This is a genomic window from Aureitalea sp. L0-47 (assembly GCF_026126405.1).
GTDB lineage: Bacteria > Bacteroidota > Bacteroidia > Flavobacteriales > Flavobacteriaceae > Pukyongia.
Window position 1 is genome coordinate 1 of record NZ_JAFMTQ010000014.1, and the last position, 57,671, is coordinate 57,671.

Consider the following 57,671-nt stretch of genomic DNA (forward strand, 5'->3'; position numbering starts at 1 on the left):
AGGTTACCCGCATTGGTTACCGTAAAGGTATAGGTGATCGTATCACCCTCAGCTAGGTCAACACAGTTGCCCGGCCCACCTGGTACCTGATCCGATGTTTTTACCAGTGCAATGTCTGGATTTTGACAGATTGTAAGGTCAATAGTATTACTCGTATCGTTTACTGCTCCTAATGCTGTATCACCATTCGCAGTTGCAGTATTCGAAATAATACCAGCATCAATATCTGCTTGAGTAACGTTGTAAGAAGCATTATAAGTCCAAACTTCTCCAATATCTAATACGCCGGGATTGCTAACATCACCTGATGCCGGTCCGGCTACTACTCCACCCAGAAGTGGGTCATTAACAACAAGATTAGTGACGTCTACATCACCTAGATTTGAAACTGTAAATGTGTAATTAACCGTACTTCCTTCTATATATGGATTACAATTAGACGTATCTCCATCTGTAGCTTTTGTTATCTCAATTTCGGCATTCTGACAAAGAGTGAATGTTTCACTATCATCATCGTTAACATTAAAAGAAGCACTTGAACCCGTTACGTTTCCGTCTACGGTTGCGACATTTACCACCTGGCCATTCACAATATCAGGTTGTGTTACTGTATAGCTCGCGGTATATGTCCAAACTTCACCTACATCTAAAATTCCGTTATTATTTGTATCTCCTGAATCTGGTCCGGGAATCGGGTTAACCGCATCTATAAGTGGATCATTCACCTCAACATCCGTTATCTCAACATTACCAATATTGGTTACTGTGAAGACGTAGTCGATATCCTGACCTGCAGGTACTGCATTACATCCATTAGGATCGTTATTAAGTGCGTTCTTCTCGATTACTATATTACAATCATAAATTGTTAAGGTAACTGGTGTTCTGTCCAGACTTGAACATCCGCTAACGTCGTCTACTGCTTCAGCATAATACGTTTCAGTACCAACACTACTTAGCGAAGGATCGGGAACCACATTACCTCCAGTAGCGGCATCGTACCATACGATACTAGCACCTGGCGTTTGAACAACCTGAGCGGTAAGGGTTTGAACAGGAGAAGAAGCACACTCTGCCTGATCACCTCCTGAAGTTGGCATCTCCGGTGGTAAGTATACCTGAATTTCGGATTCAACTACTACCGGAGGTAAATTACAATTGTTGTTATATGTTCCATTGTAGGTAAGTTGTGCCTTGAAATCCCCTTGAAAAGGATCAATTCCTGAATAAGTAAAACTACCCGACAGGTCTCCCATGGTGGTACCAGAAACAGTACCTACGGAAACATCATTCAGGAAGAATTCCCACTCAAAACCAAGAGTGAAAGGTGTGCACGTTCCAGGATCAAAAGTCGCTGAATAATCTATAACATTTGTACATTCAACCTGATCAACGACTGGGTCGGTAATCACGGGACATGGAACACAGACTTCTGGATTCGGGAAAGGTGTGGTAACGTTACTACAGTTAGCATCTTCATAACTCATGGAACTCATTCCGGAATTTTGAATTCCGCAACCTTGCATTCCAACAGCTTCAATAGTGTAATCAAGCATTAATGTTTCATTGGAAACATCTCCCAAATCCCATGTAATCGTATTAGTGCCTGAATTATATGAAGCATTTACAGGGTCACTAAGTGATCCCGGTACCAATTGAAATCCTGAGCCAAGAATATCGGTCACAATCCCCATTTTGGCAGCTAGAGCCAATTGTCCAAGGATGTCATTATAAATTGTTGTTAGATCGGCCGCGCTTTCTGTTGTGAATAATCCTTTATTCTCTATCTCATCAAGCACAAACGTGGCGGCTGTTTGCTGATCTCCTTCGATAGCCCCAAAAAGACCTACCGAGAAAATGCTTTGGTCGTATAATCCCGGATCTGCCGGTGCAGGAGGGTTTAAGGTAGTTTGTGCTGCAACACCTTCATTGATGGCATCGGTCATACACTGTGTATTGTTAGCCGGGAATGGTGGTGTTGGAGAACTTGAACAACTTGACCCGCCTAATGTACGGTTGGTAACACCATCGGTAAGTAGAATTATACTTCGGGAGGTAATACAGTCAAACGTTGCATTGTTTATCATGTGATTATCCGCAGTGTCCATAGCCCTGGCGATATTCGTTCCGCCATTAGCAACTAATCCGTCAACTGCATCAATTGCATCCTGTTTGTTTGCAGCAAGTACAAAACTCTCATCCACTGTCGCATCGGTGGAATAAGATACGATCGCGATTCGGTTTAAACCTGTTGGGTTGTTAGCCGGTAAGAAGAGATTATTGATAAAATCGGTTGCGGCGTCTTTGGCATAATCAATGGGTTCGTTCGGATCGTTTGGAATATCGAATCCCATACTACCGGACCTATCTATAACGAGAATAACCTCCTGGGGAATTGGTGGAGGATTACCAGTTACGGTTAAAGAGATATCGAACTGATTACATAAGGCACTTTCAATTGCTGTCTTGTCCAGCGTAATATCTTGCGCCTTGAGCGTTTCAGCATTGGAAAGAAACAAGGCCAGAAAAAGAATGGTTGCCTTGGTAATTATGCTACTTCTCAAGTGTAGTTGCTTCTTCATAAAATGTGATTTAGGTTGAAACCTATTATATTTTACTACCAGCAAAATGTATTTCGGTTAAGAATCGGGGGCGATTTCGGGGGCACGAAACCTATTAGTTCTCCGTGGGGTCGGGAATGTAAACTTTTAGTAATTTACGAGCTTCACTCTTCGAGCATGCTTCGGAAACGGCTTTCAGTTCAACGCACTTCCAAACATTCAGTTTAGAACCAACATTAACTGAAATCTCCGCAAGGAAGGTTTTAGTTCCTCCTGCTGGTACAGTAATGAAATTACTTCTGGATCCTTCCGAAGAAATACTTACATTCAGATCTGAAGTCCTTCTACTGGAAGAATTAGACATGCCAATTTTTTCACATGGTTCTTCGAAAGCTACTGATTGAATTTCATAGGATTGAGATCGGCCGGACTTATTCGTGATCTCCATCTGAAATCTAGTGGGATCATTAACAGTCGCAGACCGGGCATCCCGGTTCTTGTGAACACTCAACTGAGTATCACAACTCTGTGCATGAACGGAAAAACCATTCAAAAAAAGAGCGAGGGCGAGTGTGATCAAAACTTTGATCGTGTACTTCTTTTGCATGACTAAAATGTTTTAATGGAGGTCGAACATCTATAGTTCTCCCACAACATAATCAGTCAAATATAAGTAGGAAAATACGTTCAGATTTAACAAATAGTTAAGTATTAGCCGAAGTGTAACAAATATTCGTTGAACTACATAATTTGATAGGAAAATCGGTGTTTTTTTGTAGGAATTATATGTACGTATATACACGTATATCCCTTATTTTTCAACATATATGAGAGCATCATGTTGTAGGAATTGAAATTCCAATTTCTCGGTTAAAGAGTTTAAAACAAGCAGTATATTTGCGCTAAATATTTAGCACAATTCATGTCATTAAATAAAGAAATTGCCAGAAGGAAAACCTTCGGAATTATTTCCCATCCGGATGCGGGAAAAACTACTTTAACTGAGAAGTTATTACTCTTCGGTGGCGCCATTCAGGAAGCCGGTGCGGTAAAGAGTAATAAGATCAAAAAAGGAGCCACTAGCGACTTCATGGAAATCGAACGCCAAAGAGGTATTTCGGTGGCTACCTCTGTTTTGGCATTCGAATATAAGGACATTAAAATCAACATCCTGGACACCCCCGGGCACAAGGATTTTGCCGAGGATACATTTAGAACCTTAACGGCAGTGGATAGCGTTATTGTGGTTATTGACGTGGCTAAGGGTGTGGAAGAACAAACTGAAAAGTTAGTAGAAGTATGCCGTATGCGGAACATTCCTATGATCGTTTTTATCAATAAGCTCGACAGGGAAGGAAAAGATGCATTTGAACTTCTGGATGAGATCGAGCAAAAACTTCACCTTAAAGTTACACCTCTGAGTTTCCCAATAGGTATGGGATACGACTTCAAAGGGATCTATAATGTTTGGGAGAAGAACGTAAACCTTTTCAGTGGGGACAATAGAAAGAACATTGAAGACACAATTGAAGTAGAAGACATTTCTAGTTCTGAACTCGATGAACTCGTAGGCAAGGACGCGGCCGATACGCTACGCGAGGAACTGGAACTGGTTCATGAGGTATATCCTGATTTTGACCGCGATGCCTATCTGGAAGGTGAGCTTCAGCCTGTTTTCTTTGGTTCGGCCCTAAATAATTTCGGTGTTAGAGAACTCTTAGATTGTTTTATTGAAATTGCTCCGCGCCCCAGACCTAAAGCAAGTGACACCCGGCTGGTGAAACCCGAAGAGGAAAAATTTTCCGGATTTGTATTTAAGATCCATGCGAATATGGACCCGAAACACAGGGATCGACTGGCCTTTGTTAAGATTGTATCGGGTACATTCGAACGAAACACTCCATATCTCCATGTACGAAACGGTAAGAAAATGAAGTTTTCTAGTCCGAATGCCTTTTTTGCTGAAAAGAAACGAATTGTCGATATCTCCTACCCTGGTGATATTGTAGGACTGCACGACACCGGGAACTTTAAAATTGGTGATACTCTTACAGAAGGCGAAATCATGCAATACAAGGGTATTCCAAGCTTCTCACCAGAACACTTTAAGTACATAAACAATGCTGATCCCATGAAAAGCAAACAGCTCGAGAAAGGGATCGATCAGCTTATGGATGAAGGTGTAGCGCAGTTGTTCATTCTTGAACTCAATGGCCGAAAAGTAATTGGTACTGTGGGTGCGTTACAATTTGAAGTGATTCAGTACAGACTGGAGCACGAGTACGGAGCCAAGTGCCGCTACGAAAACCTAAATGTTCACAAAGCCTGCTGGGTAGATCCGGAAGACCCAAATAGTGATGAATTCAAAGAGTTTAAACGAGTTAAGGCAAAGTTTCTTGCCAAGGATAAACGCGGTCAGTTGGTCTTCTTTGCAGATTCGGCATTCACGCTACAAATGACGCAGTCTAAGTTCCCAGGTGTCAAATTGCATTTTGTGAGTGAATTTGAATCTGTAGCAATTCAATCGTAGTAGTGGGCAATAATTTGCATTTCATCTGCACCGGATCCTAAGTACATTTTTACCGCACCGGTCCCGGAAACATTACCCACTGCTAACTGAGCCGCAAAAAGTGCAACATAGGTTCCTGGGGGCAATTTCACGTAGTCCGTACCTGTATTCCAAAAATTCTTGTATTCACCATTTCGGTTACTGTTGTTCGCATAAAATTGTCCGTTTAAGGCTAATAAACCACCTGTTTCAAGACATACGGTACCAGACGCATTCACATCAATACACCAGGGACCACCATTTATTGGAATTCCGTCTAAATCATTTATTACTGCCGGGCCCGCATAAGGATCGGTAGGATCGGTTACTTCCCGAAAGTACAAGCCAGTTTGTACAATTCTCGCATGCTGATCATCTATTCTTCCACTCGCTCCGCTTGTTTTATATAAGGAATATGATACTGAATAATTCACTTCTACAATGGCATTTTTGGTTAAAGTGAATGTACTCCCGGCAAAGTCAGTCGGATATCCGGCAATTTCATACCCGAATGCTGTTCCTGTTTGATTAACCAGACTGGTTGGGTTCTCAACATTATTGAGATAATTTTCGGAATCGACAAGCATTTGCACATTATCACTTTCACTTCCTAATACCAAGTCTCCCTCTCCATCAACATATACCCTAGTCGTACTATTTATACCTAGATTTTCCGTGTTGTTAGACTCATTTAAGCCATCTATCCTAACATTAGACGTCGAACCAGCGACATGAACTGACTGTTGAGGATTCGTAGTATTAATACCTACCTGCGCCAGTAAAGTACACGAAAAACCTAAGGCAAAAAAAACTATGGACGTTCTCATATTCATTTTAATTATAGATTCTAATCTTTAAATAGTCCTGCGCACCTCCAAAGCCCACACTCGTATAACTAGAGGCATCATCTTCTACACGTCCAAAAAAATATATTGTATGAGTACCTGCAGGAACTTTTAACATACCCTGACCATTTTGATATGGATATCCAATTGATCCCTGATTAGAAGTTGCAAAATATTGAGATTTCTGGCCGTAATATTTCGAATCTTCAGTCGGATCAAGGAATCCATCATTACCTACATCCACCTTGAAGTATGTAAACATAGAAACGGCTTGATTCAAGGTAGGATAAAAGCACGGACAACCCGCAGAAAGATCATTACCCACTACAATCATAGTCATCCCATATTTGACTTCCACGAAGGCATCCTGGGGAGTGTCAAAAGTTACTGTTGTAATGAGTCCTTCCGTTACAGTTTCACCAAGGTCATTGTTATTTACAACCACTCCTGTCCTGATTCCTAGGCTATAAGGATCATCCGTTACAAAATTATCAATCACTAAAAGAAAATTCAGAGGTTCCTGGCCGGTCGCGCCAGAGCCGTTTCCTATTGTAATATCTCCGTTTCCATCCACATAAGCTGGCGCTAGTTTTACACCGTCATTATAAGTATTATTTGCAGCATTCAAACTTTCTATTCGGATAGTGGAAGATGCACCGGATATATGAAGATCCTCTTGAGGGGTAGTCGTTCCAATCCCAACTTGAGAAAACAGAGCGTAGGATATCATAAAAAAGATACTTACCAGAATATATTTTTGAATGATCTGCCTAGTCTTCATAATTTTAATGTAATCTCATGAATAAATGATCATCTCCGACTGCAAATTCAACATAGGTGGCTTCAGCATTTGGTCCCCCACCTCCATTCTTAACTCCGGAGGAAACTCCACCTTCCAAGTTTATGGTATAAGTACCTGCTGAAGGCAAATAAATATAAGTGGTCGCACTGTTATAAAGAATACCATCCACGCCTGCAGAAGATAAATTTGAATAACATTTCGAAGTCCTTCCCCATCTTCTCGTCATGCCATCTACGGAAATAAAGTTAAAAATTCGTCTAGCTCGATTATCAGTTATTGTTGAATAACTATTATCAGCGTAAACTCTGGCGCTCATGCCGTATTTCACTTCTAATAAAACTGATCGTGGGACTGTAATTGTATAACTTTGAATGGTTGTTCTTTGACCACCTGTAAGACTAGTTCCAAGTAAGGTAACAGTACTTGTGGACAAGGTTGTATCATCGAATGCATCGATACCAGCATTATCCTCAAAAACAGAGAGTTCAAGCGTGAAATCACCGTTCTCATCTACATATAACGGATATGTATCATTGGTAAGATCCAAATCGCCATTGGCATCACCTCCATTGTAAGAATTATTTGTCGAATTAAGACTTTCTATTCTTAAGGTTCCTGTGGTTCCGGCAATGTGAAGTGATTGTTGAGGATCAGTAGTATTGATTCCAACCTGCCCATTTGCAGATATACCTCCTAAAAGCAAGGAAAGTAGAAACAAATATTTTTTAAATCCCATCATAATATCAGCCTCATAGACATTTAGTATGCCATGTCACTAAGATATTGGGGCGTAAAAAATTAAAATCGAACGCTCTGGAAGGGGAGTAACCGAGAACGAATTAATCAGGATCAAGGAAAGTAGAAAACCTCAACCACTTGTTTCAAGTATAAATTTACCAAAAAAAAGTCACCCGTGGAGGTGAAAAATGCTAAATGACATCATAAATGATTGATATTTTCGACCAAATACGTATTTACGGTATCAAATACGCATAAAAGAGCGCATTACTTGATGAAAATCAGCTACTTATCTTCCTTTCGATACAGACTTTACAGATAGATGGCGTGGATATCCAAACGATCCATATCGCCAAAGGTAACTCTGAATGATGCATCGGAGCTCAAGCCTCCGCCGTTTACTTCACCATTGAGATGAATGCTGTAGGTGCCTGCATCTAAAGGCATGGTAACCGACCTGGAATTATAGATATAACCTGAAGCTGTATCACAATTTTCATTGGTATATACAGTTGATGTGGTTCCAAATTTCTTGGAAGTATCAGGATTTTCCCCATCACCGAGATACCAGTAATTATGAGCTATTTTAGTACGGCCATCAACAAGCTTTGAGGCGCCGTCATAGCTTTCAAACTCCATAGACATATAATAGGTCACAACTACATAAGCTCGCTGCGTTAGAGTAAAAGTTCTTGTATAAAGCTCGCTTGAATTAGTATCTGAATCGAAAGCAGTTTGCACAACCACGGGTGCTGAAAGTGCATTCTGAGAAAAAATTGCACCGGAGCGATCGGCTAATGAGAGATTACCATCACTATCAACTACCACATTATACAAATCGGTTCCTCCCGAATTCTCACTGTTGTTGGAACTGTTCAAACCATCAATACGAATAGAACTATTCGCTCCGGCAATATGTAGCTTCTCCTGGGGATTCGAAGTCCCGATACCTACTGCCTGTGCCCAACCTGCTGTAACGGTTGTTAAACAAACGAGATAAAGAGTTATTGTTTTTTTCATGTTGCCTTATTTAAGAAAGAATTGCTTTCAAATGACTTCTCTTTACAGATAGATCGCATGTATATCCAAGCGGTCCAAGTCCCCAAAAGTTACCCTGAAAGCAGCATCTGAGGTTAATCCACCACCGTATACAGCACCGTTTAGATGAATACTGTAAGTACCTGCATCCAACGGTATTGTTACTGATCTGGAATTGTATATATAACCCGAAGCTGCATCCGTACTTGAACTAAAGTAAACTGAACTCGTCATTCCATAGGACTTTGATGTATCAGGGGTAACTCCATTTCCGAGGTACCAGTAATTGTGTGCAATTTTAGCCCGACCATCATCTACTTTGGCGGAGCCATCATAATTTTCAAATTCCATAGAGATATAATAAGTAACTACCACCAGGGCTCTTTGAGTGAGAGTAAACGTTTCTGAATACAGCTCGTTCGAATTCATTCCTGAATTAGCAGTGGTTTGTATTACAACCGGAGAAACCAAATTAGCTTCCGAAGATAACTCTCCGGAACGCTCTGCCAATTTCAGATTACCATCAGCATCAACAACTACATTGTACATTTCAGCACCTCCCATGTTCTTACTATTGTTGGTACTATTTAACCCGTCTATTCTAACAGAACTATCATTTCCCGCAATATGTAGTGCCTCCTGGGGATTCGTTGTTCCAATTCCCACCTGTGCCCAGCTACCATAAACGGCGGCTACACAAAGCAGACAAAGAGTAACTATTTTTTTCATAATGCTATATTTAAGTATAGTTTTCAATATTGTTCTTAGTTGTTCTGTAATAGCGGTCCGTCAGCACCTCCCGAATTACACGGACACCCGTTATTAGGATAGGTTACATAGCTTATTGTTACCGAAGATGAATCGCAAATACCTGAATTCGGGGCTGGTAGACAGACTTCATAATCGAAGGTTACATCTCCTAAATATCCTGATGTCGGCGTATAGCTATATGTTCCATCCGAATTAAAGCTAAACGAAACACCTGCTGGACTTGGACCGCTCACAAGTGAGAAAGTTGATCCTAGCGGCGCATTTCCGTCATTTACTGTGCCATTGAAATCTTGATCCATACAACTGGTCTCAGTTTTGGGCTTAGCATATCGCTGAGCTATAAATACTTTACCGTCGCCATGGTCCTGAGTAGCCGCCATTAAGTCTACTCTTGTAATTACAGATCCTACTGGAGCAAGATCATCCAATGTAAATATTGCTATCCCAAGTGTTCCACCATTTTCTATAACCCGGCCGGAGTTCCAGTAATCTACTCCAGCAGGAGGAGCATTGAACAAGGGGCCCCATTGGGTGGTATTCTCACGAACAAATGTATCGCCAAGGAATACTTCCGGGCCACCCCCAGAAGGAATCCCATATACTGTTATATAGTAACAGTTATTGGCATTTCTTTCGGTTATTGCCAGGATACCTCCATCGTTTGAAGGGATTCCAGGTGAATAGGTAAGGGTCTGAATTTGCGCGTCTGTTGTACCAACAGCAACAAAATCATTGCAAATGTCCCGTCCGTTATCATTTGAGTGGAAATAGTGATTCAAGTTCTTATCCTGAAAAGCAGCGATGGCATCAGCTTCCCAGGTTGCGTTGCTACTGTTTGTGTTAACATTTACGCCATTCAGAATAATATTATTTTCATTGTGACCATCAGGTCCCAAACGTGTAAGACGATACTCGGTAGGCGCCGCAAATGTATTATATACTGTTCCGTCGATTGTAATAGAGCTAATTGTAGCAGGATCCGTATTTACTGTTTGAGTATCTGCCCATTGGAATGTAACCCCCGTCTGAACAGAGGGAGCTTGTGTTTGTCCAAATGTATCTTGGAAAATTGTAGAGAATATCGCCAGGATAATAGGTATCCATAACAATGTGAATCTCTTTGATTTGGGGGCTAAAGATTCCATAAGTCTAATTTGGGTCGTCCACAGATCGCGATTAAAAAAAAGCGGGGGCTTCTGTGAACTGATACAAAAGTAGGAAGCCTTCAGTATTTTCTTACACGTTTCGTCAATTATTCGATATCACGACCGATTTACTCGACAACTGACGTTTTTAGGGTAGAAATTGTAGGTTAGTGAGTAGAAAAATAAATGATTTATAGGGAATTTTTCTATAATTACTGCTGAATGAGCATAAAAAATCCCCGCTATTTGCGGGGATTGATATAATTACATTTAAGCCTCTCCTGTCGGCCCGAAATTAATGGGCATCGGAGGTTGCTGGTAGTCTTTGATCTCACCATGAGCATTCTCAAACCTCTGAACGTTATCCGCTAGTGCTTTGAGGAATCGCTTTGCATGTTGTGGAGTGAGTACGATTCTTGATTTAACCTTACTTTTTGGCACTCCTGGCATTATGGAGACAAAGTCAACCACGAATTCCGACTGTGAGTGGTTGATGATCGCCAGGTTGCTATAAATTCCCTGTGCGGTCTCGGCGTCTAATTCTATATTTATTTGTCCCTGTTTGGGTTTCTTTTCTTCAGCCATACTATTGTTTTAAACAACTTGCGCCCCGATGAGGAGCGCAAGTTTTATTGTTAGTTGTAATTCACTTCTTGTTTCTCGCGGGTCATCTCCTCCAGTTCCTCTTTCGAACCTACGATGATCGTATCGTAGTTTCTCATTCCGGTTCCGGCAGGGATCCTATGACCAACGATCACATTCTCCTTGAGTCCTTCAAGCGTATCTACTTTACCGCTTACCGCAGCTTCGTTCAATACTTTTGTTGTTTCCTGGAAGGAAGCGGCGGATATAAACGACTTCGTCTGTAGCGACGCCCTCGTAATTCCCTGGAGAATTGGAGTGGCCGTTGCTGGGACAGCGTCCCTGGCTTCAACCAGCGCCTTGTCAGCTCTTCTAAGAATGGAATTCTCATCGCGTAAATCCCTTGGCGTGATGATCTGTCCTTCTTTAAGAGTCTCACTGTCGCCGGCATTCTCAACAACCTTCATTCCGAAGATCTTATCGTTCTCCTCGATGAAGTCGTACTTATGTGCCAACTGGTTTTCCAGGAAGGTAGTGTCTCCACTATCTACGATACGTACTTTACGCATCATCTGGCGAACTACCACCTCAAAGTGCTTATCGTTGATCTTCACACCTTGTAGTCGGTATACTTCCTGAACCTCGTTCACAAGGTACTGCTGAACGGCAGATGGCCCTTTAATGTGAAGGATGTCTTCAGGAGTAATAGAACCATCAGATAATGGCATTCCGGCACGAACATAATCGTTCTCCTGTACCAGTATCTGGTTTGATAATTTCACAAGGTACTTCTTGATATCTCCAAGTTTGGATTCGATGATGATCTCTCTGTTACCACGCTTGATCTTTCCGAAGGAAACAACACCGTCGATCTCACTAACTACAGCAGGATTCGATGGGTTACGAGCTTCGAACAGCTCCGTTACACGTGGCAGACCACCTGTAATATCACCTGCTTTCGCAGACTTACGTGGGATCTTAACAAGGATCTTACCGATCTTGATCTTATCTCCGTCATCAACCATCAGGTGAGCTCCCACCGGCAGGTTGTATGAACGGATCACTTCATCTTTCTTTCCAAGGATATGAAGCGTAGGAATCTTCTTCTTATCTCTGGATTCAGAAATTACCTTCTCCTGGAATCCGGTCTGCTCATCGATCTCCACCTGGTAGGTCACTCCTTGCTCGATATTCTCGTATCCGATCTTACCGGCAAATTCAGAAATGATCACACCATTATATGGATCCCACTGACATACTACAGTACCTTCTTTCAGCTTTTGGCCATTCTTCACGAAGATGCTGGAACCATAAGGAATATTATTCGTACTTAAGGTAATTCCCGTTTTCTCATCGATCAATTTGATCTCTGAAGTCCTGGAAATCACAATATCCACTTTATTCCCTTCACTATCCTCACCTTTCACCGTTTTCAGGTCTTCAATCTCGGCTTTACCGTCGAATTTGGTAACCAGTTTGTTTTCTTCTGAAATGTTACTGGCAATACCACCCACGTGGAAGGTACGCAGTGTAAGCTGTGTTCCGGGCTCACCAATAGATTGAGCCGCTACAACACCAACGGCTTCTCCTCGCTGTACCATCTTATTGGTTGCAAGGTTCCTTCCGTAGCACTGAGCACAAATTCCCTTCTTAGCCTCACACGTAAGTGCCGAACGTACTTCGATCATCTCGATTGGAGATTCCGAAATCGCCTGGCCAACTTCTTCACTGATATGATCCCCTGCTGCCACCAATAGATCCTTGGTTAGCGGGTGATATACATCCTCAAGTGACGTACGTCCAACGATTCGCTCCCTAAGCGTCTCAACGATCTCCTCATTCTTCTTAAGGGCAGAAACTTCGATTCCTCGTAGTGTTCCACAATCCTCTTCGTTGATGATCACATCCTGAGATACATCTACCAGACGGCGCGTTAAGTAACCCGCATCTGCTGTTTTAAGAGCCGTATCCGCAAGACCTTTACGAGCACCGTGAGTAGAGATAAAGTATTCGAGAATCGATAATCCTTCCTTAAAGTTCGAAAGAATAGGGTTCTCAATGATCTCTCCACCTCCAGCAGTAGATTTCTTCGGCTTGGCCATCAATCCACGCATACCGGTTAGCTGACGGATCTGTTCTTTAGATCCCCTCGCACCGGAGTCAAGCATCATATACACCGAGTTAAATCCTTGCTGATCCTCGCGAATACGCTTCATGGACAATTCGGTAAGTTCGGCATTGGTAGCCGTCCAGATATCAATAACCTGGTTGTATCGTTCGTTATTTGTGATAAGACCCATATTGTAGTTGGCAATAATGCCATCTACCTGGCCGTTCGCCGAGTCGATCATCGATTGCTTTTCAGCAGGAATAATAATATCCCCTAAGCTAAATGACAATCCTCCTTCAAATGCAAACTTATATCCCAGGTCTTTGATCTCATCAAGGAATCCAGCCGTTACAGGCACACTGGTTACCTTAAGGATATTTCCAATGATATCACGAAGCGATTTCTTCGTAAGTACATCATTTATGTAACCTGCTTCTTCTGGTACTTTATCGTTGAAGATCACCCTACCAATTGTAGTGGTGATGATCTGATTCACCAACTCACCATCTTCATTGAAGTCCTTGGTTCTTACCTTGATCTCCGCATTCAGATCTACTTTCTTCTCATTGTAAGCAATAAACGCTTCTTCAGGAGAATAAAAAGTAAGTCCTTCACCCAGCACTTTCGCGTCATCGGTGGACTTTCTCAATTTGGTCATATAATAAAGACCCAATACCATATCCTGAGATGGTACCGCAACCGGTGATCCATTCGCAGGATTCAGGATATTGTGAGATGCAAGCATCAACAGCTGCGATTCAAGGATCGCTTCTGGCCCCAATGGAAGGTGTACAGCCATCTGGTCACCGTCAAAGTCGGCATTAAAAGCCGTACATACTAACGGGTGCAGTTGGATCGCCTTACCTTCAATAAGTTTTGGCTGGAATGCCTGGATTCCTAGTCTGTGAAGCGTAGGAGCACGGTTCAATAGAACCGGGTGTCCTTTTAATACGTTCTCCAGTATGTCCCAAACTACAGGTTCTTTCTTATCGATGATCTTCTTGGCACTCTTCACCGTTTTGACAATACCTCTTTCGATGAGCTTTCTGATCACGAAAGGCTTGTATAGTTCGGCGGCCATGTCCTTCGGAAGACCACATTCGAATAATTTCAATTCAGGACCTACAACAATTACCGAACGAGCCGAGTAATCAACACGTTTACCAAGTAGGTTCTGACGAAAACGTCCTTGCTTTCCTTTCAATGAATCTGAAAGGGATTTAAGCGGACGGTTGCTATCTGTTTTTACTGCTGAAGACTTACGCGTATTGTCGAATAGTGAATCTACAGATTCCTGAAGCATACGCTTCTCGTTTCTAAGGATCACTTCAGGAGCTTTGATCTCCATCAATCGCTTCAAACGATTGTTACGAATGATCACACGACGATACAGATCGTTAAGATCCGAAGTCGCAAACCTACCACCATCAAGCGGCACCAGCGGACGTAATTCCGGTGGGATCACAGGAACCACTTTCATGATCATCCATTCCGGACGATTTTCCCTGTTCTTGTTCGCATCACGCAGTGCTTCCACCACCTGAAGACGCTTTAACGCCTCGGTTTTACGTTGCTTGGATGTTTCGTTATTTGCTTTGTGACGAAGTTCGAAGGACAAAGTATCCAGGTCGATCCTGTTCAACAGGTCGATCAAACACTCCGCACCCATCTTCGCGATGAACTTGTTCTCATCGGAATCTTCCAGGTATTGGTTTTCCTGTGGAATGGATTCGAGTATGTTCAGATACTCTTCTTCCGTTAGGAAATCCATTTTCTGAATAGGCTCCCCTTCTTCATTCTTTGCGATACCGGGCTGAATCACTACGTAACGCTCGTAATAGATGATCATATCCAATTTCTTCGAAGGAAGACCTAGCAGATATCCTATTTTGTTCGGCAGTGAACGGAAATACCAGATATGTGCTACCGGTACTACCAGGTTGATATGCCCAACACGATCACGACGTACTTTCTTCTCAGTTACCTCAACACCACATCGGTCACAAACGATACCCTTGTATCGAATTCTTTTATACTTACCACAGGCACATTCGTAATCCTTAACAGGACCGAAAATGCGCTCACAGAAAAGCCCGTCACGCTCCGGCTTGTGCGTACGGTAGTTAATCGTTTCCGGCTTCAACACCTCTCCCCTTGACTCCGCCAAAATTGATTCAGGAGATGCCAGACCGATCGAGATCTTGTTGAACTTCTGTACTGTGTTTTCTTTATTTCTTGCCATAATGCTCTGTACTATGCTTTGTTGTTATTTGATTTAAGAGTGTTGTTTCACTCCTTCTGAAGTTCGGATGGTTTCCCGCCATTTGGCGGGAAACTCCGTTATTCTTCTAATCTGATATCCAGACCCAGTCCTTTCAATTCGTGCATCAACACGTTGAAAGATTCCGGTAGTCCGGGTTCAGGCATGGCTTCACCTTTTACTATAGACTCGTAAGTCTTGGCACGGCCGATCACGTCATCCGACTTAACCGTCAGGATCTCACGCAGGGTGCTTGAAGCTCCATAAGCTTCCAGTGCCCATACTTCCATTTCCCCGAATCGCTGACCACCAAATTGTGCTTTACCTCCAAGTGGTTGCTGGGTAATGAGTGAGTATGGTCCAATGGAACGTGCGTGCATCTTGTCGTCTACCATATGGCCCAGTTTCAGCATGTAGATCACACCTACGGTTGCAGGTTGATCGAAACGCTGTCCGGTTCCACCATCGTATAGATAAGTGTGACCAAATCTTGGAATCCCTGCCTCATCGGTAAGCTCGTTGATCTGATCCAGTGTAGCTCCGTCGAAAATTGGCGTAGCGTAACGCTGGTTCAGTTTCTGTCCGGCCCAACCAAGTACGGTTTCGTAGATCTGCCCAATGTTCATACGTGATGGTACACCAAGTGGGTTCAATACAATATCCACTGGTGTTCCGTCCTCAAGGAATGGCATATCCTCTTCCCTAACGATACGGGCAACGATACCTTTGTTACCGTGACGACCCGCCATTTTATCACCTACTTTCAGCTTACGCTTTTTAGCGATATAAACTTTGGCAAGTTTCAGGATTCCGGATGGAAGTTCGTCTCCAACGGAGATCGTGAACTTCTCACGACGCAGGTTACCCTGAAGGTCGTTTTCCTTGATCTTATAATTGTGCATAAGATCCTTCACCATACTATTGGTCGCAGCATCCGTTGTCCATGTACCTCCGGTTAGGTGGGTGTAATCGTCAACGGCATTCAGCATTTTAAGAGTGTATTTCTTTCCTTTCGGGAAGACTACTTCACCCAGGTCGTTCATAACTCCCTGTGCTGTTTTACCACCAACTATAGCGAAGAGCTTCTCAACAAGGATATCTTTCAGGTCATCGAATTTCGCATCATAACGTGTTTCCAGTTCTGCAATATCCTCCTTATCCTTGGCTCTCTTTCTCTTGTCTTTAATTGCTCTTGCGAACAACTTCTTATCGATCACTACTCCGCGAAGTGATGGTGACGCTTTTAAAGAAGCATCCTTCACATCACCGGCCTTATCACCGAAGATCGCTCGAAGCAGTTTTTCTTCAGGGGTAGGATCACTTTCTCCTTTCGGGGTGATCTTACCTATAAGGATATCGCCCGGCTTTACTTCCGCACCAATACGGATCATACCGTGCTCGTCGAGATCTTTAGTAGCCTCTTCAGAAACATTAGGAATATCATTGGTCAATTCCTCGTTTCCTAGCTTGGTATCACGAACCTCAAGCGAGTATTCATCGATATGGATGGAGGTGAAGATATCTTCACGTACCACCTTCTCGGAGATCACGATCGCATCCTCGAAGTTATATCCTTTCCATGGCATGAAGGCAACCTTCATGTTTCTACCTAGGGCCAATTCACCGGCTTCGGTAGCATATCCCTGGCAAAGTACTTGTCCCCTGGCAACTCTGTCGCCTTTCTTAACGATAGGTTTCAGGTTGATGGAAGTACTCTGGTTTGTTTTTCTGAATTTGATCAGGTTATAGGTCTTGTTATCACCATCGAAACTCACAAGTCGCTCGTCATCTGAACGATCGTACTTGATCACGATCTCATTGGCATCAACATACTCAACCACTCCATCTCCTTCAGCATTGATCAATACCCGAGAATCTGAAGCTACCTGACGCTCAAGGCCAGTACCTACGATTGGCGCATCTGCTCTTAGCAGAGGCACTGCCTGGCGCATCATATTCGATCCCATAAGTGCACGGTTCGCATCATCGTGCTCAAGGAATGGAATTAGCGATGCTGAGATCGAAGCGATCTGGTTTGGCGCTACGTCGGCATAGTTCACCTGTTTTGGTTCCACAACCGGGAAGTCACCTTCTTCACGGGCAATAACACGGTCGCTGTCTATGGTTCCGTCCTTTTTCAGCGGTATGTTTGCCTGTGCAATTAGTTTTTCTTCCTCTTCCTCTGCGGAAAGGTATATCGGCTCATTCTTGAGGTCGATCTTACCATTTTCCACTTTTCTATAGGGAGTTTCAATGAAACCGAGGTTGTTCACTTTCGCATATACCGAAAGTGAAGAAATAAGACCAATGTTCGGTCCTTCAGGAGTTTCGATCGGACACAGTCTTCCGTAGTGGGTATAGTGAACGTCACGTACCTCGAATCCTGCTCTTTCACGTGACAGACCTCCTGGCCCAAGTGCTGAAAGTCGACGCTTGTGCGTGATCTCGGCCAATGGGTTGGTCTGATCCATAAACTGTGATAGCTGGTTCGTTCCGAAGAAAGAATTGATCACAGACGAAAGTGTTTTCGCGTTGATCAGATCGATCGGTGTAAATACCTCGTTATCCCGAACGTTCATTCGCTCGCGAATGGTTCTGGCCATACGAGCAAGACCCACTCCGAACTGCGCAGATAACTGCTCACCTACGGTACGAACACGACGGTTACTCAAGTGATCGATATCATCGATCTCCGCTTTGGAGTTGATTAGCTCGATCAGGTATTTGATAATGGTAATGATATCTTCTTTGGTAAGCACTTGCTTTTCCATTTCGATATCAAGTCCCAGTTTTTTGTTCATTCGGTAGCGACCTACTTCACCGAGGTTGTATCGCTGATCACTAAAGAACAGCTTATTGATAATGCCTCTTGCCGTCTCTTCATCTGGCGGTTCAGCATTACGCAACTGTCTGTAAATATGTTCAACTGCTTCTTTTTCTGAGTTGGTAGGATCCTTTTGGAGCGTATTATGGATTATCGCATAATCGGCCAACTGGTTGTCTTCCTTGTGAAGGAGGATTGTTTTAGAACCAGACTCCATGATCTCCTCGATATGTTCTTTTTCAAGAACGGTATCCCTGTCCAGAATGATCTCGTTACGTTCGATAGAAACTACCTCACCTGTATCTTCATCCACGAAGTCCTCGTGCCATGTCTTCAGAACACGAGCCGCAAGTTTGCGTCCCATGTATTTCTTCAGGCCAGTTTTGGTAGCTTTTACCTCTTCAGCAAGATCGAAGATCTCAAGAATGTCCTTATCACGTTCAAATCCGATGGCTCGGAAAAGTGTTGTAACAGGTAATTTTTTCTTTCTATCGATATATGCGTACATCACGCTGTTGATATCGGTAGCGAATTCGATCCAGGATCCTTTGAATGGGATCACACGGGCCGAGTACAACTTGGTACCGTTAGCGTGAAACGATTGTCCGAAGAATACTCCGGGAGAACGGTGCAATTGAGAAACTACTACTCGTTCGGCCCCGTTAATGCAGAAAGTACCACTTGGGGTCATGTAAGGAATAGTTCCAAGGTACACATCCTGTACAATGGTTTCGAAGTCTTCGTGTTCTTCGTCGGTGCAATATAGTTTTAAGCGTGCCTTGAGTGGTACGCTATACGTCAACCCTCTTTCGATACATTCCTGAATAGAATATCTTGGTGGATCTACGAAGTAGTCCAGGAATTCTAGAACGAATTGGTTTCGGGTATCCGTGATTGGAAAGTTTTCCATGAAAGTCTTGTAAAGACCTTCGTTGCCTCTTTCTTCTGATTTAGTTTCTAACTGGAAAAAATCCTGGAAGGATTTGATCTGGATGTCCAAAAAGTCGGGATAATCCGGCTTATTCTGTACAGAGGAAAAATTCAATCTTTCAATTTGCGTTACTGACATTTACGGACGGAATTTTAATTAAAAAAACAGTGACGCGTATACTCAAAAAATCTTAACCTTTATATACGCAAAATGGTTTAGGCCCATCCGCATTGGGCGGAAGGCCTAAACCTTAAGGTTTGGAACTCGGCGAGCTTACTTAAGCTCAACCTCAGCTCCTGCTTCTTCTAACTGAGCTTTAAGTGCTTCAGCTTCGTCTTTGGCAACACCTTCCTTGATTGGAGATGGAGCGTTGTCTACTAATTCTTTAGCGTCTTTTAGACCAGCACCTGTTAGTTCTTTTACAAGCTTAACTACAGCAAGTTTAGATCCACCTGGAGCCGTAAGAATTACGTCAAACTCAGTCTTCTCTTCAGCGGCTTCTCCGCCTCCGGCACCTCCACCAGCAGCAACAGCTACAGCTGCAGCAGCAGGCTCGATACCATATTCTTCTTTTAGGATGTCAGCTAACTCGTTAACTTCTTTAACGGTCAAGTTAACCAACTGTTCTGCGAAATCTTTTAAATCTGCCATTTTCTATCGTTTTAATAAAATTGTATTTATAGTTTAATTAGTGCTAAATGATTAACCTTCTCTTTCGGAAAGGGTTTTAACAATTCCTGCAATTGTTCCTCCACCGCTCTTAAGCGCAGAGATAACATTCTTGGCAGGAGATTGAAGTAAGCCGATGATGTCTCCGATAACTTCTTCTTTCGACTTGATATTAACAAGTTTCTCAAGTTGATCGTCACCGATATAAACAGCCTCTTCAATGTACGCGCCTTTAAGTAGCGGGCGTTCAGATTTCTTTCTGAATGCCTTGATCACTTTTGCCGGAGCGTTTCCAGTTTCAGAAAACATAAGAGAAGTATTCCCTTTAAGTACTTCAGATAAATCTCCAAAGTCCTTATCGGCACTCTCCATTGCTTTCGAAAGCAAGGTATTCTTTACAACACTCAGTCTCACTCCTGCTTTAAAACAAGCGCGGCGTAAATTTGAAGTGGTTCCTGCATCCAGGCCAGAGATATCAGCCAAATAAATGGTGCTATTCTCAGCCAGCTGAGCAGTCAAATTTTCTATAACCTGTGATTTTTCTTCTCTAGTCATGTTTCTAAATTTTACTGCTCAACAAAGCGCTTGGAATCAATTTCTACTGAAGGACTCATCGTAGAGGACATGTAAATGCTCTTGATGTAAGTACCTTTAGAGGATTGAGGCTTCATTTTTACGAGTGTAGTTAGTAATTCTTTCGCGTTTCCTGCGATCTTCTCAGCATCGAAAGATGCTTTTCCAATTGCCGCGTGAACGATTCCGGTCTTTTCAACTTTGAAGTCGATCTTACCAGCTTTCACATCGGAAACGGCTTTAGCAACGTCCATAGTTACCGTACCGGTTTTAGGGTTTGGCATTAAGCCGCGAGGACCAAGAATACGCCCCAGAGGTCCTAACTTACCCATAACACTCGGCATAGTAACAATAACGTCGACATCTGTCCAACCTCCTTTAATCTTAGTGAGGTATTCGTCCAATCCAACATAATCTGCTCCAGCTTCTTTTGCTTCGCTCTCCTTATCGGGAGTAACCAAAGCAAGAACTTTTACATCTTTACCCGTTCCGTGAGGAAGGGTAACAACTCCACGAACCATTTGGTTTGCTTTACGTGGGTCTACGTTAAGACGTACCGCCAGGTCTACCGTGGCATCAAAATTTACCTTGGAGATCTCTTTTATCAAAGCGGAAGCCTCACTAAGAGTATAGGTTCTATCCTCTACCTTTGCTTTGGCTTCTTTTTGCTTTTTTGTTAGTCTTGCCATTTCTATAGATTCTTTTTCGGTTTAGAAAGGTGCAGCACCTTTAACTTTAACTCCCATTGAACGAGCCGTTCCAGCTACCATTTTCATGGCAGACTCGACGGTAAATGCGTTCAAATCGGGCATTTTGTCTTCTGCTATAGCTCTTACCTGGTCCCAGGATATAGAGGCTACCTTGTTAATATGCGGTTCACCAGAGCCTTTTTTAACTTTGGCGGCTTCAAGGATCTGTACAGCGGCAGGTGGGGTTTTAATTACAAAGTCGAAAGACTTATCTTTATAAACCGTAATCACCACTGGCAACACTTTTCCTTGCTTATCCTGAGTTCTTCCGTTGAATTGCTTACAGAACTCCATGATATTAACACCGGCAGCACCTAAGGCGGGTCCAACTGGTGGAGACGGGTTAGCGGCTCCTCCACGAACTTGCAGCTTAACTACTTTACCTACTTCTTTTGCCATTTTTCAAATTTTAATTCGGGTTTTTTCGTCTTGGAAGCTTCAGAAAAAAACCTATTATATAGCGTGTAACAATTAAACTTTCTCTACTTGCATATAGCTTAACTCTAATGGTGTTTTTCTACCAAAAATCTTCACCATAACTTCAAGCTTGCGTTTTTCTTCGTTGATCTTTTCTACCGTTCCGTTAAATCCGTTGAACGGCCCGTCGATCACTTTAATGGTTTCACCAATAACATAAGGGATGTTTACGTTCTCATCCTGAACGGTAAGTTCATCTACCTTTCCTAGCATACGGTTCACCTCGGCCTGTCTTAATGGCACGGGATCTCCTCCTTTGGTTTCACCTAAGAATCCGATCACCCCGTTAATCGATTTGATAATGTGCGGGATCTCACCCTCCAGTTTTGCCTGGATCATGATATAGCCCGGGAAGTAAACTCGTTCTTTGTTTACTTTCTTCCCGTTTCGGATTTGAATTACTTTTTCTGTTGGAACTAAAACCTGCTCAATAGAATCCTCCAAATTAAGTCGTTTTATCTCAGATTCGATATACGACTTGATCTTATTCTCCTGTCCGCTTACAGAGCGAACCACATACCACTTCTTTGTACTTTTAGTTTCCGTCATTTCGATTTAGGACTTAATCCAATTGAAATATAACTCAACAACGTTGCTGAATACTTTGTCCACACCAAATACAGCTAGTGCCAGCACTATTGAAAAGGCAGCAACAATTACTGTAAGTTTCTGTGCTTCCGCCCAGGTTGGCCAGGACACGTGGTTCCTCAGCTCGTTATATGATTCTTTAATATAATCTAACATCGTTTTCGGTGTTATTTCGCAATGTTTGAGAGACTCCCCTCGACTCCGCTCGGGATAAACTTCTCGTCTCCAGAGAAGTGCTCCCTTTTTACTTTTTGCACGGGTTGAGAGACTCGAACTCCCGACACCTGGTTTTGGAGACCAGTGCTCTACCAACTGAGCTAAACCCGTTTTTACAGTTCAGGTTACCTACTAAACTTTTGCTTTTTGCTCAGCCCTGCCTGCCGGCGGGCAGGTAAACCCCGTTATAAAAGTCAAGGCATCCGCCGGAGGCGGACACCTTATGACTTCCTATATAAACGTAATTAGTCTAAAATTTCAGTTACCTGACCAGCACCTACTGTCCTACCACCTTCACGGATAGCGAAACGTAGTCCAACATTCATTGCGATTGGCTGGATAAGGTCAACAGTAATGGTAAGGTTATCACCAGGCATTACCATCTCAACACCATCAGGAAGAGCAATATTTCCTGTTACGTCAGTTGTACGTACGTAGAACTGTGGACGATAGTTGTTGTGGAATGGTGTGTGACGACCACCTTCTTCTTTCTTAAGGACATACACCTCAGCTTTGAACTTAGCGTGAGGAGTAACAGATCCTTGCTTACAGATAACCATACCTCTACTGATATCAGTCTTTTCAATACCTCTTAGTAGGATACCTACGTTATCACCAGCTTCTCCTCTGTCAAGGATCTTACGGAACATCTCAACTCCAGTAATAGTAGAAGTTAGTTTTTCAGCTCCCATACCAATGATGTCAACAGGATCACCAGTATTGGCAATACCGGTTTCGATACGACCTGTAGCAACAGTTCCACGACCAGTAATTGAGAATACATCCTCGATAGGCATCAAGAAGTCCTTGTCGATCTCACGAAGTGGCTCTTCGATCCAAGTGTCTACAGCTTCCATAAGCTCAAGTACAGTATCAACCCACTTTTGCTCACCGTTAAGTGCTCCTAAAGCAGATCCAGCGATAACAGGACCGTTATCACCGTCATAGTCGTAGAAGTTAAGAAGATCACGGATCTCCATCTCAACTAATTCAAGTAGCTCCTCATCGTCTACCATATCCACTTTATTCATGAATACAACGATACGAGGGATACCTACCTGGCGACCAAGAAGGATGTGCTCACGAGTTTGTGGCATCGGTCCGTCAGTGGCAGCAACAACAAGAATCGCTCCGTCCATTTGAGCAGCACCAGTAACCATGTTCTTTACATAGTCGGCGTGACCAGGACAGTCAACGTGTGCATAGTGACGATTCGCTGTTTGATATTCTACGTGAGAAGAGTTAATAGTAATACCTCTCTCTTTTTCTTCAGGTGCATTATCAATTTGATCAAAAGATCTTGCTTCTGAAAAACCAGCATCTGCTAAAACTTTTGTAATAGCAGCCGTTAAAGTTGTTTTACCGTGATCTACGTGTCCAATAGTACCAACGTTCAAGTGGGGTTTGGACCGATCAAATGTTTCTTTTGCCATCTTGTATTAATTTAATCTTAGTTTATATATTAGTGTTCAATTCTTCTATGTGAGCCAATGACGGGATTTGAACCCGTGACCTCTTCCTTACCAAGGAAACGCTCTACCCCTGAGCTACACCGGCGTAAAGTGTTGAATCTACATAAAGCAGATTCCTGCCTTCGCAGGAAAATTGAGCGGGAGACCGGGTTCGAACCGGCGACATTCAGCTTGGAAGGCTGACGCTCTACCAACTGAGCTACTCCCGCTTTTTGTTTCATCAAGGCACAATACCCTGAGAAAACCGATTTCAATATGTCAAAAAATGCACTTTATCTTGGACCATAAAAGCGTGCAAAGATAACCAATATTTAGCTCTGGTCCAAATAGTTGGTTAGATTCGTTAGCACAGGTTTACCTCGCTTCGCTCGGTGATCAAAATCTCAACTCCATGTTGAGGATTACCTCGCTTCGCTCGGTGATCAAAATCTCAACTCCATGTTGAGGATTACCTCGCTTCGCTCGGTGATCAAATCTCAACTCCATGTTGAGGATTACCTCGCTTCGCTCGGTGATCCGTGAAGGGGGACCCTTCACTACAATTTTTCAAACGCAGATTTACAAAAGTGAACTTTTGACATCCGCATCTTGAAAAATTGATGTGGGGAGAGCAGGATTCGAACCTGCGAAGGTAAAAACCAACAGATTTACAGTCTGTCCTCGTTGGCCGCTTGAGTATCTCCCCTTTAGAAATTAACCAGTATTATAAAGAACTTTTTGAGAGCCGATGGAGGGACTCGAACCCACGACCTGCTGATTACAAATCAGCTGCTCTAGCCAGCTGAGCTACATCGGCTTTTTTGGCTAATTTCAACCAAAAAAAAGTCCGCTATTTCTAACGGACTGCAAATGTATATAAATTATTTAATCAAAAAAACTTTTTTCAGAAATTTTCATCATGCATGCGCACGCAATTTTTCCTTCCGTTTTTTAAGCTGTCGTTCCAATGATTGTATACACTCATCGGTTCCTGCCTCAAATGTTCTAGCCTCCTTTTTTACAATCATATCACCACCCGGAACACTGAGCAAAATTTCAACTGATTTGTTTTCTTTTTCGCTCGTTTTCTGAACCTTTAAAAACACATCAGCAAAAATGATCCTGTCGTAAAATTGTTCCAACTTATTCAACTTCTTTTCAATGAAATCGATAAGTTTTCCGTCAGCGGCAAAATTAGGGGTTTGGACAGTTACTTTCATAGGGGTCTTGATTTTTTAGAATTCAACATTACAATAGTGCTCTTTCCAATGGATTTGTTGTGTCCTCTAGAAAAAGTAAGAGCTCATAAGCGAAATTTTAGTTTTTACTTATTTCGAGTTGCGGGGATGCGAGTTGCGATAAACTTCCTTCAACTGTGCAATACTGTTATGAGTATATACCTGCGTGGAAGCCAAACTCGAATGCCCGAGCAGTTCCTTGACTGCGTTTAGGTCTGCACCCTCATTCAAGAGATGCGTTGCAAAGGAATGCCGCAATATATGCGGACTCTTTTTTACCTTTTCCGATGCTAAACTAAAATAGGAATTTATTATGCGGTAGACAAGGGTTTCATATATTTTAACGCCCTTTTTAGAAAGTAACAGATAGTTAGGATCCTGTACCTTTTCCAATCCATGACGCTCCTCCAGGTACGCCTTAATCGAATCAATTACGGAAGGCAGCAAAGGAATGATCCTTTCTTTATTTCGCTTTCCCAACACCTTCAGAGTGCGCTGCTCCATAGACACATCACTGCATTTTAAATTCACAAGCTCTGCCCGACGCATGCCCGTACTGTAAAATAATTCAACAATAAGCTTATTCCGCTTTCCTTCAAATCCTTCTGCATCGGTCAACAAATCCAGAACATCTTCTATCTCCTTTTCTGAAAATGGCACCTGTATCTTCTTAGATGTCTTTAACGACTTATGCTTCGCCAAAGGATTGATCTCTATCTGTTTTGTCTTTAGAAGAAATTTGTAATACGATTTCAATGATGCGATCTTTCTATTGATACTCCTGTTCGCCATCCCATTATCCACCATGGATACGATCCAGCTCCTTATGATGGAATATGGCACTTCTCGAATATCCCCCATTTCATATCCCTCAGAGACAAACAAGGCAAAGTCGCCCAAATCCTTCTCATAGGCTTTTACGGTATGAGGCGAATAGTGCTTTTCCAGGGAAAGATAATCGGTGAAATCTGTAAAGAGCATAAAAGGTTCTTGGTTCTTGCTTCTAAAATACGACTTTGTACAATAAAAAAACCGCCGGTAATTATATAACTACCGGCGGCCTTGAATTATTTTGATCTTTTCTAGATCTCTTCCTGATCTCTAAGATTCTGAATGTACTGAGCTTTTTGGATCTGCGCTCTGCGCTTTACTGAAGGCTTAGTAAACTGCTGACGCTTACGTAGCTGACGCATAGTTCCTGTACGATCAAATTTTCTTTTGAATCGCTTTAGAGCTCTATCGATATTTTCTCCGTCTTTTACTGGTATAATTAACATAGTGTCATCACCTCCTCTCTTTAGGACGGCAAATATAATTAGATTTTTTAGATATCTGAAGAAAGATTATAGAGTTATTTTACTATTGTTTGAACAAGGTAGCTCGCCTTGTGAGATCCTGGATCAACTGATCCTCTTCCTCGCTTTCCAGTAATACGTTGTAATTTTCCCAGAAATCCTCGTTGTAAGGCCGGGACGAGAATATGTCCGAAGACCATTTCTTTTTCAAGGCCTTGGCAATCGCATCCGGATCCTGAATGATCTCCGTAAATAATATTTCCTGAGTGGTGTAGTAGTACTGCTCGTCCTTATCAACACCTCTCTCTTCTTCGTTCCGTTCCCGATCTGATGATCTATCACCTATCTTCACCAACTTTGGTGTTTCATAATAGAAATAGTTGGGATACATACGGTCCCCGTATTCTTTATAGGAAATCACAAGTTTGTGATTCACCTGGGTACCAAAAAGACTCTTACTTCTTCTTTTCTGAGCATCCGATGCTGCCACTAGCTCGTATTCCAATCGCTTTATGGCATAATTATCATAATATATATAGATCCAGCCCCTGCCTTCAAATCCTTCATTGTAGATTCCGGGCGTATTCAAACCAACAAATTCTTTTCCTTCGAAGATCCTGATCTTGTAGATCTTCCTTCCGTCGTCTACTAGAATAGTATCTAGCTCGAACTGATGCCTTTCCAATAGATCTTCACCCAACAATGCTTTTTTCATATTCGCATTGCGAATCATATTGAGCTTTCCTTTAAACAGGTTCTCCAAGCCGTTCACCCGGGTATCGTTCCATTTGATGGCGTTGACCAGTGAAGCTGTTCTTATGGTATCTCTTCTTAGCTTCTGAGACCTGGCATTGATATCCATCCCCCGGCTCTTTAAGTAAGAAGCATAAGTAAATAGACTATCTACCTCTCGCAGATCGTAACTCTTTCTAGTTTCATCTACGTTGATCCTGAGGTTCTTTCGCGAACCACTCTCGTAACTGGAGTCGTACACCGTAATTGCACTTTCGATAAGCCATTTGTACTGTTTCTTGTTCCGCTCCTTATGCCGAAGAAATCCCTTCTGAATGTAAGCGCTGTCCGGCAAGTTCTCGGGCAACTCTTCCAAAGCTCTCAACATAATGTCATTCCCTGTCTTGGGCCTGGTTTCAGCAACCACTACCACCTCATCCAGGGATGCGATATCTTCTTCAAGGAAAACCTCTTCCTCTTTAAATTCACTGATCACACTTTTATAACTCTCATATCCAATAGAAGAAATTATAAGGGTGTCATTCACGTGTTCTTGCGGAACGTTGAGGAGAAATTTACCATCCACATTAGTGATAACCCCAATAGTTGTATTCTTGATGTATACACTGGCGTTCTCTATGGGTAGGTAGGTAAGAAAGTCGGTTACTTTGCTTTTTATCTCGGTTTGGGCGATCCCCGTATTCCCGACGATCCAAATCAAACACAATGAAAATAATAGCTTACGATAGCTCATTCGTTTAAAATTAAGTTCACATTATTTGGAACCGGAAATATAAGACTTATTGCTGAAGATCGACTGTCCAATCAGGTGGCGGGCTTATATTCCTTACCGTCTATCACCATCTTGGCAATGATCTCTTTTAGTATTTCTGAAGTCCCTCCTCCAATGGGTCCCAGCCTGCTATCTCTCAGATTTCGTGCCAAAGGATATTCTTCAATATATCCATAGCCCCCTAATAGCTGAAGACAATCGTAAGCAACCTGGTCTGCCACACGGGTTGAGACCAATTTTGCCATACTGGCTTCTTTCACTACATATTCCTTCTTTCCAAGTCGATATGCAGTTGTATAGTTGAAAGCCTTACACATTTCAACCTCACTGGACATTTCCGCTACTTTATGACGAAGTGCCTGGAACTTATCGAGCGATTTACCGAAGGCCGTTCGATCTTTCATATACTGAATGCTATACTCAATGGCCCACTCACTCCGGGCATGTGCATTGATAGCCATCACAAGACGCTCCAGCGCAAGATGTTGCATGAGATAGGCAAATCCCATCTTCTCTTCTCCAAGGAGGTTACTGGCCGGGATCCGAACATTATCGAATGCAATCTCTCCAGTATCACTTGCTCTCCAGCCCAATTTATCCAGCTTGGTAGCCGAGACCCCAGGTGTAGCTCTGTCTATCACAAACATACTGATCCCCTTGCTTCCTAATTCGGGATGCGTTTTAGCCGAAACTATAAGATAATCACTGTACACCCCATTGGTAATAAATGTTTTCGAACCATTGAGAACGTATTCATCACCTTCTTTAACGGCAGTAGTACGCATACCACTTACATCACTTCCGGCGAAAGGTTCGGAAATACAAAGACATCCTATTAGTTCTCCCGTGATACTAGGCACGAGGTACTTCTGTTTAATTTCTTCGGAACCTTCAGCATTGAGATGCGACATGGCCAGGTACGGGTGCACCCACATAGCCGCAGCAAAGCCTCCTGAATTGATTCGCTGCATCTCCTCCAGGTAAATTACCAGGTAGAAGATATCAAGGTCGAGCCCTCCGTATTTTTCGGGGTATGATATTCCGAAGTAACCCATCTCCCCCATCTTCTCCCAGATAAAGCGTTCGATATGACCGGTCTTCTCCCACTTCTCGATATGCGGTACAACTTCTTTCTGAAGAAAATCTCGAAAACTCTTTCTGAAAAACTCGTGTTCCTCGGTAAAATATAATTCGTTCATGTAACTCCTTGAATTATTATCAAATTCGGAATAAAGCCGAAATTAAGACTCTGAAGTTTGAGAATATCTCAATTTATTCAGTAGACAAATATAACTTAATTAGGCGTAATTTGGCAGGTGTGATTTCTTCAATTTTTGTTAATTCATCAAGGTCTTTAATGCCTTCCCGCACTCGCACAAAGCTCCAGATCTCTCTTGCCAGTTCGAATGAAATACCCGGCAGGGTCGCTATATCCGAAGCTGAAGCTGTATTGATATTATAGCGCTCCATTTCTTTCACCCCCTTTACGGAAAATCGCATTCCGATGCGATCGATCACCTCATCGCTCAATCCGTAAACCGCAAATAATTGCTCATTTACCGAAAAGCCACCAAGCTTTTCCCGATAACTGATAATTCGTTCCGAAAGCACTGCGCCAATTCCGGGTACCTGCCTGAGTTCCTCCGCTGTTGCTGTATTCAGATCTTTTTTCAGGTGCGTCGGTAAGGCTGAAAAGCTCTTAGGTTTTGAATTACTGAAAGTTTTGCGATTATTCACCCAATCCGGAAACTTAAAATCCGCACTGATCACTTTCAGCAAAGAATCTGAAACACCCGTAACCTTCTTGAAATCGGTCACCGAATTGATCCATTTACCCTCATCCCGATATGACTTCAGTTTAAGATATTCTTTGGCAGACAGGCCCAGCGTATATGCTTTGTATTCAGAAATAAAATTTGGATTGAACTTGTAGTTAGGCCTCGCACTTTGATCAGCCTTGATCCTTTTGAGCGAATCCATTTCCTCCCGAAGTAAATCAACCTCAGCAGAACTAAGTTTGAATTCCTGGGCTTTAGTCTTGCTGCGGAAGTATATTTTCAACCCAACAACTAGTAGAATGACCCCCAATAAAAAAAGAATCCCATTTCGCTGACCGCGGTCAAAAGTGAAATGGGATTTGTTTATTTTCATAACTCCTCGATGTAAGCGGGGAGTTAGAAATTTTTATGTTTTAGTCCGAATTACCTGGCCATCTTTATGGCATCCAGGTACCTGCGCAGTTGTTTCTTTACAACCGGAAACAGGAAGTAGAGTCCTATCATGTTCGGGAATACCATCGCAAATATCATGGCATCTGAGAAGGCCCAGATAGAGTCCATACTTGCAGCAGCTCCAATAACTACGAAGACACAGAACAGTACTTTGTAGATCAGATCCATTTTCTTTCCTCTTCCGAAGAGATATTTCCACGACTGCAATCCATAGTAGGACCAAGAGATCATAGTGGATACCGCAAAAAGTACCACGGCGACCGTAAGGAATATTTTTGAGTATGGAATGTACTCTGCAAATGCTTTAGACGTAATACCGGCTCCCTCATATTCCATTCCGTCGATGATCACTACACCTGCTCCGGTAGCGTCACCATATTCAAAGAAACCACCGAAATTAAAGATAATGATTACAAGGGCGGTCATGGTACAGATCACTACTGTATCGATAAATGGCTCCAGTAGTGCTACCAGTCCTTCACTGGCAGAATAATTTGTTCTAACCGCGGAGTGTGCAATAGAAGCAGATCCTGCACCCGCTTCGTTGGAGAATGCCGCACGTTGGAATCCTACAAGAAGGACACCTATAACACTTCCAACACCAATTGCTTTTGGATTAAAAGCTTCCGTAAAGATCAATGCAAAAGCATCGTCCACAAATGAGAAGTTACTTCCAATAATATAAAGGCAACAAAGTACATAGAGTACAGCCATAAACGGAACGATCTTCTCCGTTACAGATGCAATTCTCTTTATACCTCCAATTATTATGACACCTACCAGGATGGCCAGTACAACTCCAACAAGTGTTCCGGCACCCGTACTCTCCCAATTAAACAACTCTTTTATTACTATGGTTGCCTGGTTCGATTGGGCCGCATTTCCACCACCAAAAGACCCTCCAATACAGAAGATCGCGAATAATACAGCAGTTATTTTCCCGAGCACTTTGAAACCACGCTCTTTCAAACCTTTCGACAAGTAATACATAGGTCCGCCATAAACGGTACCGTTCTCGTCCACATCCCTATACTGAACCCCAAGCGTACACTCAACGAACTTGGTAGACATACCGAGAAGTCCACAAACTATCATCCAGAATGTCGCACCCGGACCACCGAGAGCAATAGCTAATGCCACACCCGCGATATTCCCGTTACCAACGGTTCCGGAAACTGCTGTGGCCAGTGCCTGGAAGTGACTTACTTCTCCTTCTTTACTTTCATCCCGAATGGTATCTCGGATGTCACCATCAACTGCTGCAGCTGCATCCCCTAACTCATGATGGTCGATCTCGTCGTACTTACCGCGTACTGTATTGATCGCCTTTCCAAAGAATCTGATGTTCGGAAAACCAAATACAAGTGTGAAGAAAGCTGCACTCGCTACTAATAGTATTAACACAAATGGTATACCTCCGATCTCAAAGAATACTACCTGGGTAAAGAAATCGGATACCGGCTGAAATGCCTGGTCGATCTTTTGATCGAATCCTACCTCTTCAGCTGCCGTTTCAGTCTCCTGAGCGAACGAAATAAATGGAATTAATAGGGAAAATAGTGAAGGAAGAAGTTTCTTCATGATTGGTTTTTTAGTTAGAATTGGCTTTTCAGCTAGGCAAGATGCTAAAAAATTTAGCCGTTATCAAATTTTAGCCGTTAAAAAGATAAGGAGTACTTATACGTCGTAAAGTTCTTTCAGGTTGCGGATTTGATCGGGACGTCCAATTAAAATAATCTTGGAATCGCGCTCCACTTTCAGGGTTGGTTCAGGGTTCACTATGTATTCCCCATTGGCATCTTTATAACCGATTACAGAGCATCCTGTCTTCCTGCGAATGTCCAGTTCTCGGATGGATTTCTCTTCTCCTTCCGGACACACTTTTTCGAAAGAAACTTGTTCAACGTTAATACTGTCCTTCTCGCCTGATACCGATAGATTATCTAAGAACTCAACCAGATCCGGTGTTACAACCAGGTTCGCCATGTGGTCCCCACCAATCTTGTCGGGAAGGATCACATTGTCCGCTCCGGCTAACTTCAATTTTTGGAAACTGGTTTCTTCAGTTGCCCGGCTGATGATCTTGAGATCAGGGTTTATCTGCCTTGCCGATAACACGATGAACAAATTATCCGCATCACTTGGCAGGGCACAAATAAGTGTGGAAGCTCTCATTATTCCTGCTTCAATTAGCGTATCATCATCAACGGCATTCCCATGAACAAACAAAACATCTTCATCTCGAGCATTCATAATTGTATCCTCGCCCATCTCTATCACCACAAACTTCTCGTTATAGTCCCGTAACTTTTCCGTGGCTTGTTTTCCATTTCTGCCGTAGCCACAAACAATAACATGTCCCTCCATATGTTCAATAGATTTTCTAACTCGCCTGAGTCTATAGTTACCAATATTATTCTGACTTAAAATATATTCCGAAATTACTTTGATTGCATAACCCACCACGAAAATCGCGAAGATAATCAGCAGGCTCGCGAATATCTTTTCATTCGGGCTTAAAGGATGTACTTCGCCATAACCAACTGTAGTAATAGTAATGATGGTCATGTAGATGGAATCGATCCAGCTATAATCGGAGAAGAATCTGAATCCTAAAACTCCCGCAAGGAACACACACAGTACCAGGAAAAGCGCACCAAATATTTCAGATCTGAAGAGTCGTTTCATAAATCAAATACTGAAGTTCTTTTTGTGTATACCAGGTCCTTTAGTCGCAACCAAAACGCAAGAGTGAGGTATATTGCAAACCCAACTCCCGCAGTGGCAAAAGACACGTAAATAAAAAAAAGACGGACACTTTTGGCCCGCATCCCCAGACGATCGGCCAGTCTAGCACAAACGTAGTAGCCATGTCGTTCGAGGTAGTGTCTGATCTTATAAACCAGTTGCAACATAGGTGCAAAATACTACTTTTTACTCATTTCATCTATGTTTAGGAAGCTACAATTATTTTCCCAACACCTCATTCCCTATCCTGCATCTCAAACATCTTTTTTTAGTACAATATTCATTCTTTAACTGAAGTAACCCTTGGCTTTCCAGCATATTCCCCGTTCTTCTACCCAACCGTTCGAAATTTGAAATAATTCGGTTCTTCTCTGGAGGTAATCGCTCCGCCAGCGAGAGCAGCTCCTCATCATTAGAAGATCCCATCTCTCTCAAGTAGTAAAACTTCAAAGGCATCACCACATTGATCAGCAGGTGATCCTTGAATTTCGCACTTATTGGTTTCGATTTACTCTTGTGTTCTTTTCCGAAGGTAAAGTGCTGCTCCCAATACGTACTCACCGTCGCATCGAATAATTTATAGTATTCTTCTAAGGTTTCTGCGTCGAGAATATCCGAAAACAATCGCGGACGTTTTTCATACAAATCGGCTAACTGCGATAGTCGGATCGTTGGAAAATTATTAGGACGTAGCCGAAAGAATTTCGGAAGGATGACCCCTGAATTATTTAGTCTGAATTTTCGTTTCAGAAACAAATAATCATTCCTGAATTTTAAGTATCCTTCATCCCTGGAGTCATCTTCGAGCAATAAGGCCTGACCCAATAACATAACTTCAAGCTGACCATTTTCTCGAGCCAGTTTGCGAACTAGTGAGAAGTCTACCGAGTCTGCAATACTTATGAAGGAGTCCTTATTTACCCTCGTTCCGAAGGACACACACAACTCGCGAAACAACAAAGCTTCCCAGTCGTTCTTTAACTTATGCAGCACCTTGACATAACGGTCAGTTCGCTGTTCCATACGCTCAATAAAAAGCGCGTCGAGCCAATTCTTGTAGATGAAATCATCCACCCCGGAAAAATCAGCTTCACAGGGAATCCAACGATGCATTCCTGAATAAAGTCGTTGATAATTCGAAATCGCCAGTGCCGGCACCCTGTTCTGCAATTCGATGGTTGGTATTTCTGTATTGTCCCTTCGGAAGACGGGACGGTCATACAGCCATACAACGTGAAGTACCACATTATCGTAAGCAGGATCGTCCTGATGCTCATGGGCATACCAAAGCGAGGATAAAATATGTACCTCAATGTTACCGGCCCATTGCTGATCGCCAATTCGGACCGCGCCATTAAAGAAATCAGGACCCGAATCGAGATTGTGTAGTCCGGGTGTTATAACCTCAACACTATCGCCAAGAGTTGTACGTAGATCGGAGGTGTCGAATTTCCGGAACTTCCACACATATTGCAGGAATTCTTCTTTCAAAATATGCTGAATCTGCGGGAAGTGGAGAACTGAAGTATTCAAAAATAAAAAATCCCGCCGTAAAGCAGGATTCTTCTAAGTTTTTTTCTTCGGAATTAATCAATAAATCCCTGCTTACGCATCCATTCGTCGTTGAACATCTTACCAACATACCGGCTTCCGTGATCGTGGAAAAGTACCACTACCACATCGTCTTCGTTGAAGTGTTCTTTCAGCTGAAGCACCCCTTTCATGGCCGCCCCTGCCGAATTACCAAGAAACATTCCTTCTATTCGGGCAAGCATCTGAGTGTAGATCGCAGCATCTTTGTCGGTAACTTTGGTAAAACCGTCGATAATATTGAAGTTAACGTTCTTCGGAAGTATATCTTCTCCTATTCCTTCAGTGATATAAGGATAGATCTCATTCTCATCGAAAATACCGGTCTCGTGATACTTCTTGAATACACTTCCGTAGGTATCTACTCCCCAAACTTTCACGTTAGGATTCTTCATTTTTAAGTAACTACCCACACCGGAAATAGTTCCTCCGGTGCCCACTCCTACAATGAAATGAGTCACCTTACCGTCCGTTTGCTCCCAAATCTCAGGTCCAGTAGATTGAAAATGAGCCTTACAATTGCTTGGGTTGTCATACTGGTTCACATACCAGCTGTTAGGCGTCTCATCACCCAATCGCCTAGACACCGAATAATACGATCTGGGATCGTCCGGGGCCACATCTGTAGGGCAAACGATAACCTCGGCTCCCATAGCTTTGAGAACATCTACCTTTTCCTTAGACTGCTTATCAGTGGTCACGAAAATGCATTTATAGCCTTTCACAACAGCAGCAAGCGCAAGTCCCATTCCGGTATTTCCTGAGGTACCTTCTATGATGGTGCCTCCGGGTTGTAAACGGCCATCGGCCTCGGCGTCAAGTACCATTTGTAATGCCATTCGGTCCTTTACCGAGTTACCAGGATTGAAGGTCTCATATTTTGCCAAGACCAGGCAAGGCAATTCCTTGGCCAGATGATTAATTTTTACCAGGGGTGTATTCCCAATGGTATCTAAAATGTTCTCTGCGTATTCCATATCTAACTAAAGCGGCGCAAAAGTACGTTTTCACCTTAGTTTGCGCAAGTTATTCCTTATTCAAATCTAATAGCCTTAACCGGAGATATTCGAGTTATGATCCATGAAGGTATGAGCAACATCAATAAACACAGGAGGAAAGTACCCGCATTCAGAAGTAATACATAACCCACATCCAGGTACACCGGGGCTTCTGTTACGTAATAGGTTTCCGGAGGCAACGGGATAACTTTAAAATACTTCTGGATAAGTAATAGTCCTAATCCAATAACATTTCCGAAGAACAATCCAAGAAATATCAGGTACATTGCATTATAAATAAACACCTTGCGAACGCTCCAGTCATTACTACCAAGAGCCTTCAGTATACCGATCATTTGAGTCCGTTCCAGGATCAGCACCAATAGTGCCGTGATCATATTGATACCCGCCACCAAGATCATAATTCCTATGATGAGATATATATTAAAATCGAACAAATCCAACCATTCAAAAATTGATCCGTACTTCTGCCGGATCGTCTGTGTGTCCATAGTACTGGCCGTCTCCATGTAAACCTGATTTCCTATGGCCTCGATATCGTCGAAGTCTGTAACAAACAATTCGAAAGCTCCCACCTGGTCGTCTTCCCAGCGGTTCAAACGCTGGATATGCCTGATGTCTGCAATCAGGTACTGCTCGTCAAATTGTTGAAACCCGCTATTGTAAATTCCAACGATTTCAAACCCCCTGCTTCGAGGTAGTTTGGAGCTGTCGGTATTCATGAATAAGGTGACGATGCGATCGCCCAATTTTAGTCCGAGTCGATTTACCAGATATTCAGAAATGAGTGCTTCAGAATTGAGGTCACCTGAAAAAACCGGCAACCGTCCCTCCACCAGGTATTCCTCAAAACTCGTCCAGCGATAATCATTGCCCACGCCTTTTACCACCACCCCTTCGAAGTCGGTCGCGGTTCGTATCACACCACCTTTCAGGGCGGTGACCTGTATGTGTTCTATACCTTCAACCAGCTTAAATTCAGGATAGAATTCCTGCTTTGTGGAGATCGGATTTTGGGAGTCGTTAGAGAAGTTGGTGTCGAAATTTGAAATGATGATATCCCCGTTGAAGGCGGATACTTTGTCTCTTATCTTTTTCTGAAGTCCCACACCGGTCGCAATAGAGATCAGCATCATGATCACACCTATAGCAATAGCCGTAATAGCTATTTTTATTATTGGAGCCGAAATGCTACTTTTATGATCCTTGGACGCGATTATGCGTCGGGCGATAAAGAATTCGAAATTCACGGGTCTCTAATGCGATTTACCTACTTCAAAAATACACTATTCCTATTTGTTCTTGTCTGTTTTTCCTGCGGAAGTGGTTCCGGGAAGGAGAACGATGAAAAATCCAATGATATTGTCATCCACGACGCGGTCTCCATAAACGGACTTCAGAAGAAAAAAGAAAGCGGTAATAATCAGCATGTCGTGGTTGGGGCTCAACGCTTCGATGCCTATGAGAACCTGCTGCGCAATAAAAAAGTAGGAGTAGTGGCCAACCAAACATCACTCGTCACTTACCGTTCCGAACCAGATAGTTCTCGATTCGAGATCAACGTGGAAATGCACCTGGTGGATTTTTTACTTCGGAAAGGAATAGATGTGAAAAAGGTCTTTTCGCCAGAGCATGGCTTTCGCGGTGAAGCCGATGCAGGAGAATTGGTTGAGGACGGTGTTGATACCAATACGGGTTTGCCGATAGTATCCCTGCACGGCAAAAACAAGAAACCAACCGAGGAACAAGTGAAAGGTTTAGATGTCCTGGTTTTCGATATACAGGACGTGGGAGTGCGCTTCTACACTTACATCTCCACCCTGCATTACATCATGGAGGCTGCAGCCGAAAATAACATCAAGGTGGTTGTGATGGACAGACCAAACCCGAACGGAAATTACATCGACGGCCCGATGATGGAAGTCGAGCACACAAGTTTCCTTGGTATGCACCCGGTTCCGCTTGTACACGGTATGACGATAGGAGAATACGCCAGGATGATCAACGGTGAAAGTTGGCTTGCCAATTCTGTGAAATGCGACCTCGAAGTGGTAATGATGGAGAACTATTCACATCATATGCTCTATTCTCTGCCCGTACGGCCCTCTCCTAACCTACCAAATGATGTAGCCATCAACCTGTATCCCAGCCTTGGATTGCTCGAAGGAACGAACTTGAACGCCGGCCGTGGGACGGAGATGCAATTTCAGATCTTCGGGTCACCGAATCTGCCGGAGGAACTGTATCCTCTTCAGTATACGCCCATGCCGAATTTCGGATCTAAATACCCCAAGCACAAGGGTGTTGAATGCAACGGACTCGACCTGAGAAACACTCCCCGACTGGAAAAAGTGGATCTTTCGTGGATCATGGAAGCCTATCAAAATCACCAGGACAAAGACAACTTCTTCAACACTGCGAATTTCACTGCCCACGCGGGAACTGCAGAGTTGCAGAAAATGATCGAAGCAGGAAAATCTGTTGATGAGATCCGGGATACCTGGGTGGAAGGCCTAACCAATTATCACCTGATGCGAAAGCAGTATATGCTGTATAAGTGATTCCTAAGGAATTCTTCTTTTCATCTCCTCTACTATATTGAATGCCGCCGGGCAGATAGCCACGTTCTTTAACGTCAAAGTAGAGATCTGCTGAAATTTCTTTCGGTCGGTATGCGGAAATTCCCGACACGCCTTAGGGCGCACATCATAAATACTACAGTAATTATCGGCCCCCAGGAAAGTGCAGGGAACGGACTGTAGCACATAATCATTATCCTCATCGATTCGAAGATAGGTCTCGATGAATTTCTGTGGTTTAATCCTGAAATGTTTCGAGATGCGTCCGATATCGCGATCTGTAAACAAGGGACCCGTAGTTTTGCAACAATTGGCACAGTCCAGGCAGTCGGTCCTGCGGAATTCCTCATCGTGCAGTTCCTGCATTAGGCTATCCAGCTGTTTCGGAGGTTTCTTCTTCAGCTTTGCAAAGAACTTCTTGTTGGCATTATGATTATCTTTGGCCCGCTGCGGGAGTTGTTTCAGAATCTCTTCCATTCTTCAAAAATAGGCAAATGGACGATATTTTTGGCCAGGCATTACTGGATTATCACAGGGGTAATTATACCGAAGATCTACGGACGGAAACCTCAATTTCGGAACCGGACGAGATGCCGCTACCCTATCTTTTCAGAAGCTACGAGGAAATGCCGGAGATCGAGCAGACAGCCCTGGATGAAAGTCGTGGGGATATTCTGGAGGTTGGCTGCGGCGCTGGAAATCATGGTCTTTACCTTCAAAAAAAAGGGCTTAAGGTTACGGCGATCGATGAATCACCGGGAGCAATTGAGGTTAGCAGGGATCGTGGTATTCGCAAGACTGAAAACGTAAGACTACTTGAATTCGAAGGCGGCCCCTTCGACACTATTTTACTTCTTATGAATGGGACCGGGATTTTTGCCAGGTTGGAATTTGTTCCCAATTATCTGAAACACCTGAAATCCCTCCTGAAACCGGGAGGACAAGTCCTGGTGGATGGCAGTGACTTGCAGTATATGTACGATCGAACTGAAGAAGGGGCTATTTGGGTGCCGGCTGATCGCTACTACGGCGAACTCGACTTTATCATCAGTTATAAAGGGCAATCCACCCCACCATTTCCCTGGCTGTACCTTGATGAACGCCTGCTCGAAGAGTATACGACTCAAGCCGGTTTCGAATTCGAGATCGTTGTGCGAGGCGAAAACTTCGATTATCTGGCTCGGCTTACTCTCTGATAAACAAAAGCTGTAATTCAAAAGGAAACAAATCCTATAAAAATCCGTTAAATCTGAAAGTCGATTTTTAAAATGCCCATTTAAAGGTTATGTTTGTTAAAAATTGTTAGGTACGACCATGAAGAATTTCCGAATTTACCTGTTGCTATGTTTTCTCTCTCTGGCCCTGTTCTCAGGCTGTAAAGAGGATGATTCCGATCAAGTAAACAATCAAAGGGCCGAGAATTTAAAAGCATTAGGGGAATCTGCAGAAGACTTGCTCTCCGATGATATTTATGACAGACTTGTTGTGGAAATAGTCTATTCCAATGGATTCAGACCAAAGCAACTATCGCTGGATACTTTTCGTACTTTCCTGAATCAGCGCCTTAACAAACCCGGTGGTATCAGCATTATTGAAACTATGATCGACCCACCTACGGGAGAGCCCTACAGCATATCTGAGATAAGGGATATTGAAAGTAATGTGCGTACCCGATATACAAATGACAATACCATTGCAGTATATGTTTTCTTTGCCAACGGTAATTCATCCAATGATACACAAACCACGGTTACTTTAGGTTCTGCGTATCAGAACACCTCCATAGTTATCTACCAGGAAACACTGCAAAGCCTCGACCAGGACCTGTTCCTGATGGAAGCGACTACGCTTCGTCATGAATTCGGGCATATTTTAGGGCTGGTTGACATTTCCGGGGACGATATTCATCCTACGGGACACCTTGATCCGGACAGTTCAAAGCACTGTATGGTAGAAGGTTGCCTGATGTACTTCGCAAGTACCATACCTCCTACAATTGCCAATCCAACCGTAGCCGATATTCCCGCCCTGGACCCACTCTGCATCGAGGATCTTCAGGCTAAAGGGGGAAAGTGATTTAGTATTTTGGATTGTTAGTATGCAGAAATGTTGATGCGATTATTTGTTGATGCGTTTATTCGACACTGCTTACTGCTCACTGAAAACTGCTTACTGAACACTGCTTATTGTCTACCATAAACAAATCACAAAAGACAATCCTCAAAAGACAAATAAATCTCAATATCCAATAAAGAAAGAATTCATAATTGGAATTTGAAGTTTGGAATTTATTTGTTATTTGAAAGTTTAGCTTTGGAACTTGATTCCTCAACCAGACATTTGCCTAATCAACTCCAAACACCTTCTCCCCATTAACAAAGGTCGCCAGTACTTTAGTTCCTGGAATTGAGTCTTCCTGAACTTTCATGATGTCACGATCGAGAACCACGAAATCGGCGAATTTCCCTACTTCGATACTACCCTTTTCCTTCTCTTCGAAGTTGGAAAAGGCAGCCCAAATGGTCATCCCTTTCAGCGCTTCCTGCCTGCTAAGGGCTTCCTCCATGCGATAGCCACCCTCCGGGTAATTATCCAGATCCTTTCGTGCTACAGCAGCGTAAAACGTATGCATTGGGTTTACTTTCTCAACCGGGAAGTCTGTTCCCAAAGCAACGATCCCTGCCTGGTTGAGTAAGGTTTTGAAAGCGTACGCGCCTTTAATTCGGTCCGGCCCTACCCGGTCTTCGGCCCAGTACATGTCACTGGTGGCATGAGTAGGCTGAACAGAAGGAATAATATTCATAGAGAAATAATCGAAGTCAGGCAGATCAATCACCTGTGCATGCTCTACTTTCCAGCGAGCATCGGTTTTACCTTCCAGTGCTTTGGAATAGGATCTTAAGACAGCTACATTAGCCGAATCTCCGATAGCGTGTGTGTTCATCTGGTAACCAGCTGCGGCTATTCGCTGCGCCAGGGAATCCAATTGAGCTTCGGTAGTGATCATTAGTCCGAAATGACCCGCCTGATCGCTATACGGTGCTTTCATAGCGGCTCCCCTTGAGCCAAGCGCACCGTCGGCGTACACCTTTACACTGCGGACATTCAGCCGTTCTGTTTTTACAATACCATTTGAAAGAAAATGATCCAGGTTCTCCGGATAATTAGCCGCCATTGCATAGACTCTTATTTTCATTTCATCCGTTTGTTGCAGGCTGTCGAGCAACTCTATTGCTTCACGAGATAAACCTGCATCATTCACAGTAGTAAGTCCGTGCGAAAAGCAGATGTTTTCCGCATCCGTAAAAGCTTTTGCATAGAACTCAGCGTCTTCTTCCGGAATAATTTCACCAACAGGTCGCATGGCGGCATCGATAAGTACTCCAGTAGGCTCTCCGTTATCAACGATTACTTCTCCACCCGGCATTTTTGTTTCTGAAGTAATTCCCGCCATTTCCAGTGCCTTGGAATTACACAGCATTGCATGACCGTCTATCCTTCTAAGCGCGACCGGGGTATCGGGAAACAGTGAATCCAGTTCTTTTTTGGTTGGAAATTCTTTCACCTCCCAATCATTTTGATCCCATCCGCGACCCAAAATGAATTCAGATTTTTTTTCATTCTGAAATTGGACTACCCTTTCCAAAACTTCCCGGTAACTTTTGGTTCCCACCAGATTAACTTGTTGAAGTGTTACACCGAGGTTGAGTAGATGAGCGTGGGCGTCAATCAGTCCGGGAAGGACCACATTTCCGTCGGCATCGAAGGTTTCGGTTGGTTTGTATTTTTCTGAAAGTGAATTTGCCGTTCCTGTTTCGAGGATCTTCCCGTCTTTAACGACGAAGGCTTCAGCCATTCCAAAGGAATCGTCAATGGTATAAACAGTTGCATTGGTAACTAGTAGATCTGCCGGAATCTTTTCCGAAGAACAAGAGAATAAACAACAAACAATAAGCAGTAGTGAGGGTATATATTTCATACCCGAAAGATAGAAAAAATTACTGCCAATCAAACTTATAGGTAGCGCCTACCAGCCCCTGGATACCTTGCACAGGGAAATGCTGCCATCTCTCATAATTCTCTCCTACAAGGTTACTTCCTTTGGCAAAGATCGATAGTCGCTCATTTACCCTGTACCCAATGTGAACGTTAGCGTCTATAAAACTGTCCAGCGTTCTGAATTCCACCATACCATCGCCGAAAATACCAATGTCACCCGTAAAAAGAATGCTTCGTTCACCCACATAGAAAATGGATGCACCGGCATAGATCTCATCTGTAATATCAAAATTTGTAAAGAGGGTGGCTTTCAGATCGGGAAGGTTCCAGGCTTCAGGTTCGTTGGTCATGGAATAGCTAAAATATTCGGCATTGATACCCAAAGCGAAGGAATCATTCACCTCAACTTTTAATTCTCCGAAGACCGCAAGTGTATTCACATCATCGTACACCAGGCCAAACGAATTTCCGTATTCATAACCTTCCGAAGGAGCGACATCGATCACCGGATTCGCTTGAAAAAGTGGTTTATTCTCTTCCTTTCCGTAGGACGCTCTCACATTGTAACCAACCGAATTCGAAAGCTTCCCTTTTAAACCTCCAAAGGCGTTGTACAATTCACTGGTGGGCATGATCTGTAAGGTAGGTGATACGAACGGATTCTCTTCCACGAAGCTATAATAGGTATTTTGACGAAGTCCTCCATCCGCACCACCATAAACTATTAGCAATTCATCCACCAATCGATAGGAAGCCGCAATGCGAGGGTAAATAAAGAAGTTGGATTCGCTATTTTCTGTGTCAAGTCCAACATAACCAGCCACTCCCAGGGAAAGCGTAAGATCTTCATCAACGTACACCAGTGACGGGCTAACGCCTGCATTCAGGTAGCTATAGCTCGTCCCACTTGTGCCGAACAAGCCCCGATCAAAGCTACCGGACAGGTAATTTACATCTCCGTCCACCTTCAAAATGAACTGGGTCAAGGGGAAAGAAAACTCTGGTTGAGCAGAGAAATTGAATTCCGAAGAAGAATAAGAGTCCGTAAAGAAGCGGAGGTTGGCTGTGGCTTTTTCAAAGAATGAATCCTGAAGTGCGAGGCTCCCTCCTACGTAGCCTCCGAAATAGGTTTGCTGAGCGTCAATACCATTTATAAATTCTTCTGAAAGCGCATCGAAATAAACCGGAAGGCCGTACCAATTAACTAGCTGATGCTCGATCCCCGCGTCGGCTGAATAAGTAATGTCTTTCTGCCTGCTCGTATAATTACCATCCAGGCGGGTATCATAATACTTGTTTTCTATTCGCACATCATCTATCCCTCCCTGGGATGAATTATGCCTGAGGAAGAATCCGGCGTTATCCGTCCGGCTTATCTGGAAATTACTGTACAGTTCGGCCAGGATCGATGTGTAATTCCCGAATCCTAACGTAGCGTAATTATCGTACTGCCGAATTGGTTTTGCCTTTTCAACTGACGTTGCCTGACCCTTAGCCGGGGTGAAGGTTGATGCAACAGGAACCGAAAAGATCTGGTACTCCACTTTCTTCTTGGTGGTGTTCACGGAATCGTTCAGCACTGGGGTTTCTTTTACCTTAAATGCATCCGAAATTGACGGAGTATAAGGCTTCACGATGTTCACCACTTCGGTTCCCAGATTATCCTCCTGGGCAGAAGCTATGGTAACACATAGCAATAAGAGGGTGATCACGATTACGATCCTGATTAGTCGTTCGCTATAGGATTGTGAACCGAGGAACATGGCAAATAGTTTGGAGAAAATGTCTTTTAACATTGTCATGATTGTGATTGAATTTTGATTGATGATCTTAATTCTGTTCTGTCTCTATGGAAGCATTTGTCTTGGACTCAGCAGCTTTGATGATGGACAATTCTGCCTTGGCTTCTTCCACAATATCCGGGTAATCCGTAAAATTCGTGATCACGCTTTCCAGTATGTAAGTAGCCTGATAGGCATCGTCCAGGGCATAGAAGTTTTTGGCCATAAGCACAAGTCCTTTGGCTCCAAATTCCTTGTACCCGGAATAATCCCTTGCCAACTTCTGAACTGAAGCATTAGACCCTTCATGATCACCTTCTTTGTTTTTGAAATAGGCATCGAAATAAAGCGCTTCGGCTGCCAACTGCCCGGTTGCAATCTTAGCAACCTCCGTGTATGCGATCCTGGCTTTTTCTTCCTCACCTGTTTCCATAGCAGAACGGGCGATGACCACCTGGGCATCACTCTTGATCGAATTGTCGATCTTTTCCAGCGCAAGTACCTTTTCAGCATAAGTCACAGCATCCGCGTAGTTTTCCAGCTCATAGCTGGCTTTCATGCTATTGGTCTGTGCGAATACAATATTCTGTGGGAAATCGGCTTCTACTTCCAATCGTTTCAGATAGTTAATCGCGCTTTCATAATCTTTCTTTGCAAGGAATATTTCTGAAATTCTCGCGAGCGCCTGTTCCGTGAATTCGGTTCGTTCACGGTCCACCACATATTGATAATGCGGAATCGCTTCCACTCCATTACTTTCACCGAAATAGATCTGAGCAAGGTAGAAATTCGCCTTCAGGGCATGGCGACCGTTTGGAAATTCTGATACATATTCTTCGAAGCGCCCGCGTGCCTGCTTGAGCTTGTTTTCCAGGTAAGGTTGCTCGGCAGCAGCATAGGTGGCATCGTCCAATTCGGCATCCTCTACCTCAACATAACTAAGGCCTCTAACCCAATCGGCATATTCACTAACACGACCCTGATCGATATAGATCAGCTTGGCAGATGCAACCGCCTGCAGCGATTCATCTGAGCCCGGAAAGTCATTGGCCACTCTTTTAAAGATAGAAAGTGCATCATTGCTTCGGCCGGTGTTGTCAAATATCAGGGCCTTTTTCATCAACGCCCGAGAAACATAGCTACTTTTCGGGATCTCGGTAACGAGTTTATCGTAGGTCCGGATGGCATCATCATTCTTTTCTAGAGCAACATAAGTGTTCCCCAATTCATACAGTGCGTCATCCTTGTAAATGGACTTCGGAAAGTTTTGGTTGAAGGATTCCAGTCCTTCGAGTTTTTGGTTGACCCGATCTACAAATCCGTAGCTGATGGCTTTTTGAAAAGCCGCATAGTCTTCGTCCGGAGTTCCAAGAGTGATCGCCTGGTTGTAGTTTTCCATGGCAGGCCAATATTGGCTGGTAACAAAATAGCTGTCGCCCAGTCTAAGGTAGGCATCTTGTTTCCTGGCCGCATCGGAAGTTGCCGACTCTACAAATCCTTTGAAGTAGGTAATAGCGTCCGGGTAATTCTTCAGTTTAAAATAATTATACCCGAGGTTATACTTACTGTTCTTGAATTCCGGGGTAGTTTCCGCCTGTGGCAACTGCAGAAACTGCTTGTAGCCCACAAGTGCCTGGTCGAATTCTGAACGATTATAGTCGCTTTCCGCTTTCCAGTAAACGGCTCTAGCCGTGTATGCAGCATCTCTTGGCTCTTTCAGGGACTTGTCAAACAAAGCTACTGCCTCATCGTAACTACCATCGTTATACAATTCGAGTCCGCGAAGGAAAGTTACTTTCTGGTAGGCAAGTTTGTTTTCGAATGATTTGTTATCCTCCAGCAGTCGAACGGCTTCCTTGTAATTCTTCGAAGTGATATAGGAGTCGATGAGCAGATCTCTCAATTCCTCGTTGTTCTTGTTGTCCGGATAGGTTTCGATAAACGACAATAATACCTGCGGAACCGGTTCGTAGCTGTTCCCGATCTCGTAGCTAAGTTTAGCGTAATTGAGCCAGGCATCTTCACGGATTTCCGGGCTGAAATCCATTTCCGAAGCATTTCTGAAAGCATTTAGAGCTTGTTGTTTCTTATCCAGCTTAAGGTAACTCTCTGCCAGGTGATAATAGGCATTTTGAGACACGGCGTTGTTCCCGTCTATGATCTTGTTGAACTCTCCAATCGCATTTTGAAAATCCCCCTGTTTGTAATAGGCGTAGCCCAATTGGTAGTAGTCGGTATTGGTCCATTTGCCGCGCTTTCCATTGTACTGACTCAAATACCCAATGGCCTCGGCGTATTTCTCGAGATTGAAATAACTTTCGCCTATGATCTTGGCAAGTTCGCTTTTTTCTTTCGGGCTGGAATTATCGAATTGCTCCAATCCCATATCGATCGCCTTCTGAAAATTCCCCAGTTTAAAATTCATATCAGCCTGATAGTAGGATAAATCTTCCGCATAGCGCTCCTCGCCCTGGACTGATTCAAAGAGTTCGGTTGCCTCTTCGTATTCGTCACCTTCATAGGCGATGAAACCCAGGTAATATTTGGCCTGGGCGCCATAGGTAGGTGAATCACTCACCCGGTTGAAGTATTTACTTGCTTCTGAATAACGTTTATTTCTGAAAAAAGCATAGCCATTGTTGAAATTGAATCGTTCGCGTTCACTCCTACCAAGACCGGTTTCATCCACTTTGTCATACCATTTCCTGGCGTAGGAGTATTTGCCGTTATCGAAGTAGTAATTCGCCACGTTGATGTAGGCATCGTTTCGTTTGATACTGGTAGGGAATTCAGAAACAAAATCCTCCATAAGTGCATCGGCATTCTGCTGGTTTAAGCGTACGGCGCAATTTGCGATGTAGTAAGCACAATCTCCCTGAATGGTCTCATCTGTAGCCTCCCGTTTCACCCGGTCGAACAAGGTTTGAGCTGCCAGGAATTGCTCATTGTTGTACAGTTCAACTGCCTTGCTATAGGTTTCGAGATCGTTGGTGAATATTTCGGTTTGCTGAGAGTAGGCTGAAAGCGAAACAACTACGAAGATCGCAGTTATTATAAGGTTTCTGAACATTAGAAATGGGTTTTTAACGCACATAAAGATACAGGTTACTCAAGTTGCCCAATGCCCGAAAGCAAAAGGTTTTTAACAATAAAATCAACAGATTTTGAGTAGTATTCTTACATACGAAAGCCGTTCAGTTTATGTGGTCAGCTTACATTAGTAACGCAACAAAATGGAGATAATTATGTTTATCTTCACAAGCAGAATACAGCAGTTTAAAAATAATGCTACATTTATTGAACATAAAAATCAAGCCATCTATGAAAAATTTCCTCATTCTAAGTTGTTTGCTAATAGTTTCCACATCCTTCGCGCAGCGGAATTTCAGCAACCTAACCGAACGTAACGGGAAAATTGGTATTGGTACGAAGTCCCCGGATGAACTCCTCACAGTAAAAGGAAAGATCCATACACAGGAAGTCCTGGTAGACCTGAATGGTGCGGTGGCTCCCGACTATGTATTTGAAAATTATTTTTCGGGTGCTTCGGAATTGAAGCCGGAATACAGCTTTCCTACCCTTCAGGAAGTGGCATCTTATGTGGAGGAACAACATCATTTGCCCGGCATTCCTTCAGCAAAAGAACTGGAAGCGGAAGGTCTCTCTCTGAAAGAAATGAATTTGCTTTTACTTCAGAAAATAGAGGAACTCACACTCTACACCCTCGAGCAACAAAAAGAAATCGAAGCCTTGAAAGAAAAAATGGCCAAACTGGAAGAGTAGCCAATTAATTGAATATTTTTGTAGTAAACGATCTGTATGTCCCAACCTGTTTTATCTCTCAAAAACGCATCGATCTTTCAACGAGAGAACCTCATCCTTTCAGATGTCACTGTCTCCGTTCAGGAGGGTGAATTCGTCTATTTAATTGGAAAAACCGGTACAGGGAAAAGTAGCTTCATGAAAACGCTCTACGGAGACCTGCCCTTGTTGAAGGGCGAAGGAGAAATAGTAGGCTACGATCTCCCTACGCTTCAGGAAAAAGACATTCCCTTCTTAAGAAGAAAACTAGGGGTGATCTTCCAGGATTTCAAACTCCTTAACGATCGCACCGTGAAAGATAACCTCATGTTTGTATTAACAGCTACCGGCTGGAAGGACAAAAGTGAAATGGACAGCAAGATTGACGAGGTGCTGGATAAGGTAGATATGAAGACCAAGAGTTTCAAATATCCTTATCAACTTTCCGGCGGTGAACAACAGCGCGTGGCCATTGCAAGGGCATTATTGAACGATCCCGAGTTGATTCTTGCCGATGAGCCTACTGGTAACCTTGATCCCCAGACAAGCGTAGAAGTGATGGAAGTGCTACAGGAGATCAATAAGAACGGGAATACCATCCTTATGGCAACTCACGATTACGCCCTTCTCCTGAAATATCCTTCGAAGACGCTAAAATGTGATGATCAGCAAGTATTCGAGGTTGTTCAGAAGACTGTTTAGAGGTTATTCGGGGAAACCCTCTCGCAACACCAGGTCGCATTCCTTTTCCAGCGACGGATCAACCTTAAGATGTATGTTTCCTTTTGAATTTGGCCGAAGTATGGTGTTTGGGCCAATCGTGATACTGTTTTTAACGGTTAAATTGAGTGTAGATTCCTTTGTAAACTGTTGGTTGCGAATAGTCACATTTTCAGCATGGGAAGTTATCTTAAAATCCCACCGACTGAATTTCTGATCCTGGATATAGGCTGTTTCACCTTCAGTATATAATTTATAAACCATTTCCACGGCCTTACCAATATTCAACATGCCGGAGCCATAAAGCCCTAGAAAGGGTTCATTGGGTTTTATATGATCTATGTTCCAGGAAGTCATTTTTAGAATACTTTCCACCTCATCCACGGGCAAACAAGGATTAAGTGAGAACATCAATCCTATGGTCCCTGTTACAAAGGGAGCAGTTGGGGAAGTTGCTTCGTATTGAATATAAACAATCTCATTTTCCAATAGGAATTTGGGAAGTTTCCAAACTCCTACCGACGGTGTAAGAATGTCTATCTTATCGTTTAGTGTAGTTGTAGAAACCCTATAGATATTCGGAGTGACGGATAGGTCATTGTTTTTGAAACCCATGGTCCTTCCAATATAGCCCCGTATGTTCGATGCATAGTAATTACCCTTTGGACCTACACCATAATTGTCCAGCGGATCAGCATACTTGTACATTGCCGTGCCTACAGATATAACATGATCATAAGAAGCAGGATAGTACAACCATTCTCCTTTATTCTCACTGTACGGCCGGTTACCGGCTCCGGCCACAATAATTGTCCCGTTCTCGAACATTTCATCGATTACCGCCTGGGCAGTATCGTAATATCGAGATGAAACCCAACTACAATTGATCACTCTAACACCCATATCCGATAATTCCTTGAGTTGGTCAAGTGTCTTGTAGCTGCCATAGGAAGTGGTATAGATCCCGCAATCGTAGCAAACTCCGGTCCCTCCGTACGCATTATTTCCCTGGGCAGCGGCTATTCCGGCGACTCCCGATCCGTGGCCTTTCACATTTGGTGATTTTCGGATCACTTTTATTTTTCCTTTGAATTCGGCATTGACTGTATCCACTTCGGCGTCGGATATACCTACTATGGTTTCCCTATCACCTGTGGTATAGTACCAGGCCCTGGGCGCTTCCATAAAATCAAGGTAATCCAGATTAAGTGGTAAACCTTGGTTTTCACCTATAGTGCTGGTAATTCCATAGTCGTTGGGCTGAAAGATCTTTTTATCCTCTTGAGAGATCTCTTCACCAAATTCGAAAATATCCCCCGCCCACCGAAGCAAATTATTCATGGTTTCAGGGTTATCCGAGATCACAAAGAATGTCCTTTTTAACTCATCCTTTTTTGTCCCTCTGAATGTTTTCTTGAACACTTTGATCTTGTTCTCGCTGAATGTACGCTCAAGGCCGGGATGATCACCTTTGTAGTCAATTTTATCGGCTAATTGCTTCAGCTCGGGTTCAAAAATCGTGTCCTTGGCCCGCATATAAAACCAGTGCTCCGTTTGCGCCCAACCCGAAACAGTAAGTGATAGAAAAAGTAAGCTGATTATAATTCGCATGGAAGTCTTATGTATCAAAGGAAAGGTAAAGAAAAAAAACTAATTCGCCCCGAATTTCGTTATATGCGATATATTGTACATTTGTTGTATTCTTGAATGATCTCGATACTCATCCCAACATATAATTATGATACGACGCCCCTGGTTCAAAACCTGTTGGATCAGGCAAAAAGTTTGAAGCAGTCAGTTGAAATACTGGTCTTCGACGATGGCTCTATAAACTTCAGGGAGGAGAACACGAAAAATGGCGAGTCGGAGCAGGTTACCTATCAATATTTTGAAAACAATACAGGACGTAGCGCTATCCGCCAAAAACTTGCCGAACAGGCTTCCCATGACTTGCTCCTATTCCTGGATGCCGATGTGCTGCCCGAGTCGAGTAATTTCCTCGAGAAATACGTCAAGACTGCTAATGATGGTACAATGGTACTATGTGGGGGAGTAACCTACGATTCCACACCACCTTCTGAGGATAAAATGCTTCGCTATGTATACGGAAAGGAACGAGAGGCTAAGTCGGCCGCCGTACGGTCAATAGAACCGTACATCATAGTTACGGCAAACATGCTTATTCAGAAAGATCTGTTTCTGAAAATAAATGAAGACCTTACGAACTTCTACGGGGAAGACCTGTTGATCTCATGGAACCTAAAGAAACTAGGCGTGAATGTATCACATATCGACAACCCGGTGGTGCATCTCGGACTTGAAGAATCCGCAAACTTTCTGGAAAAAGCGAGGAGTGCGATTACGAATATCGTCCGACTGGAAAAAGAGGGGAAAATTGGTGAGGATTTTATATCCTTGCAGCGCGCTTATGGCAAATTAAAACGATTTGGTGGTTTGGGGTTATTCCATTGGATCATGAGAAGAATGAACCAAAGAATACGGGCAAATGCTCTATCACACCGCCCAAGTATGTTCTATTTCAACTTACTACGGTTGTCTCACTATGCTGAACTAAAGAAAAATGGTTGAATTCTCGGTCGCCATAGCGGTTTATAACAAACAGGACTATATCGGTAAGACGCTGGAAAGTGTCTTGAACCAAACATACCGGAATTTTGAAGTGATCATTGTAAATGACGGATCTCAGGATAAAAGCGAGGAAGTTATTCTGTCATTTAATGATCCCAGGGTGAAATATTCCCGTCAGGAAAATACCGGTGCTGGAGCCGCGCGAAATGCAGCAATATCTAAGGCCACCAAACCATGGATCGCTTTATTGGATGCCGATGACATCTGGTACCCGGACTACCTGGAAGAGCAGTCCCGCCTCATTCAGAAGTTTCCTTCAGAAAAAGTCTTCGCCACGAATAGCATGATCCATCGGGATGGAAAATTCTTAACGAGGGACTATTCGTTTACACTGCCAAAGGAAGATACTGTATTCAATTTCTTTGAAGCCAGTCTCAGGGATTCTTTACTGAATAGCTCCCTTACCGTGGTGCACAGCGATGTGCTTTCTGAAGTAAACTACTACGACACCTCCATCAAGAGTGGCCAGGACACAGATCTGTGGGTGAAGATTGGACTGCGCTACAATGTGGTTTTCAGCCCGAAAGTTTGTGGATATTATGAGATCAATGAAACGAGTCTATTTGAATCGGCAAGAAAAGTTTCAGAAAAAACAACCTTCGAAGCATACGAACATCTGGAAAAGGATAATAAACCTTTAAAGAAGTTCCTGGATCTAAACCGTTACTCTATCTGCATGATCGCAAAATTTGAGAGAAACAAAGAAGCTTTTAATAAGCTATATCCCAAAATTGACCTGAATAACCTCTCTTTCTCGCAACGTTTGCTACTGAAGATGAACCGGCCATTACTGGTCCTGGCAAAAAAAACACAAAACTTGCTTTCGCGTCTTGGGATTCGGTTAAGCTCCTTTAAATAGGAGGAATTGGGCGTAATCACGAATATAATCCGCCTCATCATATTCACCTGACGAGGCCACCAGGCAGATAGCCCCTGAGGTGAAATTACTCAACCCCCTCCAGGTTCCTGTTGGGATGAGCAAGCCCCTATATGGCCGATTAAGTGTAAAAGTTCGTTTGGAATGTCCATCGTCCAGAACCACATCGAAGCTTCCGTTAAGCGCAACCAGGAATTCCAATTGTTCTTTGTGGGCATGTCCGCCTCGGGAAGAATCACCAGGAACGTCGTAGAGATAATAGACACGCTTGATCTCATAAGGAAGTAAGTCCTTTTCGATCACAGATAAGTTACCCCGACCTTCAGGATCGATGATCTTGGGAATTTCGATAAGTTGAATTTCGTCCAGGTTCATTTTATTCTAATAATTTCTTCCAACGTGCAGCAATTGCCTCCATTGAGAAGGCCTCAATAGACGATTTTGCATTCGATGATAGTCGTTCATATAACGAATCATCATCTTTAATCTTGCGGATCGCTTCAGAAAATAAAGGTAGGCTTCTTTCGGGAATCAACAAACCATTTTCTCCATCTACAACAATTTCCGAAGGACCCGAAGCAATATCCAAAGAAATCACAGGAGTACCCACGGAAAGTGATTCAACAAGTACCATTGGAAAGCCTTCGTACCTACTTGTAAGTACCGTAGATCGCGCATATTTTATCACTGGAAATGGGTTTGGCGTATGTGGAAGGAAGTCAACATGTGCTCCCGCTGCAGATTGCTTAGCATATTTTTTTATATCCTCTGAATCCGGTCCATCTCCCATGATCACCAAATGTGTTCCCTGTTTCCAAACCTCTGATTGTTCAAATGCATCAATTAAAAAACGCAGATCTTTGATCTCGTCTACTACCCTACCGTACCACAACAGGTATTGTTTATCACGAAGCTGAATTGGAAGTTCATCTCCTACACTTACCCAATTAGTATCGAAGGCATTATAAATAGTAACAGTATTGTGAATTCCTGATGAATTCAGCAACTCGGTTTCAATATATCGGGAAACAGCTACAGTTGCGTAGTTCTTTGAATAAATGTCAATCATCCGTTCCTCTTTTTCCGAGAAATAGGAGAATTTATTAGAACTGTGAACGACATAGATCCTACGAATTCCTTTATACACATACCTGTCGTAGAACATCTCCCTTTTACTTTCATTTTTCGGACGGTGATCTATGATGAAATCGAAATTATTGCTCCTGAGAAAACGCTTTAATTTGTAAGCACGGTAGAGTCGGTCACCAAAAGAATCATTTTCTTTTTTGCCTTTCCCAAGGTTAAGCAATGTTCCCGAAAATGCCTGGTCCACCCTATCCTGAAGGATCACCGTATGAACCTCATAGCCCAAAGAATCCAGCATATTGGAAAGCATGGCGCACGACCGTTCTGCTCCTCCTTTGCCGAGTGACGTTGCCACCAGGCACACCTTAATTTTAGCCGATTTCGGAGGCCTCGTCATTAAATATCTTATTTTTGAAGATGATGCAGCAAATATAACGCATTTATGAAGATACTATTGGTTGGGGAATACAGCCGCTTGCACAACTCTCTCAAGGAAGGCCTTGTAAAATTAGGACATGAGGTAACCATTGTCGGTAGTGGAGATGAATTCAAAAAGTACCCTGTCGATATTCAGATCAAGAGTAAATTCGAGAAGGGCTGGCGCAAAAAATTCATGGTGTTGTGCTATAAACTCTTCGGAATAAACCTCAAAGCAAATAGCATCAAAAATCAGTTCTTCGAGCATGCTGAAAAACTTAGAGGCTATGATGTGGTTCAGCTCATAAATGAAAGTCCGCTGGGTGCAAATCCGGAGGTAGAAATGGAATGTATCGACTTTCTGAAATCGAATAATAAGCAGCTTTTCTTACTTTCCTGCGGAACAGATCATCTGAGTGTGAAGTATGCCCTCGAAAAGAAATTTCGTTATTCAATTCTAACTCCTTTGTTCGAAGGAAGGGTTTCCGAAGCCGATTTCGATCCGGTTCTGAAATATGTGCGTCCCGAATACAAAGCCTTACACGATTTTGTATTTGAAAGGATAGAAGGAGTGATCGCTTCGGATCTCGACTATCACATACCACTTATAGGTCATGAAAAGTATCTCGGGATGATCCCAAACCCTATCAATACCAAAAAGATCGAATATATCCCTCTGGAGCCGACTGATAAGATCGTAATCTTCCATGGGATTAATCGGCCGAACTACTTTAAAAAAGGCAGTGATTATTTTTCCAAAGCCTTGAAACGACTTAAAATTTCTCACGGGGATCGCATTGAGATCATTACCGCTGAAAGCGTCCCTTATGCCGAATATATCAAGTTGTACGATAGGGCGCACATCCTCCTTGACCAGGTCCTGGGTTATGACCAGGGGTACAATGCCCTGGAAGCCATGGCAAAGGGAAAGGTGGTTTTCACAGGGGCCGAAAAAGAGCATACAGATTATTTCGGACTTACGGAAAACGTGGCCGTAAATGCCAGTCCTGATGTGGATCAGATCTACGAATCCCTGGTAGATTTAATTGAATCACCAGTGAGAATTCAGCAAATATCAAGATCGGCCAGGGAATTTATTGAGAAGGAACATGACTATCTGAAGATCGCGCAGAAATACCTCGATATCTACACAGCTTGATCGGATAATTCGATCAACATTAAGCCACTATTGATTACCTTTGTGCCAAATTACTTCAACCTATGAGCATGAATGTTATATCCGACAAAGCCATTATTGGTAAAAATGTACAGATCGGTTCGTTTTGTGTGATCGACGAAGGGGTCGAAATCGGCGACAATACTGTCATCAAGAGTTATGTTGAATTGCGAAGCGGCACCAAGATCGGGAAGAATTGTTATATCGATTCTCGAGTGTCGAGTTCCGGTAATTGTGTGATCGGAGATAATGTGACGGTTAGATACGACAGTATTCTGGCTCGTGGTGTTAAAATTGGCGACGGGTCGTACATCTGCCCGAAAGTAATGACCAACAACCTAAACACGGAGAAAGAGCAAATTGGAGGTGCGCATCTGGGCAGCAATGTATTTGTGGGTACCGGCTGTGTTTTACAGCATGGGATCGAAATTGGAGACAACAGTGTACTAGGTGCCTTATCCTTTGTTAATAAGCACGTACCACCTAATGAAGTTTGGTTCGGGAATCCTGCTTCTTTCAAAAAGAAACTTTAGTATCTCCAGATATCCTTGTTCCGAAGTAACATGTCCTTTTCCGACTCCCAGTCGCGTACATAATTTGTTTTGAGAAGTTTTGCGGGTATACCCCCTAACAGAATATTGCTACCGTACTCGGTATAGTCACGGTTGCACATGGAGTTTGATGCCACAACACAGGAATCCGGTGTTTTTGTATTGTTCATAATAGAGACTCGATTCGAGATGGTGTTGTAATTCCCAATTTCGATCGCCCCTGCCATAGGGACATATTTCCCAGTAGTAAGGTCTTTCATAGGGTGAGCTGTGGTGTCCACAACCTGTGATTCATAACCGATTCCCGCCCAGTTACCAAGAACAATTCGGTGAGTACAAATAAACTTGACATTTGAACCCAGGCAACCCATATCACCAAATTCGCAGTATCCGTTATGATGGATAAACACAAAACAATCTTTCCCTATATGTGCCCTGTTCTTAAAGACAATAGTTCCTTCGATGTCGAGTTCGGCCGTCCCGCGGTGGGTAGTCCCACGCTCGAATTGCAATCCGAAACCAATCATTCCCTTCTTTATTGGCCCTTCTATTATTACCTTACCCGTAATATTGGTGAACTTCACTGGCCCATAGAACATAACAGGTAACTTAATGGCCGTGGACAGCGGAAATTTCTTGAAATTAAAGTAAATTGTTTTACCCCAATTAACAGAGCAGTGACGCCTGTATTTACGCTTGAAATTCCGGTATATTTTTCGAAGCCCCATTATTTCTTTCTTCGGTTTATAAAATCTCGTATCACCCCAGCTATGTCCATTTTCTTATTCAGGAAATATACAGTAAAAATAACAGACAGCAGAGCGAGGAATCCCTGGAATACATAACGTTGCAGGTCACCTTCTAAGTATCCGATAGCAAAGCCAGCCCCAACCATTATGGTGCAGACGATAAATATTCCATAGAATTCCGCGGAAAGATAAAAGCTATACCTGAAATAGGTTATCACTGCCAGTCCGACAAAATGCACGAAGTAATAGATACAAAAGCTAATTCCCAGACCTTCCAGGCCTCCCAGGTTGTATCCCAGCACATTACTCGCGACTAGTAATGCACTAAATCCTATAGCGGTTTTAATGAACAAGGACGAATCACCCTTGGCGATGATCACATAACCAATGGACCAGGATGCCGCTTTAAACAGCATTCCAAGGATCCCCCAGCTCACAAAGATCACAACCGGCAGGAAATCCCCGGAATATAATATTGTAATGATTAACGGAGCAAATACCAGGAATAACAATATGATGGGCGTAATTAATAAAACCGCGATATAGGCTTGTTCAAATACTGTTTTTCGCACTTCAACCATGGAATCTGTGATCGCCGAAAGTCGAGGGAAATAGTCGGTGGCCATGGCGTTGAATATAAGTCCAACGTATGTATTCAGGATCACGATCCCGGCCGTGTAGTAACCCACTTCGCTCACACCTCCTTCAGAACTGATATAGATCTGGATGATGTATGCTGCCAACAAGGCGATCATACTGCTCACGCTTAAAGTAATACCCAGTTTTACCATTTCCTTTCCTTCGGAAAAGACATTCTTCGTAGCAACTTCCACTTTTTCGAGCTTCGTTTTTGCCCTGTAATAACTAGTAAAAGCAAAGCTGAGTAAGGTCGAAATGATAATGGCGGGCACAATTGCATCCAGCCTGAAAAAGTAGTACAGAGGCACAGTGATAATCAGTCCGGCGAGGTTACCGAAAACATTGGCAGAAGCCAGGTGCTTTAGTTTCCGGAGGCCTTGAAGAACCGCCAATTCTCCACTTGCAAGCTGCTTGAAAAGTAGAGCCAGGGCGATCCACACGAACGCCAGGGAAAAGGAGGTATCTCCAAACGCCAGTTTACTCAACAGCCAGGAAAACACCATCATTAACACAGCACCAACCACGCCCGTAATCCAGACTAGTCTTCGCAGCACTTTCACAGTTCGGGCGACCTCAGTGTCAGTACCATTCTTCAGGGAATATGAGATATCTTTCACACCACTTTTATCAAGGCCGAGGTTTGTTGCACCATTCACAAGATTCAGAGTAGTGTTTAACAGCCCGGCGATCCCCATTCCTTCTGGGCCAATGAAGAGGGCGATGAATTTTGATCGAACGATCGAGATGAGGATATTGAAGACCTGGACACCCCCAAATAGTGAGGTGGCCTTCATAACCTGTCTGTATGAACTTTTTTGATCGCTCATGCTAACTATTATTCGATTCTGAAGTTAGATCATCCGGCCTGTCCGGGTTTTTTCTGAAATAGCGGATCAGAAGGAGTAATACAACCACAAATAGTACAGCGTATCGGATAAGGTGTGCAATAACAACCCCTTCCACTCCGTAATCGGTGATCAGGTAACGCGAAAGCACAAAAAAGAGTGCCACAGAGACCAATTCAGTAAAAACAAAATTCCAAACTAGTTTCTTCGCGATGAACTGATGGATAAGTACAAGTGTGGCCAATCTCACAAAATCACCGGCCAGTTGCCACTTGAA

At 43.2% G+C, this 57,671-nt stretch carries 50 protein-coding genes and 5 tRNA genes (1 of these 55 running past the window's edge); 10 read left to right on the plus strand and 45 right to left on the minus strand.

The annotated features are described in order from the left end of the window. On the minus strand, positions 1-2,582 hold a 2,582-nt coding region (locus tag J1N09_RS12430; protein ID WP_265200559.1), incomplete at its 3' end, for a VWA domain-containing protein. A gap of 94 nt (positions 2,583-2,676) precedes the next feature. After that, on the minus strand, positions 2,677-3,168 hold the full coding sequence (locus J1N09_RS12435; RefSeq protein ID WP_265200560.1) for a hypothetical protein: 492 nt from the start codon (positions 3,166-3,168) through the stop codon (positions 2,677-2,679). Between the two features lie 315 nt (positions 3,169-3,483). On the opposite strand from J1N09_RS12435, the gene J1N09_RS12440 reads away from it, so the two are divergent. Continuing rightward, on the plus strand, positions 3,484-5,091 hold the full coding sequence (locus J1N09_RS12440) for a peptide chain release factor 3 (RefSeq protein ID WP_265200561.1): 1,608 nt from the start codon (positions 3,484-3,486) through the stop codon (positions 5,089-5,091). On the opposite strand, the gene J1N09_RS12445 is transcribed toward J1N09_RS12440, so the two are convergent. From J1N09_RS12445 to J1N09_RS12605, 33 genes are all read right to left on the minus strand, one after another. Further along, positions 5,082-5,936: a hypothetical protein gene (locus J1N09_RS12445; RefSeq protein ID WP_265200562.1), complete on the minus strand. Its 855-nt coding sequence runs from the start codon at positions 5,934-5,936 to the stop codon at positions 5,082-5,084. The genes J1N09_RS12440 and J1N09_RS12445 overlap by 10 nt on opposite strands. 7 nt (positions 5,937-5,943) lie before the next feature. Continuing rightward, the gene (locus tag J1N09_RS12450; protein ID WP_265200563.1) at positions 5,944-6,735 is read right to left on the minus strand and encodes a hypothetical protein; all 792 of its coding nucleotides are present in this window, start codon (positions 6,733-6,735) and stop codon (positions 5,944-5,946) included. Positions 6,736-6,739: 4 nt separating this feature from the next. Then, positions 6,740-7,495, minus strand: coding sequence for a hypothetical protein (locus tag J1N09_RS12455; protein ID WP_265200564.1), 756 nt, complete (start codon positions 7,493-7,495; stop codon positions 6,740-6,742). 311 nt (positions 7,496-7,806) lie between these two features. Next, a complete protein-coding gene (locus J1N09_RS12460; RefSeq protein ID WP_265200565.1) occupies positions 7,807-8,514 on the minus strand; it encodes a hypothetical protein in 708 nt (235 codons plus the stop codon). A gap of 42 nt (positions 8,515-8,556) precedes the next feature. Further along, on the minus strand, positions 8,557-9,261 hold the full coding sequence (locus J1N09_RS12465; RefSeq protein ID WP_265200566.1) for a hypothetical protein: 705 nt from the start codon (positions 9,259-9,261) through the stop codon (positions 8,557-8,559). Between the two features lie 35 nt (positions 9,262-9,296). Continuing rightward, entirely contained in the window at positions 9,297-10,448 is a 1,152-nt protein-coding gene (locus J1N09_RS12470; protein ID WP_265200567.1) for an Ig-like domain-containing protein, read from the minus strand. A 270-nt stretch (positions 10,449-10,718) separates the two neighbouring features. Then, entirely contained in the window at positions 10,719-11,033 is a 315-nt protein-coding gene (locus J1N09_RS12475; RefSeq protein WP_265200568.1) for a DUF3467 domain-containing protein, read from the minus strand. A gap of 50 nt (positions 11,034-11,083) precedes the next feature. Beyond that, positions 11,084-15,382: a DNA-directed RNA polymerase subunit beta' gene (rpoC, locus tag J1N09_RS12480; protein ID WP_265200569.1), complete on the minus strand. Its 4,299-nt coding sequence runs from the start codon at positions 15,380-15,382 to the stop codon at positions 11,084-11,086. 98 nt (positions 15,383-15,480) lie between these two features. Beyond that, positions 15,481-19,293, minus strand: a complete 3,813-nt coding sequence (gene rpoB / locus J1N09_RS12485; protein ID WP_265200570.1) for a DNA-directed RNA polymerase subunit beta — start codon at positions 19,291-19,293, stop codon at positions 15,481-15,483. A 135-nt stretch (positions 19,294-19,428) separates the two neighbouring features. Then, entirely contained in the window at positions 19,429-19,806 is a 378-nt protein-coding gene (gene rplL, locus J1N09_RS12490; protein ID WP_265200571.1) for a 50S ribosomal protein L7/L12, read from the minus strand. A gap of 51 nt (positions 19,807-19,857) precedes the next feature. Then, positions 19,858-20,379 (minus strand): 50S ribosomal protein L10, encoded by a 522-nt coding sequence (gene rplJ / locus J1N09_RS12495; RefSeq protein ID WP_265200572.1) that lies wholly within the window; start codon positions 20,377-20,379, stop codon positions 19,858-19,860. A gap of 11 nt (positions 20,380-20,390) precedes the next feature. Beyond that, a complete protein-coding gene (gene rplA / locus J1N09_RS12500) occupies positions 20,391-21,086 on the minus strand; it encodes a 50S ribosomal protein L1 (RefSeq protein ID WP_265200573.1) in 696 nt (231 codons plus the stop codon). A 21-nt stretch (positions 21,087-21,107) separates the two neighbouring features. Next, positions 21,108-21,545, minus strand: a complete 438-nt coding sequence (rplK, locus tag J1N09_RS12505) for a 50S ribosomal protein L11 (protein ID WP_265200574.1) — start codon at positions 21,543-21,545, stop codon at positions 21,108-21,110. A 72-nt stretch (positions 21,546-21,617) separates the two neighbouring features. After that, positions 21,618-22,172, minus strand: a complete 555-nt coding sequence (gene nusG / locus J1N09_RS12510) for a transcription termination/antitermination protein NusG (RefSeq protein ID WP_265200575.1) — start codon at positions 22,170-22,172, stop codon at positions 21,618-21,620. A 6-nt stretch (positions 22,173-22,178) separates the two neighbouring features. Continuing rightward, positions 22,179-22,367, minus strand: a complete 189-nt coding sequence (gene secE / locus J1N09_RS12515) for a preprotein translocase subunit SecE (protein WP_265200576.1) — start codon at positions 22,365-22,367, stop codon at positions 22,179-22,181. Between the two features lie 98 nt (positions 22,368-22,465). Continuing rightward, positions 22,466-22,538: transfer RNA gene (locus tag J1N09_RS12520), tRNA-Trp, on the minus strand. Between the two features lie 134 nt (positions 22,539-22,672). Next, positions 22,673-23,860, minus strand: a complete 1,188-nt coding sequence (gene tuf, locus J1N09_RS12525) for an elongation factor Tu (protein WP_265200577.1) — start codon at positions 23,858-23,860, stop codon at positions 22,673-22,675. Positions 23,861-23,912: 52 nt separating this feature from the next. After that, positions 23,913-23,984 (minus strand) — tRNA-Thr (locus J1N09_RS12530). A 51-nt stretch (positions 23,985-24,035) separates the two neighbouring features. Continuing rightward, positions 24,036-24,108, minus strand: a tRNA-Gly gene (locus J1N09_RS12535). Between the two features lie 393 nt (positions 24,109-24,501). After that, a tRNA-Tyr gene (locus J1N09_RS12540) sits at positions 24,502-24,584 on the minus strand. Positions 24,585-24,621: 37 nt separating this feature from the next. Next, positions 24,622-24,695: transfer RNA gene (locus J1N09_RS12545), tRNA-Thr, on the minus strand. Positions 24,696-24,795: 100 nt separating this feature from the next. Further along, positions 24,796-25,098, minus strand: a complete 303-nt coding sequence (hpf, locus tag J1N09_RS12550) for a ribosome hibernation-promoting factor, HPF/YfiA family (RefSeq protein ID WP_265200578.1) — start codon at positions 25,096-25,098, stop codon at positions 24,796-24,798. Positions 25,099-25,206: 108 nt separating this feature from the next. After that, positions 25,207-26,097 carry a tyrosine-type recombinase/integrase gene (locus J1N09_RS12555; RefSeq protein WP_265200579.1) on the minus strand — a complete coding sequence of 297 codons (891 nt, stop codon included), beginning with the start codon at positions 26,095-26,097 and terminating at the stop codon, positions 25,207-25,209. A gap of 101 nt (positions 26,098-26,198) precedes the next feature. Then, the gene (rpsU, locus tag J1N09_RS12560) at positions 26,199-26,393 is read right to left on the minus strand and encodes a 30S ribosomal protein S21 (RefSeq protein ID WP_265200580.1); all 195 of its coding nucleotides are present in this window, start codon (positions 26,391-26,393) and stop codon (positions 26,199-26,201) included. Positions 26,394-26,475: 82 nt separating this feature from the next. Next, complete coding sequence (locus tag J1N09_RS12565) at positions 26,476-27,897, minus strand: carboxypeptidase-like regulatory domain-containing protein (protein ID WP_265200581.1); 1,422 nt, start codon at positions 27,895-27,897, stop codon at positions 26,476-26,478. A 71-nt stretch (positions 27,898-27,968) separates the two neighbouring features. Then, a complete protein-coding gene (locus J1N09_RS12570) occupies positions 27,969-29,135 on the minus strand; it encodes an acyl-CoA dehydrogenase family protein (RefSeq protein WP_265200582.1) in 1,167 nt (388 codons plus the stop codon). A gap of 73 nt (positions 29,136-29,208) precedes the next feature. After that, positions 29,209-30,087 (minus strand): ComEA family DNA-binding protein, encoded by an 879-nt coding sequence (locus J1N09_RS12575; RefSeq protein ID WP_265200583.1) that lies wholly within the window; start codon positions 30,085-30,087, stop codon positions 29,209-29,211. Between the two features lie 50 nt (positions 30,088-30,137). After that, positions 30,138-31,748 (minus strand): alanine/glycine:cation symporter family protein, encoded by a 1,611-nt coding sequence (locus tag J1N09_RS12580; RefSeq protein ID WP_265200584.1) that lies wholly within the window; start codon positions 31,746-31,748, stop codon positions 30,138-30,140. Between the two features lie 96 nt (positions 31,749-31,844). Continuing rightward, positions 31,845-32,855, minus strand: a complete 1,011-nt coding sequence (locus J1N09_RS12585) for a potassium channel family protein (protein WP_265200585.1) — start codon at positions 32,853-32,855, stop codon at positions 31,845-31,847. Further along, positions 32,852-33,082 (minus strand): PspC domain-containing protein, encoded by a 231-nt coding sequence (locus tag J1N09_RS12590; protein ID WP_265200586.1) that lies wholly within the window; start codon positions 33,080-33,082, stop codon positions 32,852-32,854. Before J1N09_RS12590 ends, J1N09_RS12585 begins: the two co-directional genes overlap by 4 nt. A 52-nt stretch (positions 33,083-33,134) precedes the next feature. Continuing rightward, entirely contained in the window at positions 33,135-34,406 is a 1,272-nt protein-coding gene (locus J1N09_RS12595) for a DUF2851 family protein (RefSeq protein ID WP_265200587.1), read from the minus strand. Positions 34,407-34,501: 95 nt separating this feature from the next. Further along, the gene (locus tag J1N09_RS12600; protein WP_265200588.1) at positions 34,502-35,482 is read right to left on the minus strand and encodes a PLP-dependent cysteine synthase family protein; all 981 of its coding nucleotides are present in this window, start codon (positions 35,480-35,482) and stop codon (positions 34,502-34,504) included. Between the two features lie 56 nt (positions 35,483-35,538). Further along, positions 35,539-36,774, minus strand: a complete 1,236-nt coding sequence (locus J1N09_RS12605) for an ABC transporter permease (protein WP_265200589.1) — start codon at positions 36,772-36,774, stop codon at positions 35,539-35,541. Here J1N09_RS12605 and J1N09_RS12610 point away from each other — a divergent pair. After that, complete coding sequence (locus J1N09_RS12610; protein WP_265200590.1) at positions 36,724-38,085, plus strand: DUF1343 domain-containing protein; 1,362 nt, start codon at positions 36,724-36,726, stop codon at positions 38,083-38,085. The genes J1N09_RS12605 and J1N09_RS12610 overlap by 51 nt on opposite strands. A gap of 3 nt (positions 38,086-38,088) precedes the next feature. Here the strand turns inward: J1N09_RS12610 and J1N09_RS12615 are convergent, their stop codons facing one another. Then, the gene (locus tag J1N09_RS12615; protein ID WP_265200591.1) at positions 38,089-38,580 is read right to left on the minus strand and encodes a YkgJ family cysteine cluster protein; all 492 of its coding nucleotides are present in this window, start codon (positions 38,578-38,580) and stop codon (positions 38,089-38,091) included. A gap of 17 nt (positions 38,581-38,597) precedes the next feature. Here J1N09_RS12615 and J1N09_RS12620 point away from each other — a divergent pair, with 17 nt between their 5' ends. Together J1N09_RS12620 and J1N09_RS12625 are read left to right on the plus strand one after the other, a co-directional pair. Further along, positions 38,598-39,299 (plus strand): class I SAM-dependent methyltransferase, encoded by a 702-nt coding sequence (locus tag J1N09_RS12620; protein WP_265200592.1) that lies wholly within the window; start codon positions 38,598-38,600, stop codon positions 39,297-39,299. A gap of 118 nt (positions 39,300-39,417) precedes the next feature. Further along, positions 39,418-40,179, plus strand: coding sequence for a membrane metalloprotease (locus J1N09_RS12625; RefSeq protein WP_265200593.1), 762 nt, complete (start codon positions 39,418-39,420; stop codon positions 40,177-40,179). 268 nt (positions 40,180-40,447) lie between these two features. Here the strand turns inward: J1N09_RS12625 and J1N09_RS12630 are convergent, their stop codons facing one another. The 3 genes from J1N09_RS12630 to J1N09_RS12640 are packed head-to-tail and all read right to left on the minus strand — an operon-like array spanning position 40,448 to position 46,953. Next, positions 40,448-42,082 carry an amidohydrolase gene (locus tag J1N09_RS12630; RefSeq protein ID WP_265200594.1) on the minus strand — a complete coding sequence of 545 codons (1,635 nt, stop codon included), beginning with the start codon at positions 42,080-42,082 and terminating at the stop codon, positions 40,448-40,450. A gap of 19 nt (positions 42,083-42,101) precedes the next feature. After that, positions 42,102-43,898, minus strand: a complete 1,797-nt coding sequence (locus tag J1N09_RS12635; protein WP_265200595.1) for a TonB-dependent receptor — start codon at positions 43,896-43,898, stop codon at positions 42,102-42,104. 34 nt (positions 43,899-43,932) lie between these two features. Then, positions 43,933-46,953 (minus strand): tetratricopeptide repeat protein, encoded by a 3,021-nt coding sequence (locus J1N09_RS12640; RefSeq protein WP_265200596.1) that lies wholly within the window; start codon positions 46,951-46,953, stop codon positions 43,933-43,935. A 251-nt stretch (positions 46,954-47,204) separates the two neighbouring features. On the opposite strand from J1N09_RS12640, the gene J1N09_RS12645 reads away from it, so the two are divergent. Together J1N09_RS12645 and J1N09_RS12650 are read left to right on the plus strand one after the other, a co-directional pair. Continuing rightward, a complete protein-coding gene (locus J1N09_RS12645) occupies positions 47,205-47,666 on the plus strand; it encodes a tail fiber protein (protein WP_265200597.1) in 462 nt (153 codons plus the stop codon). A gap of 36 nt (positions 47,667-47,702) precedes the next feature. Then, positions 47,703-48,386, plus strand: coding sequence for a cell division ATP-binding protein FtsE (locus J1N09_RS12650; protein ID WP_265200598.1), 684 nt, complete (start codon positions 47,703-47,705; stop codon positions 48,384-48,386). Between the two features lie 3 nt (positions 48,387-48,389). Here J1N09_RS12650 and J1N09_RS12655 read toward each other — a convergent pair whose 3' ends face one another. Next, the gene (locus tag J1N09_RS12655; protein ID WP_265200599.1) at positions 48,390-50,015 is read right to left on the minus strand and encodes a S8 family peptidase; all 1,626 of its coding nucleotides are present in this window, start codon (positions 50,013-50,015) and stop codon (positions 48,390-48,392) included. Between the two features lie 96 nt (positions 50,016-50,111). Here J1N09_RS12655 and J1N09_RS12660 point away from each other — a divergent pair, with 96 nt between their 5' ends. Together J1N09_RS12660 and J1N09_RS12665 are read left to right on the plus strand one after the other, a co-directional pair. Then, positions 50,112-50,993: a glycosyltransferase gene (locus J1N09_RS12660; protein ID WP_265200600.1), complete on the plus strand. Its 882-nt coding sequence runs from the start codon at positions 50,112-50,114 to the stop codon at positions 50,991-50,993. After that, positions 50,986-51,912 (plus strand): glycosyltransferase family 2 protein, encoded by a 927-nt coding sequence (locus tag J1N09_RS12665; RefSeq protein WP_265200601.1) that lies wholly within the window; start codon positions 50,986-50,988, stop codon positions 51,910-51,912. Before J1N09_RS12660 ends, J1N09_RS12665 begins: the two co-directional genes overlap by 8 nt. Here J1N09_RS12665 and J1N09_RS12670 read toward each other — a convergent pair. Then, the gene (locus J1N09_RS12670) at positions 51,895-52,305 is read right to left on the minus strand and encodes a sugar 3,4-ketoisomerase (RefSeq protein ID WP_265200602.1); all 411 of its coding nucleotides are present in this window, start codon (positions 52,303-52,305) and stop codon (positions 51,895-51,897) included. The genes J1N09_RS12665 and J1N09_RS12670 overlap by 18 nt on opposite strands. 1 nt (position 52,306) lies before the next feature. Further along, positions 52,307-53,371, minus strand: a complete 1,065-nt coding sequence (locus J1N09_RS12675) for a glycosyltransferase (protein ID WP_265200603.1) — start codon at positions 53,369-53,371, stop codon at positions 52,307-52,309. 87 nt (positions 53,372-53,458) lie between these two features. Between J1N09_RS12675 and J1N09_RS12680 the strand changes: the two genes are divergently transcribed. Both J1N09_RS12680 and J1N09_RS12685 read left to right on the plus strand, forming a co-directional pair. After that, positions 53,459-54,592, plus strand: a complete 1,134-nt coding sequence (locus J1N09_RS12680) for a glycosyltransferase (protein ID WP_265200604.1) — start codon at positions 53,459-53,461, stop codon at positions 54,590-54,592. A 68-nt stretch (positions 54,593-54,660) separates the two neighbouring features. Beyond that, entirely contained in the window at positions 54,661-55,143 is a 483-nt protein-coding gene (locus J1N09_RS12685) for a DapH/DapD/GlmU-related protein (RefSeq protein ID WP_265200605.1), read from the plus strand. Here J1N09_RS12685 and J1N09_RS12690 read toward each other — a convergent pair. The 3 genes in view from J1N09_RS12690 to J1N09_RS12700 are tightly spaced (at most 1 nt apart) and all read right to left on the minus strand, a layout consistent with a single transcriptional unit that may run on beyond the window. Then, complete coding sequence (locus tag J1N09_RS12690) at positions 55,140-55,889, minus strand: acyltransferase (protein WP_265200606.1); 750 nt, start codon at positions 55,887-55,889, stop codon at positions 55,140-55,142. The genes J1N09_RS12685 and J1N09_RS12690 overlap by 4 nt on opposite strands. Further along, a complete protein-coding gene (locus J1N09_RS12695; RefSeq protein WP_265200607.1) occupies positions 55,889-57,376 on the minus strand; it encodes an O-antigen translocase in 1,488 nt (495 codons plus the stop codon). The genes J1N09_RS12690 and J1N09_RS12695 overlap by 1 nt, the downstream gene beginning before the upstream one ends. Position 57,377: 1 nt before the next feature. Further along, positions 57,378-57,671: the 3' end of an O-antigen translocase gene (locus tag J1N09_RS12700; RefSeq protein WP_265200608.1), read on the minus strand. It continues 1,023 nt past the right edge of the window; the window shows 294 of its 1,317 coding nt (coding positions 1,024-1,317); the start codon falls outside the window, past its right edge — the gene reads right to left on this strand; it ends in the stop codon at positions 57,378-57,380.

Coding starts and splice junctions, on each gene's coding strand:
- J1N09_RS12435 (WP_265200560.1), bottom strand. CDS start 3,168: ATGCAAAAGAAGTACACGATCAAAGTTTTGATCACACTCGCCCTCGCT.
- J1N09_RS12440 (WP_265200561.1), top strand. CDS start 3,484: ATGTCATTAAATAAAGAAATTGCCAGAAGGAAAACCTTCGGAATTATT.
- J1N09_RS12445 (WP_265200562.1), bottom strand. CDS start 5,936: ATGAGAACGTCCATAGTTTTTTTTGCCTTAGGTTTTTCGTGTACTTTA.
- J1N09_RS12450 (WP_265200563.1), bottom strand. CDS start 6,735: ATGAAGACTAGGCAGATCATTCAAAAATATATTCTGGTAAGTATCTTT.
- J1N09_RS12455 (WP_265200564.1), bottom strand. CDS start 7,495: ATGATGGGATTTAAAAAATATTTGTTTCTACTTTCCTTGCTTTTAGGA.
- J1N09_RS12460 (WP_265200565.1), bottom strand. CDS start 8,514: ATGAAAAAAACAATAACTCTTTATCTCGTTTGTTTAACAACCGTTACA.
- J1N09_RS12465 (WP_265200566.1), bottom strand. CDS start 9,261: ATGAAAAAAATAGTTACTCTTTGTCTGCTTTGTGTAGCCGCCGTTTAT.
- J1N09_RS12470 (WP_265200567.1), bottom strand. CDS start 10,448: ATGGAATCTTTAGCCCCCAAATCAAAGAGATTCACATTGTTATGGATA.
- J1N09_RS12475 (WP_265200568.1), bottom strand. CDS start 11,033: ATGGCTGAAGAAAAGAAACCCAAACAGGGACAAATAAATATAGAATTA.
- rpoC (WP_265200569.1), bottom strand. CDS start 15,382: ATGGCAAGAAATAAAGAAAACACAGTACAGAAGTTCAACAAGATCTCG.
- rpoB (WP_265200570.1), bottom strand. CDS start 19,293: ATGTCAGTAACGCAAATTGAAAGATTGAATTTTTCCTCTGTACAGAAT.
- rplL (WP_265200571.1), bottom strand. CDS start 19,806: ATGGCAGATTTAAAAGATTTCGCAGAACAGTTGGTTAACTTGACCGTT.
- rplJ (WP_265200572.1), bottom strand. CDS start 20,379: ATGACTAGAGAAGAAAAATCACAGGTTATAGAAAATTTGACTGCTCAG.
- rplA (WP_265200573.1), bottom strand. CDS start 21,086: ATGGCAAGACTAACAAAAAAGCAAAAAGAAGCCAAAGCAAAGGTAGAG.
- rplK (WP_265200574.1), bottom strand. CDS start 21,545: ATGGCAAAAGAAGTAGGTAAAGTAGTTAAGCTGCAAGTTCGTGGAGGA.
- nusG (WP_265200575.1), bottom strand. CDS start 22,172: ATGACGGAAACTAAAAGTACAAAGAAGTGGTATGTGGTTCGCTCTGTA.
- secE (WP_265200576.1), bottom strand. CDS start 22,367: ATGTTAGATTATATTAAAGAATCATATAACGAGCTGAGGAACCACGTG.
- tuf (WP_265200577.1), bottom strand. CDS start 23,860: ATGGCAAAAGAAACATTTGATCGGTCCAAACCCCACTTGAACGTTGGT.
- hpf (WP_265200578.1), bottom strand. CDS start 25,098: ATGAAAGTAACTGTCCAAACCCCTAATTTTGCCGCTGACGGAAAACTT.
- J1N09_RS12555 (WP_265200579.1), bottom strand. CDS start 26,097: ATGCTCTTTACAGATTTCACCGATTATCTTTCCCTGGAAAAGCACTAT.
- rpsU (WP_265200580.1), bottom strand. CDS start 26,393: ATGTTAATTATACCAGTAAAAGACGGAGAAAATATCGATAGAGCTCTA.
- J1N09_RS12565 (WP_265200581.1), bottom strand. CDS start 27,897: ATGAGCTATCGTAAGCTATTATTTTCATTGTGTTTGATTTGGATCGTC.
- J1N09_RS12570 (WP_265200582.1), bottom strand. CDS start 29,135: ATGAACGAATTATATTTTACCGAGGAACACGAGTTTTTCAGAAAGAGT.
- J1N09_RS12575 (WP_265200583.1), bottom strand. CDS start 30,087: ATGAAAATAAACAAATCCCATTTCACTTTTGACCGCGGTCAGCGAAAT.
- J1N09_RS12580 (WP_265200584.1), bottom strand. CDS start 31,748: ATGAAGAAACTTCTTCCTTCACTATTTTCCCTATTAATTCCATTTATT.
- J1N09_RS12585 (WP_265200585.1), bottom strand. CDS start 32,855: ATGAAACGACTCTTCAGATCTGAAATATTTGGTGCGCTTTTCCTGGTA.
- J1N09_RS12590 (WP_265200586.1), bottom strand. CDS start 33,082: ATGTTGCAACTGGTTTATAAGATCAGACACTACCTCGAACGACATGGC.
- J1N09_RS12600 (WP_265200588.1), bottom strand. CDS start 35,482: ATGGAATACGCAGAGAACATTTTAGATACCATTGGGAATACACCCCTG.
- J1N09_RS12610 (WP_265200590.1), top strand. CDS start 36,724: ATGATCCTTGGACGCGATTATGCGTCGGGCGATAAAGAATTCGAAATT.
- J1N09_RS12615 (WP_265200591.1), bottom strand. CDS start 38,580: ATGGAAGAGATTCTGAAACAACTCCCGCAGCGGGCCAAAGATAATCAT.
- J1N09_RS12620 (WP_265200592.1), top strand. CDS start 38,598: ATGGACGATATTTTTGGCCAGGCATTACTGGATTATCACAGGGGTAAT.
- J1N09_RS12625 (WP_265200593.1), top strand. CDS start 39,418: ATGAAGAATTTCCGAATTTACCTGTTGCTATGTTTTCTCTCTCTGGCC.
- J1N09_RS12630 (WP_265200594.1), bottom strand. CDS start 42,082: ATGAAATATATACCCTCACTACTGCTTATTGTTTGTTGTTTATTCTCT.
- J1N09_RS12635 (WP_265200595.1), bottom strand. CDS start 43,898: ATGTTAAAAGACATTTTCTCCAAACTATTTGCCATGTTCCTCGGTTCA.
- J1N09_RS12640 (WP_265200596.1), bottom strand. CDS start 46,953: ATGTTCAGAAACCTTATAATAACTGCGATCTTCGTAGTTGTTTCGCTT.
- J1N09_RS12645 (WP_265200597.1), top strand. CDS start 47,205: ATGAAAAATTTCCTCATTCTAAGTTGTTTGCTAATAGTTTCCACATCC.
- J1N09_RS12650 (WP_265200598.1), top strand. CDS start 47,703: ATGTCCCAACCTGTTTTATCTCTCAAAAACGCATCGATCTTTCAACGA.
- J1N09_RS12655 (WP_265200599.1), bottom strand. CDS start 50,015: ATGCGAATTATAATCAGCTTACTTTTTCTATCACTTACTGTTTCGGGT.
- J1N09_RS12660 (WP_265200600.1), top strand. CDS start 50,112: ATGATCTCGATACTCATCCCAACATATAATTATGATACGACGCCCCTG.
- J1N09_RS12665 (WP_265200601.1), top strand. CDS start 50,986: ATGGTTGAATTCTCGGTCGCCATAGCGGTTTATAACAAACAGGACTAT.
- J1N09_RS12670 (WP_265200602.1), bottom strand. CDS start 52,305: ATGAACCTGGACGAAATTCAACTTATCGAAATTCCCAAGATCATCGAT.
- J1N09_RS12680 (WP_265200604.1), top strand. CDS start 53,459: ATGAAGATACTATTGGTTGGGGAATACAGCCGCTTGCACAACTCTCTC.
- J1N09_RS12685 (WP_265200605.1), top strand. CDS start 54,661: ATGAATGTTATATCCGACAAAGCCATTATTGGTAAAAATGTACAGATC.
- J1N09_RS12690 (WP_265200606.1), bottom strand. CDS start 55,889: ATGGGGCTTCGAAAAATATACCGGAATTTCAAGCGTAAATACAGGCGT.
- J1N09_RS12695 (WP_265200607.1), bottom strand. CDS start 57,376: ATGAGCGATCAAAAAAGTTCATACAGACAGGTTATGAAGGCCACCTCA.